39 protein-coding genes and 8 pseudogenes are annotated in these 55,235 nt (G+C 58.5%); 24 read left to right on the forward strand and 23 right to left on the reverse strand.

The window, feature by feature from the left end:
• Positions 1 to 57: 57 nt before the first annotated feature.
• Both EN885_RS30390 and EN885_RS34440 read right to left on the reverse strand, forming a co-directional pair.
• Positions 58 to 1,413: an NAD(P)-dependent oxidoreductase gene (locus EN885_RS30390; protein ID WP_128335246.1), complete on the reverse strand. Its 1,356-nt coding sequence runs from the start codon at positions 1,411 to 1,413 to the stop codon at positions 58 to 60.
• A 339-nt stretch (positions 1,414 to 1,752) separates the two neighbouring features.
• On the reverse strand, positions 1,753 to 2,103 hold the full coding sequence (locus EN885_RS34440; RefSeq protein WP_245465695.1) for a UvrD-helicase domain-containing protein: 351 nt from the start codon (positions 2,101 to 2,103) through the stop codon (positions 1,753 to 1,755).
• Positions 2,104 to 2,156: 53 nt separating this feature from the next.
• On the opposite strand from EN885_RS34440, the gene EN885_RS34445 reads away from it, so the two are divergent.
• Positions 2,157 to 2,321 (forward strand): hypothetical protein, encoded by a 165-nt coding sequence (locus tag EN885_RS34445; protein ID WP_245462025.1) that lies wholly within the window; start codon positions 2,157 to 2,159, stop codon positions 2,319 to 2,321.
• A 1,217-nt stretch (positions 2,322 to 3,538) separates the two neighbouring features.
• Here the strand turns inward: EN885_RS34445 and EN885_RS34450 are convergent.
• Positions 3,539 to 4,059: pseudogene (locus EN885_RS34450) on the reverse strand (OB-fold nucleic acid binding domain-containing protein); the annotation flags it as partial.
• Positions 4,060 to 4,362: 303 nt separating this feature from the next.
• A complete protein-coding gene (locus tag EN885_RS30405; protein WP_128243853.1) occupies positions 4,363 to 6,288 on the reverse strand; it encodes a potassium transporter Kup in 1,926 nt (641 codons plus the stop codon).
• A gap of 976 nt (positions 6,289 to 7,264) precedes the next feature.
• Between EN885_RS30405 and EN885_RS30410 the strand changes: the two genes are divergently transcribed.
• Positions 7,265 to 9,427 (forward strand): prolyl oligopeptidase family serine peptidase, encoded by a 2,163-nt coding sequence (locus EN885_RS30410; RefSeq protein ID WP_128335247.1) that lies wholly within the window; start codon positions 7,265 to 7,267, stop codon positions 9,425 to 9,427.
• Positions 9,428 to 9,465: 38 nt separating this feature from the next.
• The gene (locus EN885_RS30415) at positions 9,466 to 10,164 is read left to right on the forward strand and encodes an OmpW family protein (RefSeq protein ID WP_024505687.1); all 699 of its coding nucleotides are present in this window, start codon (positions 9,466 to 9,468) and stop codon (positions 10,162 to 10,164) included.
• 737 nt (positions 10,165 to 10,901) lie between these two features.
• On the opposite strand, the gene EN885_RS30420 is transcribed toward EN885_RS30415, so the two are convergent.
• Entirely contained in the window at positions 10,902 to 11,120 is a 219-nt protein-coding gene (locus tag EN885_RS30420; protein ID WP_029354714.1) for a helix-turn-helix transcriptional regulator, read from the reverse strand.
• Between the two features lie 109 nt (positions 11,121 to 11,229).
• On the opposite strand from EN885_RS30420, the gene EN885_RS30425 reads away from it, so the two are divergent.
• Complete coding sequence (locus EN885_RS30425) at positions 11,230 to 11,496, forward strand: DUF2285 domain-containing protein (protein ID WP_128243856.1); 267 nt, start codon at positions 11,230 to 11,232, stop codon at positions 11,494 to 11,496.
• A 1,190-nt stretch (positions 11,497 to 12,686) separates the two neighbouring features.
• Here EN885_RS30425 and EN885_RS30430 read toward each other — a convergent pair.
• Positions 12,687 to 12,920: a helix-turn-helix transcriptional regulator gene (locus EN885_RS30430; protein WP_126063902.1), complete on the reverse strand. Its 234-nt coding sequence runs from the start codon at positions 12,918 to 12,920 to the stop codon at positions 12,687 to 12,689.
• Positions 12,921 to 13,036: 116 nt separating this feature from the next.
• Between EN885_RS30430 and EN885_RS30435 the strand changes: the two genes are divergently transcribed.
• Both EN885_RS30435 and proB read left to right on the forward strand, forming a co-directional pair.
• Positions 13,037 to 13,345 carry a DUF2285 domain-containing protein gene (locus tag EN885_RS30435; RefSeq protein WP_126063901.1) on the forward strand — a complete coding sequence of 103 codons (309 nt, stop codon included), beginning with the start codon at positions 13,037 to 13,039 and terminating at the stop codon, positions 13,343 to 13,345.
• Between the two features lie 607 nt (positions 13,346 to 13,952).
• A complete protein-coding gene (gene proB, locus EN885_RS30440; RefSeq protein ID WP_245493173.1) occupies positions 13,953 to 14,900 on the forward strand; it encodes a glutamate 5-kinase in 948 nt (315 codons plus the stop codon).
• Between the two features lie 170 nt (positions 14,901 to 15,070).
• On the opposite strand, the gene EN885_RS30445 is transcribed toward proB, so the two are convergent.
• The 4 genes from EN885_RS30445 to EN885_RS30460 all read right to left on the reverse strand — a co-directional run bounded on the left by EN885_RS30445 (position 15,071) and on the right by EN885_RS30460 (position 20,038).
• Positions 15,071 to 15,805: a LuxR family transcriptional regulator gene (locus tag EN885_RS30445; protein ID WP_128243857.1), complete on the reverse strand. Its 735-nt coding sequence runs from the start codon at positions 15,803 to 15,805 to the stop codon at positions 15,071 to 15,073.
• Positions 15,806 to 16,314: 509 nt separating this feature from the next.
• Positions 16,315 to 17,367, reverse strand: a complete 1,053-nt coding sequence (locus EN885_RS30450; protein WP_126063899.1) for a GlxA family transcriptional regulator — start codon at positions 17,365 to 17,367, stop codon at positions 16,315 to 16,317.
• Positions 17,367 to 18,476 (reverse strand): mandelate racemase/muconate lactonizing enzyme family protein, encoded by a 1,110-nt coding sequence (locus EN885_RS30455; protein WP_128243858.1) that lies wholly within the window; start codon positions 18,474 to 18,476, stop codon positions 17,367 to 17,369. The genes EN885_RS30450 and EN885_RS30455 overlap by 1 nt, the downstream gene beginning before the upstream one ends.
• Before the next feature lie 8 nt (positions 18,477 to 18,484).
• Complete coding sequence (locus EN885_RS30460) at positions 18,485 to 20,038, reverse strand: trimethylamine methyltransferase family protein (protein WP_128243859.1); 1,554 nt, start codon at positions 20,036 to 20,038, stop codon at positions 18,485 to 18,487.
• Between the two features lie 643 nt (positions 20,039 to 20,681).
• On the opposite strand from EN885_RS30460, the gene EN885_RS30465 reads away from it, so the two are divergent.
• From EN885_RS30465 to EN885_RS30475, 3 genes are read left to right on the forward strand one after another with little or no spacing between them, the layout of a single operon-like run.
• Entirely contained in the window at positions 20,682 to 22,268 is a 1,587-nt protein-coding gene (locus EN885_RS30465) for an adenylate/guanylate cyclase domain-containing protein (protein ID WP_245493175.1), read from the forward strand.
• 41 nt (positions 22,269 to 22,309) lie between these two features.
• A complete protein-coding gene (locus EN885_RS30470) occupies positions 22,310 to 23,077 on the forward strand; it encodes an E2 domain-associated cysteine-rich protein (RefSeq protein ID WP_128243860.1) in 768 nt (255 codons plus the stop codon).
• Positions 23,064 to 23,669: a Pycsar system effector family protein gene (locus tag EN885_RS30475; RefSeq protein WP_128243861.1), complete on the forward strand. Its 606-nt coding sequence runs from the start codon at positions 23,064 to 23,066 to the stop codon at positions 23,667 to 23,669. Before EN885_RS30470 ends, EN885_RS30475 begins: the two co-directional genes overlap by 14 nt.
• A gap of 529 nt (positions 23,670 to 24,198) precedes the next feature.
• On the opposite strand, the gene EN885_RS30480 is transcribed toward EN885_RS30475, so the two are convergent.
• The 3 genes and pseudogenes from EN885_RS30480 to EN885_RS30485 form a co-directional block, all read right to left on the reverse strand.
• On the reverse strand, positions 24,199 to 25,125 hold the full coding sequence (locus EN885_RS30480) for a BRCT domain-containing protein (RefSeq protein WP_128243862.1): 927 nt from the start codon (positions 25,123 to 25,125) through the stop codon (positions 24,199 to 24,201).
• Between the two features lie 419 nt (positions 25,126 to 25,544).
• Positions 25,545 to 25,901 (reverse strand): annotated as a pseudogene (locus EN885_RS34760) (SDR family oxidoreductase).
• Positions 25,801 to 26,310 carry an SDR family oxidoreductase gene (locus EN885_RS30485; RefSeq protein ID WP_281035173.1) on the reverse strand — a complete coding sequence of 170 codons (510 nt, stop codon included), beginning with the start codon at positions 26,308 to 26,310 and terminating at the stop codon, positions 25,801 to 25,803. Before EN885_RS30485 ends, EN885_RS34760 begins: the two are co-directional and overlap by 101 nt.
• 368 nt (positions 26,311 to 26,678) lie before the next feature.
• On the opposite strand from EN885_RS30485, the gene EN885_RS34455 reads away from it, so the two are divergent.
• A complete protein-coding gene (locus tag EN885_RS34455) occupies positions 26,679 to 26,918 on the forward strand; it encodes a hypothetical protein (RefSeq protein ID WP_245456321.1) in 240 nt (79 codons plus the stop codon).
• A 495-nt stretch (positions 26,919 to 27,413) separates the two neighbouring features.
• Positions 27,414 to 28,325 (forward strand): LysR substrate-binding domain-containing protein, encoded by a 912-nt coding sequence (locus EN885_RS30495; protein WP_126063892.1) that lies wholly within the window; start codon positions 27,414 to 27,416, stop codon positions 28,323 to 28,325.
• Here EN885_RS30495 and EN885_RS30500 read toward each other — a convergent pair.
• From EN885_RS30500 to EN885_RS30510, 3 genes are read right to left on the reverse strand one after another with little or no spacing between them, the layout of a single operon-like run.
• Complete coding sequence (locus EN885_RS30500; RefSeq protein WP_128243864.1) at positions 28,322 to 29,644, reverse strand: FAD-binding oxidoreductase; 1,323 nt, start codon at positions 29,642 to 29,644, stop codon at positions 28,322 to 28,324. The two genes, EN885_RS30495 and EN885_RS30500, sit on opposite strands and share 4 nt — an antisense overlap.
• 12 nt (positions 29,645 to 29,656) lie before the next feature.
• On the reverse strand, positions 29,657 to 31,183 hold the full coding sequence (locus tag EN885_RS30505) for an aldehyde dehydrogenase (RefSeq protein WP_128243865.1): 1,527 nt from the start codon (positions 31,181 to 31,183) through the stop codon (positions 29,657 to 29,659).
• Positions 31,161 to 32,105, reverse strand: a complete 945-nt coding sequence (locus tag EN885_RS30510; RefSeq protein ID WP_128243866.1) for a dihydrodipicolinate synthase family protein — start codon at positions 32,103 to 32,105, stop codon at positions 31,161 to 31,163. Before EN885_RS30510 ends, EN885_RS30505 begins: the two co-directional genes overlap by 23 nt.
• A gap of 326 nt (positions 32,106 to 32,431) precedes the next feature.
• Here EN885_RS30510 and EN885_RS30515 point away from each other — a divergent pair, with 326 nt between their 5' ends.
• Positions 32,432 to 33,541 (forward strand): hypothetical protein, encoded by a 1,110-nt coding sequence (locus EN885_RS30515; RefSeq protein ID WP_128243867.1) that lies wholly within the window; start codon positions 32,432 to 32,434, stop codon positions 33,539 to 33,541.
• A 75-nt stretch (positions 33,542 to 33,616) separates the two neighbouring features.
• The gene (locus tag EN885_RS30520; RefSeq protein ID WP_126063888.1) at positions 33,617 to 33,811 is read left to right on the forward strand and encodes a hypothetical protein; all 195 of its coding nucleotides are present in this window, start codon (positions 33,617 to 33,619) and stop codon (positions 33,809 to 33,811) included.
• A gap of 517 nt (positions 33,812 to 34,328) precedes the next feature.
• Here EN885_RS30520 and EN885_RS34460 read toward each other — a convergent pair.
• Positions 34,329 to 34,625 (reverse strand): annotated as a pseudogene (locus tag EN885_RS34460) (type II restriction endonuclease).
• Between EN885_RS34460 and EN885_RS34765 the strand changes: the two are divergent.
• From EN885_RS34765 to EN885_RS30540, 3 genes and pseudogenes are all read left to right on the forward strand, one after another.
• Positions 34,607 to 35,245, forward strand: coding sequence for an aminotransferase class III-fold pyridoxal phosphate-dependent enzyme (locus EN885_RS34765; protein ID WP_126063887.1), 639 nt, complete (start codon positions 34,607 to 34,609; stop codon positions 35,243 to 35,245). The pseudogene EN885_RS34460 and the gene EN885_RS34765 overlap by 19 nt on opposite strands.
• A complete protein-coding gene (locus tag EN885_RS34770) occupies positions 35,194 to 35,769 on the forward strand; it encodes an aminotransferase class III-fold pyridoxal phosphate-dependent enzyme (protein WP_128243868.1) in 576 nt (191 codons plus the stop codon). The genes EN885_RS34765 and EN885_RS34770 overlap by 52 nt, the downstream gene beginning before the upstream one ends.
• A 381-nt stretch (positions 35,770 to 36,150) precedes the next feature.
• Positions 36,151 to 37,378: pseudogene (locus EN885_RS30540) on the forward strand (acetyl-CoA carboxylase biotin carboxylase subunit family protein).
• Between the two features lie 190 nt (positions 37,379 to 37,568).
• On the opposite strand, the pseudogene EN885_RS30545 reads toward EN885_RS30540, so the two are convergent.
• From EN885_RS30545 to EN885_RS30565, 3 genes and pseudogenes are all read right to left on the reverse strand, one after another.
• Positions 37,569 to 38,137: pseudogene (locus tag EN885_RS30545) on the reverse strand (IS66 family transposase zinc-finger binding domain-containing protein); the annotation flags it as partial.
• A 1,031-nt stretch (positions 38,138 to 39,168) separates the two neighbouring features.
• On the reverse strand, positions 39,169 to 40,158 hold the full coding sequence (locus tag EN885_RS30560; protein WP_206616866.1) for a 2-oxoglutarate and iron-dependent oxygenase domain-containing protein: 990 nt from the start codon (positions 40,156 to 40,158) through the stop codon (positions 39,169 to 39,171).
• A 246-nt stretch (positions 40,159 to 40,404) separates the two neighbouring features.
• Positions 40,405 to 41,112 (reverse strand): class I SAM-dependent methyltransferase, encoded by a 708-nt coding sequence (locus EN885_RS30565; RefSeq protein ID WP_128243870.1) that lies wholly within the window; start codon positions 41,110 to 41,112, stop codon positions 40,405 to 40,407.
• 433 nt (positions 41,113 to 41,545) lie between these two features.
• On the opposite strand from EN885_RS30565, the pseudogene EN885_RS34470 reads away from it, so the two are divergent.
• From EN885_RS34470 to EN885_RS30590, 4 genes and pseudogenes are all read left to right on the forward strand, one after another.
• Positions 41,546 to 41,816 (forward strand): annotated as a pseudogene (locus EN885_RS34470) (alanine racemase C-terminal domain-containing protein); the annotation flags it as partial.
• Positions 41,817 to 42,309: 493 nt separating this feature from the next.
• Positions 42,310 to 43,377: an iron ABC transporter permease gene (locus EN885_RS30580; RefSeq protein WP_206616867.1), complete on the forward strand. Its 1,068-nt coding sequence runs from the start codon at positions 42,310 to 42,312 to the stop codon at positions 43,375 to 43,377.
• Complete coding sequence (locus EN885_RS30585; RefSeq protein WP_128243872.1) at positions 43,377 to 44,216, forward strand: ABC transporter ATP-binding protein; 840 nt, start codon at positions 43,377 to 43,379, stop codon at positions 44,214 to 44,216. The genes EN885_RS30580 and EN885_RS30585 overlap by 1 nt, the downstream gene beginning before the upstream one ends.
• Entirely contained in the window at positions 44,213 to 45,256 is a 1,044-nt protein-coding gene (locus EN885_RS30590; RefSeq protein WP_126063880.1) for an ABC transporter substrate-binding protein, read from the forward strand. Before EN885_RS30585 ends, EN885_RS30590 begins: the two co-directional genes overlap by 4 nt.
• Positions 45,257 to 45,320: 64 nt before the next feature.
• Here the strand turns inward: EN885_RS30590 and EN885_RS33935 are convergent.
• Together EN885_RS33935 and EN885_RS30600 are read right to left on the reverse strand one after the other, a co-directional pair.
• Positions 45,321 to 45,434, reverse strand: a pseudogene (locus tag EN885_RS33935) (transposase); the annotation flags it as partial.
• A 215-nt stretch (positions 45,435 to 45,649) separates the two neighbouring features.
• Positions 45,650 to 45,867 (reverse strand): annotated as a pseudogene (locus EN885_RS30600) (helix-turn-helix transcriptional regulator).
• A 1,550-nt stretch (positions 45,868 to 47,417) separates the two neighbouring features.
• Between EN885_RS30600 and EN885_RS30605 the strand changes: the two are divergent.
• Positions 47,418 to 48,587: a M20 aminoacylase family protein gene (locus tag EN885_RS30605; protein ID WP_128243873.1), complete on the forward strand. Its 1,170-nt coding sequence runs from the start codon at positions 47,418 to 47,420 to the stop codon at positions 48,585 to 48,587.
• A gap of 364 nt (positions 48,588 to 48,951) precedes the next feature.
• Here the strand turns inward: EN885_RS30605 and EN885_RS30610 are convergent, their stop codons facing one another.
• Positions 48,952 to 50,427 carry an amidase gene (locus EN885_RS30610; RefSeq protein WP_128243874.1) on the reverse strand — a complete coding sequence of 492 codons (1,476 nt, stop codon included), beginning with the start codon at positions 50,425 to 50,427 and terminating at the stop codon, positions 48,952 to 48,954.
• A 2,115-nt stretch (positions 50,428 to 52,542) separates the two neighbouring features.
• On the opposite strand from EN885_RS30610, the gene EN885_RS30615 reads away from it, so the two are divergent.
• The 3 genes from EN885_RS30615 to EN885_RS30625 all read left to right on the forward strand — a co-directional run.
• On the forward strand, positions 52,543 to 53,718 hold the full coding sequence (locus tag EN885_RS30615; protein WP_128335248.1) for a Xaa-Pro peptidase family protein: 1,176 nt from the start codon (positions 52,543 to 52,545) through the stop codon (positions 53,716 to 53,718).
• Positions 53,719 to 53,741: 23 nt separating this feature from the next.
• Positions 53,742 to 54,464, forward strand: coding sequence for a gamma-glutamyl-gamma-aminobutyrate hydrolase family protein (locus EN885_RS30620; RefSeq protein ID WP_126063852.1), 723 nt, complete (start codon positions 53,742 to 53,744; stop codon positions 54,462 to 54,464).
• 187 nt (positions 54,465 to 54,651) lie between these two features.
• On the forward strand, positions 54,652 to 55,235 hold a 584-nt coding region (locus tag EN885_RS30625), incomplete at its 3' end, for an MmgE/PrpD family protein (protein WP_206616868.1).

The following is a 55,235-nucleotide window of genomic DNA, read 5'->3' on the forward strand; positions in this document are numbered from 1 at the left end:
AATCCTTGATGCGTTTGCGTGCGGCTTGCTCCAGTGCGGTCCCCTGATCGAGGGTATTCATGTCAATTCCTCCGTATAGGGGCAAATTAGGTGCGGTACAGTTCTCATCGGCGGCGCAATTGCCGCGGCTGGTTTTATAAGCGGTTCGTTGCTGTATTGCTGAGCATGGGTATCCGACCATGCGGAGGCGCCTACGCTCCAGGTAATAACGTCGCAGATCAGAGCATCGCTCAGGCCCATGCCGCGCCCAAGATCAAACGCCTCGTCAAGGATCAGGCGATTGACGTGGGTGAGTTCGCCGACCAGCGACCTGAGCAAACGAATCTGGATGTCACTGAGTGGGACGTCGCCGAGCGGAAACACGTGCTCACGCTTCGGTTTGATCCGTCCGACGGGATCGATAAGGAATTCCTGGTCCGGCGGATGCGCGGAGTCGGCACCGTATTTGGATGGCGCGCGGTAGCCCGGCACTTTTAGTCGAACGCCGAAGACCACCTCCGCCAGTTCGACGACACGCAGATGGCTGTCGTATCGGTCGAACTTCCGTCCCGCCTCGCAATAGCGCCTTTCGACCGCGCGCCCGATCGGCAATCCCACGCCGAGTTCGTCCGCCAGCTGGACGGTCAAGCCCATGTCCTTCACCGTGATCTCCAAAGTGCAAGAGCGATCGTAGCTGCCATCCAGGAGAAATGGGACGAACTGCTCGACTGCAACCGAGTTTGCGGGCGACGCGACAAACTTACGCCACGCCTGCTGCGCTGGAACGCCCTCGCGCACACTTCGGCAGAGCGCATGGCCGCTTGCAACAGCCGCAGCGTAAAAGAGTAGATTCGTCAGTAATTTGACTGATTGGCCCTGACCGATGTCTCCGACATGGAAGGAGATGGATCCCATGATTTGCAACACCTTCCCGCAACGCTCATAGGCCTCCGGTGGCCCGCCGACGAAGAAGCTGACATTGGCGAAATCGACTCCCATGTGGGACAGGTTGCTCACGGGCGCTTCCAGCGAATGCACGCCAATTGCTGCCGCCCGGCGGGCGATCTCGATCGTATTGTGGTAGTCGGTAGTGGACGTATCGATCCATACGCTCCCCGGTGCCATTCCGGCCAAAGCGCCTTGCTCGCCAGTCATGTTGTCAAAGACGTCGTGTGGCAGCGGCAGGCAGGTAATGACGATCTCGCAATCGTGCGCCGCGTCGCGTGGTGCGTCATGCCACCGTGCTCCCTTTTCGACCACGTCTTTCGCAGCCGCGGGATCGATGTCGTAGACGTCCACCTGATAGCCCGCATGCAGGAGCTTTGCGATCATTGGTCGCCCCATGCTGCCCGTACCAATGAATCCTACGCGTTCAACGTTGCGGAAATGAGCGGCGCTTACAGCCTCTGCGGCACACACTTGGGTTCCTTTCATAAGTACAGTCGCTATTTTATTGGTTTGCGCGCCAAAAGAGGACCTTATCAAGGCAATAAAACACCGGGCTTACGGTAGAAGCAAGGGAATATTTGTGAAAACTGTTTACATTTTTATTTCAACCTTACTTCACTTTGTTGGCGGCAAGTTCGCAATTGGCAATCGTATAAGAGTGCGGGTAGGGCAACGGATCGCTCGCATCTTGCGCACCGAGCCATGACGTGAGTCTGGTGGGCGTCCAAGCGCCGGTTTGGCCCTTAAAGGTCGCCGAGCGTGATGAAATTCACGCTGAGTCGGCGCCCCGATGTGGTTCGACAGCGCTGGGTACATCGCCGCTTCTCAAATGTGTGGAACTTCTGCAAGCTGGGGCGGGCGTCCTTCAACCTCCTTAATGATGCCCCGTCCAAGCGGTGAAACGTCGTGACGCGGGACTCCAGCGCGCTTTCCTCGATGTAGCTGTCCTGCGATCCCGGTCTTGAGTTCATCTGCTGCGCTCTTATTGAAGGCCAGAAGCAGGATCTCATCGGGCCGGTAGAGCTGCCTTTCCAGGACATTGGCCACCTTGCAGACCCTGGTCGCGGATTTGCCCGACCCGGCCGAGGCGACGAGCAGATTGTTGTCCTCCAGGCGGATACATGCATCGCGTTGCTGATCGAAAAAGGAGTCGAAAAATGGCTGGAATTTGCGCACCTCCGCGGCAACGAACGCTTCATTGTAGGCGTGACGAACCCCCGGGTCTCAGCATGGCGAACGAAGCCGGCAGGGACGCCTTGAGCCCGGCCGGCGATGCCGGCGACGGTCCATTTGGCGACCGGATCGTAGGCGGTGAAGTGCTTGACGGCCTTGCCGGGGCGAGATTGACGAAGACGGTGTCGATCGGACGATCTGGCCGGGCCATTTCGACTTGAGGCCCTTGGGCAGGCGTCTGGCGTAGCGCTTGCCGACAAGGCGGAAGCGTCGGCCACCGGGCTTGCGGCGCAAGGTCGGGACCGGCATGACTAGACCGCGCCGCATCAGGCTGGTGAAGATGCGGCCGATGGTGGAGATTGAGACCGCAACGGCCTCCGCGGCGGATCAGCCAGGCCAGCTTTCGCTTGCCCCACATCGGTTTGTCGCCGCGCAACTCCTCGACGGCTTGCACCAGCGCCGGGCTCCATTGCGGCCGGCGAACCCGGCGCGGCGGCGATCTGGGTTCGGGCTGTTTGGCCCAGCGGTAGAGGGAGGCGCGCGAGGCACCAACGGCTTTGGCCGCGTCACCGGCCGACAGGCCGGCGGCGCGTGCGCTTTGCCAGCGCCTGACGGCGTCCATACGGATCGCGGCTTCATTCGATAGGGATTTCGCCGCGATCCGTGACGCCAGAGCACCGGCTCTGATAACATGACGCGGCAGGCCAAAAACCTGCATCGGGGGTTCTCCTGAAGTTTGATCTTCGCAACTTCAGCTTCGGAGACCCCCGAACTTTTCTCAAGCCATCCGTCTCACATCTGTCTGGACCTGCACACCCAGCATACGCCAGTCAGTGAGCTGCTTCGATTGTGTCTCAGAACATCGTCATGCTGCGGTCCTACATGTCATATTGGTTGTGAGTTGATAGACACCGCTTGGAGGTGAGCAAGTGGTTCGAGAGTGTTCACAACCCCTTGCGAGCCTTAGTGTGTTATGCGTGGTAGGCTGGCTGAACGAGATCACCGCCGAGCAGGTGGGCGCCGGGACCACTTCGAGGTTACATCGCCGTTCCGTCGACGCTCGGGTGGAACGGCCTCCCGGCCAACGGCCGCCGGCCCCGAGGCAGGGCTCATCGAGATGATACGACCGCCTTGGAACAAGATGGGGTAGAGCAGATGAAGCGTTGGCAGCGTGTCTCCATCGACGCGAGCGGGGAGGATGGGATCACGATCATTCGCATCACGCGCGGCCGCAAGGGCGACGCCATGGCTACGTTGGAATCGTTGAAGTGGTTTGAGCTGGACAGTCACAAATACACCGGTTACGCCCCGGCTCAGGAAACGGGGCGGCGTCCAGCGGTGGAGGTGCTCGATGACTTAAAAAGGTGCGGGCAGTCGTTGCGCTTGAGAGCGACGACATTTGGGATCCGGCACGGGGTGACCTGCTGCCAATCGGCAGTTAACAGGGTCCGACAAAAGTGTGCACAACATGCTGCTGAAGTGGCCTCCGGAAGCGCTGCCGGAAGTTACGCGTCTTGACCTTGATATGGTCGATATGGTCATACTGCATCGACGATGTCGCGCCCCTTCGGCATGCCGCGCGGATCAATGCCCGATCCGCCGTGATGAGACTCGTCCCTCGGCTGTGCGGCAACGGAAACGGCGTCTTGCGGTTTCCCACGCTGGCCAGCCCAGCCGACAGATCGGTCAGCTCGTGGGCGACGAGGTGCACCACCTCCTCTTCCGTCGGATGCGTCCACGGACGCCGAGCATGGCCGAAGCAAGAAGCACGCGCCGGAATTTCTCGAGAGATCTTGGCCCAGACGACGACGTTTGCCGCACCCGTCTCATCCTCCAGAGGAACATGAAGCCTTTGGCCGAGCCCGGCCGCTGCCGGACCAGCACCAGGCCGGCGGCCTCGAGCCAGCTTCTGCCTCGCGCCTGCATAGCATCCTGACAGGTCACGGTGCGGCGCCGGTTAGGCGGCACGCCGATTTTGGCAACGCTAGCCTGTGAACTGGAGAATGAAGGTCGGACTTGCGGCACATCGATTACGTTCAAATGATAAGTGCTGCCCGGCGAGGTCGTTTCAGCGCATCTCGACTGATGGGTCGGCAAGACAATGCGGAACGGAAATTATCGCAGGCGTAAAGGACGGCTTTCGGGGCCGGAAGCTTCGGGCCTGGAACCGGACCCCAGTTTGGCGCAAGCATCGTGGCCTCCGCCCGGTCAGGCATTCACCGGCTCGCGAAATGCCAATTGATTCTGCTTAACCGGGCATGCCTAAACGGCCACTTGCGTTCCGATCTCGACCACACGTCCGGTCGGGATCTGGAAATACTCCGTCGCGTCGGCGGCCGTGCGCGCCAAGCCGATGAACAGCTTGTCCTGCCACACCGGCATGCCGGAGTTGGGTGACGCCTTGAGCGAGCGACGCGACAGGAAGAAGGACGTCGTCATGATGTCGAACTTCCAACCCTGCTTGCGGCAGATCGCCAGCGCACGCGGGATGTTAGGCTGTTCCATGTAGCCGAAGGTCAGTGTCACCCGCATGAACAGCTCATTGATCGTTTCCATCTTGATCCGCTCGCTGTCGGGCACCACGGGCTGCTGCGCCGTCACCACAGAAAGGATGACGTTCTGTTCGTGCAGCGCCTTGTAGTGCTTCAGGCTGTGCATCAACGCGGTCGGCGCACTGGCGGGATCGCTGGTCAGGAACACGGCCGTACCGGACACCAGCTGCGGTTTCTTCTTCAACAGATTGCCCGCAAGGAAATCGAGCGGAATCTCGTTTCTGCGCGTCTTGTCAAATAGATACCTGCTGCCTCTTATCCAAGTCCACATGGTCATCACGATCACTGCGGCAATGGCAAGCGAGGCCCAGCCGCCTTCGAATACCTTGACGATGTTAGCTGCAAAGAAGCCGGTATCGATGAAGACGAACACCGCCATTAAGGCTATCGCGACGCCGAGCGGCCATTTCCAGATGCGCGTCATCACAACAAAAAGCAGTATGTTCGTCACCAGCATATTGCCGGTCACCGAAATACCGTAGGCCGAGGCCAGCCGGCTGGATTCGCCGAAGCCGACCACCAGCAGCATCACCACCAGCGCCAGCATCAGGTTGATGCGCGGCAGATAGATCTGGCCCGACTGTTTTTCCGACGTGTGCTGGATGACGAAACGCGGCAGCATGTTGAGCTGTACCGCTTGCCTGGTCAGCGAAAAGGCGCCGGAGATCACCGCCTGGCAGGCGATCACGGTCGCCGCCGTGGCAAGCACGACCATCGGAATAAGCGTCCAGCCCTGGTTCATCTCGAAGAACGGATGACCGACAACGCCGCCATTTGCCAGCACGAAGGCGCCTTGCCCGACATAATTGAGCAACAGACAAGGGAACACGATCGCCAGCCAGGCGAGCACGATCGGCTTGCGGCCGAAATGGCCGAGGTCGGCGTAGAGCGCCTCGGCTCCGGTGACGGCGAGGAAGACTGCACCAACCGTAACGAAGGCGACGTCAGGCGAGTTGACCAGGAACGACACGATGTAATGCGGGCTGATTGCCAGCAGGATTTCCGGGTCGTCCATGATGTGGTTGAGCCCGGAAAGGCCGATGGCCAGGAACCACAGCGCGGTAACGGGTCCGAACACCAATCCTACGCCGCCGGTGCCAAACCGCTGTACCGCAAACACGATCGCCAGGATGGCCAGTGTCAGCGGCACCACATAGGGTTGGAACGTCGGCGTGACGACATTCATCCCTTCGACCGCCGACAGTACCGAGATTGCCGGCGTAATGACGGCGTCGCCAAAAAAAAGCGCCGCGCCGACGATGCCGATGCCGATGCCGAGGATCACCGCAGAGCGGGTCGGGAAACTGTTGCGCGCCAGCGCCATAAGCGACAGCACCCCGCCCTCGCCTCGATTGTCGGCGCGGAGCACGAACATGATGTATTTGATCGTCACGGTGATCGTCAGGGACCAGATGATCAGCGAGAGTACGCCGAGGATGTCGCCACGGCTGGCGACGTTGCCACCCGCTGATGCATGCAACGCCTCGCGAAATGCATAGATCGGGCTGGTGCCTATATCGCCATAAACGACACCTAGTGCGCCCAACATCAGCGCCTTGGTGCTGTGCTGCTCGACCTCAGAATGGCTCGATTGTTCGACAGGTTCTGCCTCGTTACCAGCATTGGTAAGGGCCATGGACGACACTCCGATAAGCGCGCGGTGCTCTACGCTTGCTGCACTGCAATATCAAGTTCCGTCACGTAATGTCTGCCGTCTCGCCTGTCGTTGCTCGCCTTGGTAGACTCGCCAGCCCCCAGCCCTACCCAGCAGCAATAGCGCCCCGGCAGAACCCTCAATCGCCCAGATCAATGAATGGTTATCGCCCACAGTGCCCCCCCGCGATGCGGCCGATGGCGACCAGGGTGTCGTGGGCGCACAAGGATGGCGCTTTCCTGATGACGCCGTGCTCCAGGTGTGATCGCACCATTGCTGCGCAAGCCATTTACTTGCTCGTCCCAGCGAGGACCGTGGCCAACTGGAACGCAGGGCCACGCCGCTCACCGGCCGCACTTTGCGGCGCAGATAACGATTCGATCTCCGCGGCGAGATTCTGGTTGAAGAAGCCACCAAGCTTGTCGAAGGACACACGGTCGTAATATCGACATGCCAGTATCCGCAACCCAGAAAAGCTCCTTCGGCTCCGCTGCGCGCGCCACGAACAACCCGATCTTCTCTGCGAAGAGGACGCCGTAATCCTTCAGGTTGAAGCCAAACCGGGGGGCGGCCGTGACGTATGGGCGAAGGGCTAGGAGGCGGGTTCGGTGAGGAACGGCATTGATGTCCACGCCGTCTCCTGGAAAGACAGAGGAATGCGGTGTCACCGACTGGCGCCGGAGGTTGATCCGGTGATTAGGAGGAGCACTCGTTGTCGGATTCTCGACGATGTCGGACATGTGACACAACGCTTCCAGAGCGATCGCGTTGTTCCGAAACGATTTTCCCAGTTGGCACGACGGTTGCGGTCCCTATGCGCAAAAGCACTGCGATGCCGCACCGACTGGAAGAACTCATCAATGATCACGCTTTTCGAACATGTGGGCGCCGCTACCAGCACTGAGCGTTCCCGATCAAACGGAAGCCTCTATCCCTTCTTTCTGAAGGCTGTCCGGACATGAACGCATTTGATGTCCGTCCAACGCTGGATGCTCCCGACGACGATCCCTATGTCTGGCTTGAAGATGTAGAGGGCGAGCGGGCACTTGCCTGGGCCGCCGGCCAATCGGCAAAGACCCTGAAGCACTTCAGTGGAGCGCAATTCGAGCGCGACCGCGCGACTCTGACAGCCATTTTCGACAATCGCGACAATCTTCCCCTGATCGCGCGCCGTAGTCAGTACCTCTACAATTACTGGCGAGATGACGGTAATCCACGCGGACTGTGGCGCCGGACCACCCTTGCCGCCTACATGAAGGCGGATCCCCAATGGGAGCTACTGCTCGATCTGGATGCTCTCGCGGCTAGCGACGGAGAGGACTGGATCTGGGACGGCGCGTCCATCGAGCCGGAGAGACGGGAAAGAGCCGTTCTGCGCCTGTCGCGCGGCGGCAGCGACGCGGTCGTGCATCGCGAATTCGACCTGATCTCTCTGAGCTTTGTCGCCGACGGCTTCAACCTCCCCGAGGCCAAAGGCTACGTTAATTGGCTGGACCCTGACACGCTTCTGCTTTCCAGTGCGCTTGGTAATGGCATGGCCACCCGCTCCGGCTATGCGCGCACCGTTCGACTGTGGAAGCGTGACGCGGATCCCCTCACCACGCCGGCAATCTTCGAGGCCGGGTTCGAAAGCTTCCAAGTGTCTGGTCATTCGGACCGCACCGGCCGCAGCGAGCGCCTTTGGTTCATCGAGCAGCCGGCCTTCTTCGAGAAGATCAGCTGGATCGGCGATAGGAGCGGGCCGAGGAGGCAGATCGATCTTCCTCGCGACGCGTCGTGGCGGGTCTTCGGCGACTGGCTGGCGGTAAGGCCGCGCAAGCCCTGGACGGTGGGAGGCACCACCCATCCCGCCGACGCGCTGATCGTCATCTCGCTTTCCTCTTTCCTCGCTGGCGGACGCCGTTTTGAGACCCTGTTTCAACCAGGGGAAAGGCGCTCCATGCAGTCATTCTTCTGGAATGACGGGAAGCTCATTATCTCTTACCTCGTCAATCTCGCACCGCGTTTCGAGATGTTCACTCCCGGCCACCAGGAATGGACGCGCCGAGTCCTGAACACCCTGCCCGCCGAAGGTACTGTCGACGTCTGGTCATTCGATGCGGCAGTTCACGAGACCAATGGAGAGGTCCTGATCTGTGCTCAGGATCCGATCACGCCGCCGCAGCTCTTGCTGTTCGATCTGAATGCCGCGCCGTCTCTCAGCGCTTCAGCAATCCTGAAGCGCAGCCCGGAGAATTTCGATGCATCCGGACTGGTGGTCACGCGCCACGAGGCAGTCTCTATCGATCATGAGCTGATCCCCTATACGCAGGTTGGTCCGGCGAACGGGAACGGAGATGCTCCGATTCACCTTTCCGCTTATGGCGGGTTCGGCGTATCACTCCTGCCCTACTACAACTCCCCGCTGGGCAAGCTGTGGCTCGAGCGCGGCGGCACGTGTGTCGAGGCGAACATCCGCGGCGGCGGCGAGTTCGGCACCCGCTGGCACGAAGCCGGGCGCAGGGAGGGCAAGCGTCTCGCCCATGACGATTTCGCCGCCGTTGCCGCCGACCTCGTGCGAAGGGGCATCACCCTGCCGAGGCGGATTGCCGCCGAGGGTGGCTCAAATGGCGGCCTGCTGATCGCAAACATGCTGACCCGCTATCCTGAGCATTTCGGGGCTCTGTTCTGCACAGCACCGCTTATCGACATGCGTCGCTACACCAAGCTCTTGGCGGGCGCGAGCTGGATCGACGAATATGGCGATCCGGACAAGGTTCACGATTGGGCTTTCCTGAAGGAAATCTCCGCCTATCACGCCGCAGCGCCGGGACAGCCCTATCCGCCTATCCTGATCGCCACCACGAAACGCGACGACCGCGTCCATCCGGGCCATGCGCGCAAGATGGCCGCAAAACTGCAGGCTCTTGGCTATCCCGCTTACTTCTACGAGGCCAGCGCAGGCGGGCACGGCTGCGGCGAGGACAATCGGGAGCAAGCCGCATTCATCAGTCTAGGCACCAATTTTCTCCGCAGCGCAATCGGCTTCAACGATCACCTTCCGGAGACGGCGGAACGCGTTGCAACGCAAGTGGGGCATTTGAGGTCCATCAACAATTCATTCGAGCAGGAGACGAAATAGTGCAGTGCATCCTTTCTGAACATCAAGGAGTGAATCTCATGGCGAGAACGCGAATGGGCGTAGCGCGGGCAACAGCAGCGGCGGTGGCCCTGATCATGGTGGGACAGCAGGCCGTCGCCGCGGAGCCTGCGCAAGCAGAGACCGTCCTGGCGGAGACGGGAGCCTCGGTCACCGAAGCGCCAATCCCTTGGCAGGTCCGCCTGCGGGCGTTGGGCGTCGTTACGAAAGATCTGGGCTACGTTGATACGCTTCCCGGCTCCGGTCTTTCGTATTCGGACACGGTGACGCCGGAACTCGATATCTCGTATTTCTTCACCGACAACATCGCCGCCGAACTCATACTCGGTACCACCTATGCCAACATCGCGGGCCAAGGGACGATCGGAGGGTTGGGCAACATCGGCAAAGTTTGGCTGCTGCCGCCGACGCTCACGTTGCAGTACCATTTTACCGATCTCGGCGCGTTCAAACCTTATGTCGGCGCCGGCGTGAACTACACGATCTTCTACAACCAGGACACTGGCAGCGCTGATGCTCTCAAGGTGAAGAACACGTTCGGCACGGCGCTGCAGGTCGGATTCGACTATATGGTGGACCAGCACTGGGGCCTCAACTTCGACGTGAAGAAGCTTTTCCTGAAGCCGGACTTCGACGTCACGGTGGCCGGCGCGAAGCTGACGGGGAAGGCGGAGCTCGATCCCTGGCTGATAGGCGCAGGTGTCACCTACCGCTTTTGAATATCAGAGTGAAGTCTGCTTCCCGACTGCCGGTTTAAATGAAGGGCGCCTCGCGCGCCCTTTTTTACGGTCGACACTGCAGGGCGAGACCTCATGAAGCCGATTGTCGAGGGCGGGGCTCTCTTCCGGCGGACCAAGAAGGTGCACTGGCCAGCAGGCCTCGCGCCTGAGATGGAGTGCTTAGAAGCGCTTTGGATCGGGACGGGCTTTGGTATTGTGGGTGGAATGCTTCAGCCAGACTATTTGCCAGCATCGTCTCCCGGACGTTATGTCTGAGCTTCGTGTCAGCGCAAGGCGAACACGCGGCTCCTAGATGCCGACACGATGGCTGGTTCAGCCATGCTGCGACAGTTGCCTGTTTTTTCGGTTCCTTTGCTGTTCGCGCGCTAACCGCAACGCTCCATACTAGTCTCGCGTGCCTGTCCCCGTGGGGCGGGCGACAGAAAGCGATTAGGCCCGCTGAAAGAGGCAGACCGCATCCGAAGGACCGTAACCAAGAGAAGGACCTGAAGCGAGAGCGAAGGTTGCGGCAGGCCGCGGCGGGCCTAAAAGGGAATGCCGACCACCCCACGTCCCAGGAAAAGCTGACAAAAACGCAGCGGCCGACTGTCCAATAGGGTGCGCCCGCGCGAGGGCGAGCTAAATGGCAGGGGCTGCCGGGGGACCTAAGAAAAGCGTGGGCTCACAAGCGCCCGGCGCGCACCATCAGGCCGCCAGCTACTTGGAGGGCGGGTGCATCAGGCCTGTTTGTCGGGCCGAACCAGATCCATGTGGCTGACGCCGAGGGCCAATGCCAGTTCATAGATCGTGATAATTGTCGGATTTCTTCGGCCTTTCTCCAAGCCGCTGATGTACTGCTGACTGAACCCGGAAATCTCCGCAAGCTGCTCCTGCGTCAGGCGCTTCCTTTGCCTGATCCTCTGCACATTCCGTCCGACCAACTTGCGCATATCCATGCACGCAAGCCAGCGGATCAGGCGCCTTGAGTTTATCAACTATAATATGTAATCCACATTTAGCAGGCACAGGGCTTCGCGGGTCCATTGTCCGGAGATCGAATTAGCGATGTTACAGCCCAAATCGAACACGCCGTTCGCCGACGAGGTCCCCTGGTCGGACCGCATTACAGCCTACGACAAGGACCACTTTACAACCTATATGAGGCTTCTGGACGCCTCGGCCGACAACGCCACTGAAGAGGAAATGGCCCATCTGATCCTCGGCATTGATCCGGCACGCGAACCTGAGCGCGCACGGAACGTTCTTCGCAGTCATCTCGACCGCGCAAACTGGGTGGTGACGAGCGGCTACAAGGATTTGTTCGCCAGTTGACGAAATGGGCGGTGCGGTCGCTTGGCTTCAAGCAACGAAGTCGCGTAACCACCCTGCATCGACGCATCACCACAGCGCGAATGCGCTCGAAGATGATCGCGAGGACTTCCAGTCGGCGCGGATAGCCCAGTGCTTCGGCACCCGCAAGCCAAGCGTCGAAGCGCCTGCAGGACGAAGCGGAGGCGACGGCAGCGCGCTTTGAGCGAAACAGGATTTTTTGCAGTCGCCCTTACGCCGCAACTGTTGACACTTTCAAGAGAGTCCGGAGGCGGCTTTCAACCGCCGATCGGGCCAGATCGCGTCCATAATGAGTCGGACGGGCAGCAAAACGCTAGCGGCACGAGCTGGAATGCGGGCTCGCACCGCAGGGGTATATGCTCGCGGCGCCCCCCCAGAAATGCCGTTGCGCAGCATGCCAGCCTCGCCACGTCGAACAGCGATCTCGCCGGACGGGTGTGACGATAACCGCCGCAATCCTTGTGGTCCCGGGCAACTTGCCTTCCCCGCGCGTGGATTCGCAGGCAGACAAGCGTGATGACGCAGGCGGTCGGCATAATTATGCGCAGCATGCCGAAGCGTGGCTCAACGGGCAGCTTGCGGCATCAAGGGTGACCTTGCGGGACACTAGTTAAGTGTAGCCCGGCCGCGGGGTCCCCGGACTGGTCGTGACCACGACCGATAGCATTGCGCCACCTATGGGCGCGCCCGCTTGGGCAGCGGTTTGGGACCATTCCCGCGCAACTGGCCTCAACAAGACGGAGACAGGAACGATTCCGGCGTTTCGCTGGCCGCAGAGCGGGATTTGAGGACATGGCGCCCGCCCTCGCCTGCTCTTCGCTGGCGGTACGCTTCTGTCTCATCGTTTTGTCCTCCGCTCGCCAATCGCTGCTCCCAGGAAGCGGTGCGGCGGCGAGTCATGACAGGAACGGACCCGCCGTCTGAGCCGCACCGCATCCGAAGGACCGGAACGAGGAGAATGACCCGAAGCTCACAGCTAGCTAGGGTTGCGGGACGCCGCGGCGGGCCTAGAAGGATGCGGCGCCACCTGCTGGAAGGCGCAACAGAGAGAATTGCGAGAGTCTTACGACGCGCGCTAGGAGGCGCAGCGGAAATGGTCGAGACGCCCTGAGCCAAGAAAAGCGGGGAGCGACCCACTGGCACCCGGCACGCGTGATGGGCGCGGGCGCCCCCTACGTCCGCAGGCTCAACAGAATCTCACACGGATCAGCGTCGAGGGCCGCAGTTACGTCGAGAAACTCAATGATATCGAGACGCCGCTCTCCACCCTCATATTTCGCCACGAAGGATTGCGGACGACCAAGCTTCTCAGCCACCTGCGCCTGCGTCAGTCCTTTGACCTTGCGCAGTGAGATCAACTGGGTCAGAAACCGCTGGTGGCGGGAAGATCGAAGAGATTTGGGCATTAAGGTGAACCGGTCAGGTGAAGACCGGCTCAGCGACTAATCCCCGTTTCGGATTATCCCATTTTGGGATATTCTGCCTTGGATCCAGCGATCAAGATGCGAGGTTCGCGGCAGACATGAATCGAACAACGGGAACAGATTGGACTGAAAGCTCAACACTGCTCGACGAGGTCCCTTGGTCAGACAGCCTCACGAGCTATGACAGGCAGCATTTCAAAATCTATCTGAGGATCCTCGACGCCTGCGCCGACAATGCTACCGTAGAGGAGATGGCCGATCTCATTCTCGGTATTGACCCGGCACTTGAACCGGGGCGCGCCCGCAAAGCTATTCACAGCCATATCGACCGGGCGAACTGGATGATTACGACCGGCTACAAGGAACTGTTCCGGGCTGACGAAAAGGGCAAGGCGTTCGCTTCTTGAGCAACGAACTGGCTACCGCCATTCATCGGCACATGGCCACGGCGCAGCGAACGCGGTCGCACAGATGATCGGGAGGACCTTTCCAGTAGGCGCCGACCCGCGGTTGGCCGACGCAATTTTCCGGTGGGAATCACCCGCAGGCGAACCGTTGAGCGCCCGCAGGACGAAGCCGAGGCGGCGAGAGCGCTCTTCCAGCGAAACAGGGTTTGGCAGTTGCCTGTGCGTCCTTAGCGATCTCGCTGGATGATGCGACGACAACCCCGCAGTTCCTCGTAGCCTCGCTCCCCGCAGTAGTATGGTTGGGTATGGACAGAGTGCCGAACAGATTCGGGCCGCTGAATATCCGAATTGCAATCAACGGCGAGGCGCTATTCGACTTGGGCTGGGCACGCAACGTGCAGACCCCGAGTTTCGCTGCTCGATCGCCGCAGCAGTCTGATTTGACCAAATGAACTGGCAAGGCAACTGGCAGCTAACGCGGCAGCAAGGGCACCATGCGCGCCTTTAATCATCGTGAACCCCCGGTTACAACGAATTTAAAGACTCTTCACGACCGAAATCACTGACAAGTGGTACGTTCCTCAGCAAGTCTTCGGCGGCCCCGAAAGTGTTAGGTCATACAAAGAAGTTGAAAGCTGATCATCCTGCAAGGCCGCACAGCCGCCTGTTTGGATACCAAGAGATTGAAAAAATGTTTTCCCTGCCATGGCAGCAACACCCAATCCAAAAAACTACAAGCGCGGGCCAATTGCTTTCAGCTCGCCGGATCATCGTGAAGATTGGCTCTGCACTGCTTGTCGATCCACAAACGAGAAAGCTGCGCGGCGCTTGGCTTGAGTCGCTAATAGCCGATGTCGCCCGATTTTTCTCACGCGGGCAGCAGGTGATTCTCGTCACATCCGGTGCTGTCGCGCTTGGATCTTGTCAATTCGATGGGTTAGACAGACCACTCAGAATTGAGGAGAAGCAAACGGCGGCGGCAATTGGTCAGGTTCGACTTATGCTTGCTTACGAACAGAGATTAAAGCGCCATGGTTTTGCGTCGGGGCAAATGTTATTGACCAGCCAAGACATAGAGAACCAGAATCGCCGGCACAATGCATGGTCGACCCTTCAACAACTTCTCAAAATCGGGGCCGTACCCATCATCAACGAGAACGACACGACCGCAACGGCCGAGATCTGCTTTGGCGACAATGACCGGCTGGCGGCACGGGTCGCGCAGATGGTAAATGCCGACCTTTTAATTTTGCTTTCTAACGTAGATGGCCTATTCACGGAAGACCCGCACGACAATCCGTTGGCTCGTCTCGTGACAGAAGTGCGGTGCATTACCCCCGAGATAGAGGCCATGGCGGGTCATTCTCTCACCCGCTATAGTTCGGGTGGCATGGTAACAAAGTTAATGGCAGCAAAGATAGCCATGGGCGCGGGATGCGGCATGGTCATTGCGAGAGGAACCGAACCTTACCCGCTCGCCGCCATCGAGAACGGTTCGCCATCGACGTCGTTTGTTCCGATCGCCAAAGATAAAGCTATTCGCGGGGACCTTTGATGAACTCTGGCCGCCTGAATAACTCCAGCGACCGTCAATTCGCGGACGGGCTTGCAATGCTATCTGGCGCAATGTTGCGCAAGGAATGAGCCTGCCATCGGAGGCTAGTGCACCTACTGAAGCGGCCTGTGCAAAGCATAGAGGAACCAAGGTCGAAGCAGTTTACTAATCTAGAGAATTGAAGATCGTGAGGAGGCTAACAGCGCTACGGCCTGGTTTTTGGTGCGCACGCCGAGCTTATTCCTGGCATTATCCAGATGAAAAGCGACCGTTCGCGCCGTGATGCCCAAGATGCAGGCCGTATCCAAGGCGGACGTGCCGCGCGCCGCCCACCGCAGGCAATCATATTCACGTGGTGTCAACAAAATGCCGTCCACCGTTCGATTGACAGAGAGTTTGCGGCGAATATGAATGTGAAAGCACATTGCCATGAGTTGGAGCGCCTGCTCATACCGCTCGGCGACGCGCAGTAAAGCGGACGGCTCACGCGCTGCAAAGGTCATCGCAGCAACACGGCCTCTGCGATCGACAATCGGGATCGTCAATCCAGAGCAGATGCCGAACTCTGCCGCTTCAGCGAACAGCCTTTGCTGAACCTTCGATTTCTCAAAGCCACGAAGGTCGCATTCCCATTGGAATGGACGTTCGGCAAGTCGCGCACGCATGATGACGGGATCGACTCTCTGATACTGGTTTCGCAGATAGTGCGCTGTCCAGGGACGCGGATAATTTGAGATCAACTTGGGCTCGCCGGAAGGTTGTGAGGGCAGGGATAGATAGGCAAACGTGAGTAGATCAAATTTTGAGGCCGCGCTGGCCAAGGCATCCCGAAAATCTGTTTCGTCGACGCTCTCCGAGAGCCTTTCCAGAAATGTCTCGAATACAAGCGGCATATCCTTTGTCATTGTCCTGACTCAATTTCTCCACCTGTCTGTTGCGCGCCACGCCGACTGGAGGCCCGGTAAAGCGACCCGCTTAACCGCTGCCCGCATCTCTGCATGGGCCGCCTGACAGTCTTGCAGAATGGCGCAACGTCTGGATCTTCGCTCCGATGATCCCAATGGCAACTACGCTGGACCTTGGGACGGCTATCTCCGCGACGCTTGAGCATCTCTCCAAACGCAATTGTGCAATGAGAGAGCCCTCTCGGAGTGAAACGACACAGCGCCCCTGCATCAGTGGTGAGAAGTCATCCTGCGCCATCATGGTCAGCGGCATCTAAAGGAATCATCAGTCCAGAGGTTGCTGCGTCAACGTCGCTCCGCACGAAGAAGAGAATGACAGGCGCTCATCTTCGCCGCTCTGGGCACTGTGATCTGGAACGTAGTTGCGCCGCTTCTGTGTGTTGCTGGGCAGATCGACTTCAAAGATCATACGGATGCCGCCGTTCCGTAAAGTTCAAATTGCCAGTCTATCATCTTAAGCCGGGACCAACCCAGGCCGGTACTCTCGCTCGACACTGCTGCGGCGACATTCCATTGAAGATTCTGAAGCACTTTGCGAAGTGCGAAGCAGACATGAACCCGCAGGCCATGGCAACGTCAATGATGGGCATCCGTGTGCCTTCGATCAGGCGCTTTGCATGCTCTGTTCGAATCCGGAGATAGTGACGCACCGGCGGAAGTCCAATATGGGAAGCGAACAAGCGTTCCAGCTGGCGCCGTGACACTCCGGCTTTTTGCGCGACCTCGTCCATTGCGAGCGGGAACTCCACGTTTTCTTCCATGATCCGCATTGCCATCAGGAGCTTGTCGCTCACGCCGACAAAGGCCAGGCCCGCTGGGCCGGTCTGGCGGTTTGAACCTGAGCGCTGACCTTCAACTGTCGCGTGGCGGCAGACCTCCTGGGCAATATACCCGCCGGCATGGCTGCCGATCAGATCCACGGCCAGGTCGAAGGCTGCCAGTTCTCCTGCGCAGGTTGAATACTGGCCGTCCTTGACAAACAAGGAATCGCTTACACGAGCCTGGTTGAACACTTCGGCGAACGCAGCGAGGCGCGACCAGTGAATCGTACAGCGTGTGCCTGCCAGAAGGCCCATTCGAGCAAGCAGCCATGTCGCTGTCCCAACGGCAGATATCGGCACCCCGCGACGCGCCATCGTTCGCAGGAATCCATTGAGCTCAGGTGTCAGTTGCCGTTCGACCGGCTCGCCCGTCATAATAGCGAGCTGGTTCGGTCTGCGATCTTCGGCGCCTAATACCAGCTCGTCTATTGCGAAATCGACAGCAACCGAAAGGCCGTTGGCGCCCTCAATAGGCCGGGCGTCAAGGCCGGCGATTCGCCACCGGAACAGGGGCAGCCGCGACACCGTATTGGCGATTCGGAACGGTTCGAGGTAAGCGTGAAGCGCCAAGTGCGAGAACCCGGGCAGCACCAGAACCACTAGATCAAACGGTCGGCCGGCCGCCGAAATCGCCGGCGCGGCCCACGACTTTATGACACTGATATTGGCAGGCGCGTTCATCAGGATCCGTATGTGACCAATGCTTTGCCGAACATGCCGGCTTCCGGTTTGACGCCGAGGCCTGGCAGTTGCGGCACGGCGATGTGACCCTTTTCGATAACAACCGGGTTCTTCGCGTCGAAATGTCCGTCGATATATTCCTGCGCGATCCAGGCACCCTCCATGCGGCACGGCTCTACGGTCGCGGCGAGATGGACGCAGGCCGCCGCAATGATGTCGCCACCCCAGGCGTCGTCGCAGCTATGCGGCAAGGAGCGGATGGCACAAAGGTCGCGAACGGCCGTCATCTTTGTGAGGCCTCCAAGGCGAGTGATCTTGAAGCCAAAGCCGTCAGCGATGCCCTGGGAGATCGCCTTGAGTACGGCATTCTGATCCTCTGTGTTCTCGTCCAGATATATAGGGTGCGTTACCCTGCCCTTCAGTGTGGCGACCTCATCCATAGTGTTGCAAGGTTGTTCGAAAACAAACGGGATTGCCTCACATAGCCGATCAAGATGGATTGCAGAAGCGACAGTGAGGCCTCTGTTGCCATCCACAGCGATGCGCGCTTTGTAACCGACTGCCTCCCAAACTTTGCGAATTGTGGCCACGTCCTCTTCGAGAGAGCGCCCCGAGATCTTGACCTGAAGGCGCAAGTAGCCCGCCTTCAGCTTATCGGCGGCAATTCGAGCGGTTTCATCCGGTGCGCCGACGATCAGCGAATAGTAGGCTGGAACGCGGTCGGTCAGCGCGCCGCCCAAGAGAGTCGAGACCGGAACGCCTAGCTGCTGGCCGAGGAGGTCCAGGAGCGCCATGTCGAACGCTGCCTTGGCATAGCCATGCCCGTTGAGGCGTTCGTCCATGCGTTTTGTTAGAAGCCTGATCGAGGCTATCTCAGAACCGACGAGCCCCGGGGCGATTTCGGCTATCGCTGCGCGGGCGCCCAATGCATGATGCGGTTGATATAGCGGCCCAACTGGACAGGTTTCGCCCCAGCCCGTGAGTCCGTGATCGGTCACTATCTCGAGAAGCGTGCTGTCCAGCGACTCCACCTCGTCGCTCGCCATACGGTAGACGCCGCCCTTAACCGGTAGCCGAGTGGTATAAAGGTTGATGTGATCGATGCGCATGACGTGGGTCAGAAGTCTTCATTCAGGGCATCGACGGCGGGGATTTCCCGTGAGCGACGATCGATATACGCGCGCAATTCCTCGTCCTTCGCGACATCGAGCTTAGGTTCTTCATATTCGTCCAGAAGACGGCGTGCATGATCGAGCGCGCGTTGCTTGATGTCCTTGGAGCCATCGGCGTACCACTGCTCGATCGAGTTATTGTCAAACAGTTTCGGGATAAAGAAGGCCTTCTCGAAGTTCGCCTGTGTATGCGGATGTCCAAAGTAATGGCCGCCGGGCCCGACATCGCGGACCGCAGCCAAGGCTTCGTCAAAGTCGTCCCACTGGATGCCTTGGGTCATGCGATAGCCCATAGAGCAGACTTCGGCGTCGACGACGAACTTCGCGATCGAGCAGTGCATACCGGCTTCATTCCAGCCAGCCGAATGCCAAATGTAGTTTGCGCCTGACATCAGCACGGCCATCATCGTCATCGCACTCTCATAGCCGGCTTGCGCATCGAAGACCTTGGCGCCGCCGAGCAGGTTTGAGGTACGCCAAGGGACATTGTAGCGGCGAGCCATCTGACCGATCATGAAGTTCATGAGCGATATCTCCGGCGTCCCCGCCATCGGCGCTCCCGATTGCATCGACACGGTCGACAGATAGTGCCCATAAATCGCGGGGCAGCCCTTCCGGACCACCTGCGTATACGCGAGTGCAGAAAGCGCCTCCGCATTGAGCTGAGCCACCGCCGCCGCGGTGGAGGCCGGCGTATTAGCGCCGCCGAGAACGAATGGCGAGCACAGAACGGGCTGATTGCGCCGGCAGAAAGCACGCATGCCGCCCAGCATAACCTGGTCCCACACGAGCGGCGAATTGCCATTGCAGTTTCCGGTGGTCACTGCATGCTTGTCGAGGAAGCCTTCGCCGAACAGGATCTCGCACATATCAAGCACATCCTCCGCATTTTTGGGCGAAGTAGTCATGCCCATAAATATCTTGTCGGAATGCCTCATTGACGAATAGGTGATGTGCAGGTGCCGATGCGCGACAACAATGTCCATTGGCTCCACGATGTGGTGCGCCGATGAATGCAACGCCGGCATCATGTGCGCTAGCTTGTGAAAGGTCCCAAGGTCCGCGATCGTCGGGCCACGCCGGACGTCATCTAGATCGCGCATGTAAGGCGCGCCGGTCATAGGCACAAAGATAGATTTGTTGCCGCCGAGCGCGACATTCTTCGCCGGATCCCTAGCGAAATATTCGACTTTGGGGGGGATGGTCTTGATAAGTTCCATGACCAAGCCGCGGTCGAGGTGAACGCGGTCATCCGCCCGCACGTCCGCTCCGGCTCTCTTCCAGTCCTCGATTGCGATCGGATCGCGAAACACTACGCCTACTTCTTCAAGGATCGCGAGAGAAGCCTCGTGAACGCGCTCAACCTGCTCGGCATTCATCGGCTCTACGACCGGCAGGCCGCGCTTCAGCGTCGGCAACATGTCGACCTTCGGCGCCATGCGGATCGTCCGCCGCGCTTCCCGCCCTCCTCTACGAGAAAGTTGTAGCTGAGCAGTCATGCCGGCCTCCAGATTAACGGTACGGCCCGTGTGAGCCGGCCTCAACTATTGCTGGAGCCCGAAGCTTTGACCTACTGCAAAAGTCTCACGCGTCTGTTGACTAACGCGCGGCCGTGGTCGGGCCGTCCGATCAGATAGCTCGCATCGACAAGAAAGACCGGTTCCCGCCGAAGGCAGGTCACGGGTGCACACTCGACGAGTGCGTCGAGGAAAAAAATTCAATCGTGAGACTACTTTTTTGCGCCAACGACCTTGTGCGGTTCCGTGCTAGCAAGTGTTGGTTGGTGTTGGTGGGACTCAAAATTGTGACTCTAGACGACAACGTTGCGTACGTTTGGGGCTGGATTCGCAGCATGGTGAAATTTGCGGGATCTGGGACAGCCCTGTTGCTCCTGAGCCGGCCCAAGTATCGGTTTGACGCAACGTCTTGCAGTAAAACTGGCCTCGAATGAGACGAGTGTACGCCTCGACATGTTTCCCCGTCCAAGAGGTGACTGAGGCTTTTTTGTAAAGAACCGCTTTTCCCAGATGCAAAGGCGTTTGGAAAATCTCTGTCAGAACAAACAGCGAATTGAACGCAAGGAGGGCATCTCTCCCGGCGCACAATCTCGACGCTTCTATGCGAAATAGACGGACAGGAAATTTGATCGAAGCTTGTGAGGCGCCCCGGGCGCCTAAAGATGAATGGAGTCGAAAATTGTCGAATAGTTGGAAATATGACCGCGCTAAAAATGCCATTGATGCCCGCATCAAGGACGTTGAAACGGTGACGGTCGCCGACTACAAGCGGGATACGTCACTGACGTCCATACCGACGAACAAAGCCTACCGAATAGATGCTGTTCACCTCTACGCCGACATTTTGAACCTTCGAGACATGCTTAAAAGCACCGCGACGGAAGGAGAGACCTGCCATAAGAGGACACTCCGCTTTCTCAATCTTCACTACAGGGCCGTACACAGAATCTTATCAGCGTCGGATGCCCTGCGTGTCGATTTTCATAACCAGCGCCCCCACGCGGTCGTCGCCAAGCCCTACGGCGAGGATTCGGAAGGCGACCGCGTGAACCGAGCGGTGGCGATTGCACGGTTGATCAGCGACGTCCTGCAGGAAACGGGCGACGATGATGAGAACATCCCCGCAGCGCAGGTTCGTATTGGCATAGACAGCGGCCGTGCGTTGGTCGTCAACAACGGCCGCAACGGCAACCGAGAACCGCTATTCCTTGGCCGCCCTGCCAACATGGCCGCAAAGATCGCGTCGAACGGAAATGACGTTGGAATCTATCTCAGCAACGAGGCACGATCTGCAATAGGCCTCGAAGAGCTCGATGCTGGGGACATACCGCTTACGCCGTTGACCGACGCAGAGATCTCCGAGTGCCAGGATGCAGCGCAGCTCGGCTTGAGCAAGGACACCCTGGTGTCGGATTGGCACGCCGACAACAAGAACAATCCAATCGGCTCCTTTGTCTTCACGCGAGTCACGCCACCCCTGCGAGCTCTCGACATCCCTTTGCTGACCGCGGGCAACTCAAGACGGATGGAGACGATTTCGGTCTACGCTGACGTCGACAATTTCACAGCCTATGTGGACGCCCATATCGACGATGATCCGGAAGACGTTGTTCGCTGTCTCCATGTCATCCGCTCAGAACTTGATCGGGTTCTTTCTTCCGACTTCTCGGGACGTCGTATCAGGTTCATCGGTGACTGCATCCATGGCCATTTGATGGAGGGTACCGCCTTTCAGACCTACACCGAGGACACGGTATCGACTGGAACACTTTGCGCCGGTGCCTTCAGGAGCAGCTTCGACCTAGCGCTTGAGCGGCTGCGCGCGAATAACGTAGATACGGACGGTCTGGGATTGGCGATTGGTTTTGAGTATGGACCAACTGCCATCACTCGACTTGGCATGCAGGGCAATCGTGTTCGCTGCTCCACAGGACGAGCAGTCTTAGGATCAGAGGACGAACAGAAGCGCTGCACTGGCGAGCAGACGGCAATCGGCCAAACCGCATATGACGGAGGCCCGGCATCGGTGCGCACGCTCTTCGGAACGTCGAGGCGAAAGTCAGGTCTCACGTATGATGTGGTGCTAGAAGCGCTCGTTGCCGATGAAAACAAGGTGGCCAAAGCCATACACGCTGCCGCTTACGTGGTGGTGAGTCCTTCAATAGCCAGAGCTGCCGAAGAGCCGTTCCGACCTTACTGGGAGAAGTGCTAACACCGATGTCGGCCGTTTGGCTATTGGCTGAGACTGCAAACTTGAACCATGCCGTCTTCATCCGCGAGAATGGCGAGAGCGCAATCTTTGCTGTCCAGCCCCCGCTTGCTTCCGGTGCCCCAGGGACTAAATTTCTTATCGATGTCAAGAGGGTCGGCGAGACGGTTAAAGCTCGCGAATCGAAACCGGACCATCTTCCATCGTTCTGCCCGGAACGCCACATAAACTTCGACGGAAGCTTCTGTCTTTTTTGGGCGGAGCTCGAGCCTCATACCATCGACAGTCATGAGGCGGCGGCTGGATGGTGGCGGAAGTTGCTACTTTTTCTCCTTAGGCAAGGCGCCGCCGCGGTAATACGCTCATGGCCTGGAAAGGCCGATGCTAGGGCCCACGGGTCAGAGGCTGCGAAACTTCAAGCGGTCGCGGAATTCAATGCGTCCAACCTCGGCCAAGCGTACATAGCTTTTCTTCGGGAAGACCGTTTTTCGACCGTGGAGAAGCGGGTAAACAATGAGCGCCGAGTGCGACTGCACTTGGACGGTAAGAGGCTGCTTTCAGTCGTGCGAAAGGAGCGTCGCGTCATGACGCTTCGGCAAAGATGCAAATGCGGCCATGAGAACCGCCCAATTTCCGCCTGCTCAGATCACGGTAAAGTCCTCGCAGATTTCGTCCTAGCGTTAGATGGCTGGCGTGAGGCTGAGCGGGCGTTCTTCAACAGTTTCAAAAACTCGACGCTGAAATGCTGCGGGACAATGGACAACTGTCCTCTCGCCAACATTCTAGGCGTGCAACTCAATGAAGCTGCGTAGGATTGCGATGGCCAGAAATGATCAGCAAGACAGTTATGAGAAACTGCTCTCCGCCAGCCATGGGCTGATGCTGGACCTCGTGAAATTTGCAGAAACGAAGAACGCAGCCCTGCTCACCTTTTGCTCGGTTTGGATGGGATCGATTATCACTATACTCCGATCCTTGGACGAACCGCCCATGGGCTACCGAGCAGCATTCCTTGTTGTTCTTCCTCTATTGGCCGTAGCGGCTGTCATATCATTGACTTCATTCTTACCAAAATTCCTACATCACTTTCATCGGACCGTGGATGGATCGGCGAACCTCCTATATTTCGGCGACATCGCAAAACTGCGATCAGAGGAATTCGGTGAAGCCGCCAGGAGGCGGTATTTTCCGGAGGATGGTCAATCCGCCACCGACGACTATTTGGACGACCTAGCGCTCCAGGTCGCCGTGCAGGCTCTCATCGCAAATCGTAAATTCAAGACTTTCAACGCCGCCGGCCGACTCGTCCTAGCTTCATTCATTTGCATGGCGGCCCCCCCGGTGGTCTGGGCTCTTCAAACTATTTGGACGACCGCTAAAAGATTGCTTCAGGTAGCCAGTTAACTCTTCAGGCGGTCAAAAGATGCCGAGTTATTTTAGATTGTGAAGGAAAGGTTTTCACGTGATCGCGGGGCAGCGCTTCTATCAAGAAGAGCCTGAGGCCAACGTCACTTCGGTGGGATTCCTGAGTCGCCTGTAGCCAGTAGGGTCTCGGACAAATTGTGGAATTTTCCAAGGAGGCAAAGTTGATTGAGCAGGATTGGCGGACAATGAAGTCTATTTCATTATCTCGGAATCTTCGGCGTCTTTGTGAACTCCAAAAGAGTGGCAACGCGCCAACCGGGAGAGGCCATCGGGCTGCTACTTCCACTGGACTTGCGTGCAAGCGAGTTGGCTGCGGCTGATCGATACCGATGGTCATGTCATCCAGAGGTCACGACCTCCAGTAAAGGGGACAGGCATTAGAACCGTGCCCCCACGCGATTGTATTCTCGAACTGCTGCAAGCGAGATGAGGGAGGCCGCTACAGACACGTGGAGCGCGGTCCGGTCCGCCGAGCGGGACGACGCCTCCTGTGTTGAAGGACCCGCCGTCAAAGGCCCAGCGCCTTCTGGAGAGTAAGCTCTTCCACGAAATGTATGTTGCCGCCCTTCTCGCGAAGCTTCAGGGCTTCGATGATCTTGGTCCCCTGATGGCTATGGAGCCAATCGCGCGAAGCGATCGCGGCTATGATCAGGTAGTCGGTGCTGCGGGAGACGCTCCTAGTAACCACCCCTCCCCGTTCTACGATCCATCCCTCGATAGCCTTTCTAGGCCCCATACTAAAGTTACCGGTCACTACAAATCCCGCGTTCTCGAACACCAACATGCTCGAGTCTCTCAGGACGCCGTCTATGGAGGGCGTGTTCCCGTAAGTTGGTAACCCGGTGTCTGCGCAGCTATCGCCGACCAATCGAACGATCCACTCGCCGATGTCTTCTTCTTCATCCGTCGATAGATGCCCATCCGATATCGCCTTGGCAGCCACCCTCTTCAAAGCCGCAATCCTGGCGTCATCGAGGAGTTGCGCGTTCTGGTCGATGCGGTCGATCAGCTTTTCGACCTCCATGATCTTCAGGCGATTGTCGCAGGCAATCCCGGCACAGAAGCCGAAGAACCTGTTGCAGCAGTCATTTGGGCTGCTTTCGGAGAACGGTCTCAAGCGATAGTCGACGATTCCGGAGATGATCCCGAAAATTTCCCCACGGTAATCGCTGTATGCGGTGTCCAAATCCTGGATGAGGTCTGCTGCGTCGTCGTCTCCAAACAGCTGGAGGAACTGCTCGGCTTCGGCCCGAATTGACGCGATTTCCAGGCTCTCAATGGATTCGCTGGCCAGAACACCTTCAAGAAAACCCAGCCAGTATGCCTCGGCCTTCCGACGGTTGCTCTTCGCGTGTATTCGCCATAGCGCAGACCCGCCGTACTTCAATTCACCTGCCCCCATCATCCCCTCCCTGTACAGCAGTTTACGAACCATATTTGCGGCCGGTCCTCAGCGCAATGACATCAGTTCACGAGAACTGATTTTGCCGCGGATGGAGCCAAATCGTTGTGCAAGAGCATGACCAGAGTCTTCGATTCCATTACCAAATGCTCGCCATCAACGACCCTTTGCTGTCGATCATTGCTGCATCTGAAAACGGGCCGGTTTTCATCCCGGGGCCATCCGCCGTGAACGATGAAGTTTTTGTGCCTGACGCGCTGCGTGCATATGCCTCAAACCGTAATGGTGTCCTTGTCTGGCACCGGTAAGTTGGGCGATCTCTCGCCTGCAGGTTTGGAGACGTCGTGGTTCTGGTAACACTTATAGATCGCATTACCAGGCGAATTCGTGAGAAAGTCGATCCGACAGTCTGACAAGGGGCAGAGAGCCGGCCCATTGGCCGGCTTCGTGGCCTAGGGAATCGGTAGCGGCAACTTTTTGGTACGGCCGCCGTCGATGACGTAAACCTGACCGGTCACGAAGGCGCTCTCTGCCGAGGCAAGCCAAACGGCTAGATTTCCGATATCGGTTGGCTCGCCAAGACGGCCAACCGGATGCATGGCGAGCAGTTCTCTGTAGAGGCGGGAGCTGTCGGCCATGCTATGTATGTGGATTTCACTGAGATCAGAATTGATTCAGCCCGGTGCAATGGCATTGCACCGGATGCCCTCATGCCCATGATCGACCGCTACTGCTGCGGTAAACCCGTGAATGCCGGCTTTTGAGGCGGAATATGCAGGATGGCCAGGATTTGGACGCCAGGCCTTCAATCGACCCGATATTGACCACGCTTGCACCAGTCCGGTTGCGGAGGTGTGGCAACGCCGCCTTCGTGAGCAGGAATGGGGCCTTAAGATTGATATCCATCATGTGATCCCAGTCCGCCTCAGCCATCTCATCGACCGTCTTCTCGAACATGACACCAGCGTTATTGACCAGGATATCCAGACCGCCAAGGCTTTTGACCACAGTTTCGACAGCGGATCGAATGTCGTTGGAATTCGCGAGATCCGCCTTCACATAGATGGTTCGATTGTTAAGCATCCCGTCAGGCGGCGAATTTCTCTGCACAATGGCAACTCTCGCCCCCTCCTCTACGAACCGCTGTGTAATACCGGCGCCGATACCACGTCCGCCGCCTGTGACGATTGCGATCTTGCCTGATAGCCTATCAGCCATGGGTGCCTCAATAGAGAGCTTTTGCATCGTTCAATTCGACCGCCGTGCCCGTGACGGAGCGTAGGACATAGGAAGATTACCACGTCGGCTATTTGGTCTGGCTCCGCGAGCCGGCCTTAAGGCACCGGGTTGTTGGCCTCCGCTGCGGCTGTGTACGGATCGAAGCCAGGCCGGAGGGCCGGTACGCAGCATCGGCGCGTTGACTTCATTTGGGCACACCGCGTTGACCGCGTCCCGTCACTTGCCTGGTCGCGGCCGAGACATTTTGGCAACGCCGCCACGGCTGCTTCGCTGATCCAGTACGCGGCGTGCCCAGGCCCGGGATAGGGTCCCCAGTAACATGCGACGTTCACAATGGCGCCGCCGCCATGTCTCTTCATGTGGCCTATGGCTTTCCGGGAGGTATGGAAAATGGAACTCACGCTAATCTCGAATGTCCGCTCGCAAAATTCGCCGGTCGTCGTGAGAATATTTCCTCGCGTGATGATTCCGGCTTTGTTGACGAGCATGTCGAGCCCTGTCGCCTGGACGGAGTACTCGATCAAATCCTCGCAATAGTCCTTGCTCCTGAGGTCACCAGCTTTGGTCCAGACATTCTGTCCGGATAGATTTAGTTCTGCCTCAAGCCTGTCGAGTCCGGCCTGGTCGAGGTCGCTCGCAACCACACGAAAGCCCTTTCAACGAACTGCCTGGAGATAGCTCGCTCTATGCATCCCGCAGCGCCTGTTATCACCGCAGTTTTCTTATCAATGCCAGTCACGGCTCAAGTCAACCTTTGAGAAAAGTTCCCATCATAATCTCTGAAAGGCCGCCGAAGACTAGTGGGGCAGTCCTGCAAAAGTTTCACCTCCTTGTTGAGTTGTCAGCCAGCGGCATCGCCACGGATTGTGCTACGCTACAGCGGTGTCGGACTTTGATCGGGCAGCGTCGCAGATCGCGAAGCATGGTTCGAGCAGTTTTACTAAGCTGCGGCGCAGCTGGGTTGGAATTGCGGCCATAATCGGCCGTAACGCAGATTATCAGCTGCAACCCGATTTCCAAAAGTACCGAGTGGTGGATATATTTGTCGCCCGGCGCGATTGTCGAAGTATTTGGAGCTTGAGATGGTTCGCCGCTATTACGACCTGCCGTCCCTGACTGCTTTGGCTGTTTTTGAAGCGTCTGCCCGGCACCTGTCATTCAAATTGGCTGCTGCCGAACTGAACGTCACTCCTGGGGCTGTCAGCCGGCAGATCAAAGCGATCGAGGATGAGCTCGGTGTTCCGCTCTTCGCTCGGCTGGCAACCGGCGTGGCGCTGACAGGCGCCGGCGAAGACCTTTATGGCGCGTTGGCCAGCGGTTTTTCGCGGGCCGCAGATATCGTCCGAAATGTGAAGCACGGCGACCGGGCGAAGAACGTCACTCTCGCCTGCTCTGATGCGTTCGCGTCGATGTGGTTGATCCCACGGATGCCGGACTTCTGGACGCGAAATCAGGACATTGCCGTTGACCACCTGATTTCGGACAATCCTCGAGAATACCGGCGCGCCGAAGTCGAACTGCGTATCCGCTACGGGTTTGGATCGTGGTCGAATGAAGATGCTGAACTCCTTTTCGATGAAACAATCTACCCGGTATGCGGCCCTGGATTTGCAAGCAAGCATCGCGACGCAACAGCGGAGTCGTTGGCCGACCTTCCTTTGCTGCACGTTGACTGGGTGGATCCCGACTGGGCTGGCTGGGACGAGGTCTTGCGGCGCGCGGGAGTCTCGCATGGGCCGACCCGTGGTCGGCGCTTCGGCAAGTTCTTCGTGGCTCTCCAGGCCGCTCAAGCCGATCAAGGGGTGGCTGTTGGCTGGCACCGCCTTGTCAAGGCGCAGATCGAAGAAGGGAGTCTCGTCAGACTGACGGATCTCGAGTTGCCCGCCCCTGGTAGCTATTATCTCACCTGGTATGAAAATCGCACACTGTCCCCTGCCGCGCAGAGCCTCCGTAGCTGGATCCGGGAAACGGCGGCGCAAGAACGAGAAAGCTAGAGCTCTCTGCCGGCCCGCTTCTGCATCGCCCACAGCTTCAACGGCACTCCGATCGACATCAGCGGTTCTGGATACAGCCGAACTGGGGTTGGCTCGCTCAGGGCGTCTGCAACCATCGGCTCATTGCTACCGGCGGCAAGATCGGCAGCCAGCATCCCATAGAGGGTAGCTTGCACCGTTCCAAGGCCATTGCAGCATCCGGCTACGAAGACCCTATCCTCAATTTCGCCGAATGCGGGCGCTGAATTGAGGGAGAGACACAAGTGGCCTCCCCAGCGAAATTCCATCGGTATTTCACCCAGCATAGGGAAGCGCGCCTGGAACGATCGGTCGTGCGCAGCGCCGATCCGACGGATCTGCTTCTCACTGGTGGACATATCCGGATTATAGGTGAAGGTGTTGCGGACGAGGATCCGGTTGCCGATCCTCCGGATAGTTGATCCCATCGGATCAGCCGGGATCAGGCCCCAGTTCGGTTCACCGCCCAGAAGCGCCTGTTCGGTCCTGGAGAGCGGCCTTGTCATGCTGGCGTAGGTGAACACATGGAGCAGGCGTTTCCTGAAGAAGCCAAAGCTTTCAAGATGACCGTTGACCGTCAGTATCAGCCGCGGCGCGGTGATCTCGCCCCCGGTCGTCCTCACGGTATGCATTTTGCCGGTCTGCAGAGATATGACCGGCGAATTCTCGAATATATGGAGACCGCGGGTTAACCCTTGGGCGAGGCCGCGGATGAAGCCGGCCGGCTGTGCCATTACTGTTCCCGGCGTAAAGGTACCTCCGGCGAAGAAGTCGGTTCCGGTGATTTCCTTCAGCTGCAGCGCGTCGAGCCGCTCGAATGGCTCGCCTAATCCCGTCAGGTGCTCCTCGAACCCGCGTAGGGCAGAGAGACCGTGGCCGGTTGCCGCCCCATGAAATTTGCCGGCCCGAACAAAGAACTTCTGCAGACCGTACTCGTCTGCGGATGAAGCAGAGAATTCGATCGCGGCCCGGTTCAGGCGGATGCGCCGGCGGTCGCGGTCCTGGCTTCCGCCGTAGTGCTCACTGCCGAGTTCGTGCGGAAGATCGATCATGAAGCCGGAGTTGCGCCCGGCAGCACCCCAACCGATGCGTTGGGCGTCGACGACCGCAATGCGCTCGTCCGGCACCAGTTGGGACAGACGCCGCGCGGCCGCCAGACCAGCAAAGCCGGCTCCGACAATGAGCCAGTCTGCCTTGTGACGGTCGCGCAGCACCTCCGGTGCCTTGGGAGGCGGCAGAATACCGTACCAGCCGGACGGGGACGTGTCCGCAGGCGTGCGGACAGCCGCGTGGTCGGTCATCTTTGCGATCGGCTAGTCTACCGAACGCGAGACCTCAGGATCGGAAATATCCGCCCAGATGGTCTTGAGTTCGGTATACTGGTCGTGGGCATGCAACGACTTGTCCCGTCCCCCGAAGCCTGAAAGCTGGAAGCCGCCGAAGGGCGTCGAGATGTCTCCTTCCCCATAGCAGTTGATGGTCACCGTTCCGGCGCGGATGTCTCGCGCGATACGATGTGCCTTGCCAAGATTGGCTGTGAAGATCGAGGCTGCAAGTCCATATTGCGTGTCATTTGCTACCCGGACTGCTTCATCAGCGTTGGTAACCTTAATGACGGAAAGCACCGGTCCAAAAATTTCTTCCCGTGCAATTGTCATTTCGGGGGTAACATCGTCGAACACGGTGGGCTCGATGAAAAAGCCTTTCCCGCACCTGTGGGCGTTCCCGCCCGTGACCATCCTGGCGCCTTCCGCCCGCCCCTTCTTGATGTAGGCCATAATTCGGTCGAACTGCTCCTTCGAGACAATGGCACCGAGCCGGTTGGCTGGGTTCAGCGGTTCCCCCAGAGGCCATTCCCTGAGCTTGTGCAGGACCGTTTCCACCAGGCGGTCCTTGATCTTCTCGTGAACGATGAGGCGCGAATTGGACGAGCAGTTCTCGCCCATGTTCCAGAAGACCGCCTGGGTGACATGCTGTGCTACGACATCGAGGTTCTCGGCATCATCCAGAACGATGCAGGGGTTCTTCCCGCCGCATTCGAGCACGATGCGCTTGAGATTGGACCTGGCGGAATATTCCAGGAATTTCCGGCCGACATCGGTCGAACCGGTGAAGGCGACCATGTCGACGTCGGGATGCAGGCCGAGTGCCTTGCCGGTGATCTCGCCGGGACCGGTTACGATCTGGAGGACGCCCGCGGGGATCCCCGCCTCATGCGCCAGTTCGGCAATGCGCAAAGTTGACATGTTGGTCTGCTCGGCCGGCTTGACGATTACGGAGTTGCCGCTCGCAAGAGCTGGCCCGATCTTCCATGCCAGTATCAGGATAGGGAAATTCCAGGGCAGAACGCAAGCGACCACGCCGAGCGGCTGGCGTACGATCATCGATACGACATCATCACCGGAAGGCGACGTCTGGCCGTAGAGCTTGTCGGTGGCTTCGGCGTGCCATTCCAGGCAGTGCAGGGCCTCTGGAATGTCTATGGTTTCGACGTCATAGATCGGCTTGCCGCTTTCAAGCGTCTCAAGCACTGCAAGCTCATGGGCGTCTCGCTTCATCAGTTTTACTAGCCGCCGCAGAACGCGCTTGCGCTCGCTCGGATGCGCACGCGACCAGACGCCCGATTCAAACGCCAGTCGTGCTTTTTCGACAGCGAGATCGACGTCGGGCTGGCCGCAGGAAGCGATCCTGGCGATGACCTGCCCCGTGGCGGGATTGATGGTTTCGAATGTATCCCCAGATTGTGCTGCCCGCGCCGTGCCGTCGATCACTGCGTTGGTAGGCAGTGGCAAGCTGTCCGCCAAGTTCTGGTACTCATCACGCGTTAATAGCGATGACATTCTCGGAAGCCCTCTTTTGGGATTTTGTAGTGATCGACGCGATGACTGCTTTAAGGGTGCGGATCGTCGACTCGAGTTCCCGCTTTTGTTGGTCGTCGAGTGCCCGCATAGGTCGGCGCACCGGCCCAGCCGGCAATCCAGCCAATTCGCACGCGAACTTGATGCTTTGGACGAACTTGCCGCCCTGTTCGAGAAGGCTCATCAGAGGTAGAAGGGCCGACATGATCTGCCGGCCCTTGGTGAAATCCTTCTCAATAACGCACGCTTCGTACAACGCGAGGTGCTCAGCCGGCAGGCAGTTGCCCGCTCCGCAGACCCAACCCTTGGCGCCCCAGGCGAAGAATTCGAGCGCCTGATCGTCCATCCCGCAGAACAGGTCGATATGCGGATAGTCACGAGCCAGGGCGTGCAGCTGATTCATGCTGCCGCTCGACTCCTTGATTGCACAGAAATTGGAGCTGCGACCGACGCGGTCCAGGAACTCGAAATCCATCATCGTGCCGGTGCGTCCGGGATAGTTGTAGAGCATCACCGGCAGATCGGCGGCCTTGTCAATTGCAAGGGCATGATTGGCAAGTTCGAGCTGCGTGGGGACAGCGTAGTAGGGCGAACCTATCAGGATGCCGTCGTACTTCAGGTCCTTTGCAACCAGCGCATATTCGATGCAGTCTTCCGTGCGGATCGCGCCGACGCCAGCAATCAGGGGCAACTTCCCCTTCACCATGCTCCTTGCAAGCTTTAGCAGGACGACACGCTCATCGCGTGACTGGGCGTAGTACTCGCCTGTCGTGCCACCGACAATGATACCGTGGACGCCAGCGGCGACGAGGTGCTCGACCATGACGCAGAAGCCGTCACGGTCAATCGATCCGTCCGCATGAAAGGGCGTTGTGACGGGCGGAATAACGCCTTTGAACGACATCTGCCTCGCTCCGATGTGGGCTACAAAGTCAGTGTTATATGCAAGCCTGAAGGGCTCGGCAGCCGAAATAAAGTCACCTGGTAGGCAACTTTTTTGCGGTTCGAGCTATGATTCGCAAGGCTTGCCCGTCCATTTGATGGCGGGTAATTACCTGACGCGCCCTGCCTCTGCGAATGCGTGAAATTTTATAGTGACGACGGCGAGATGGTCGACCGGAGTACGTGGCCGTGTGTTTTGAGCCCTAGCGGGTATACGCCGAGTGCACTCGAACGACCCGCTTTGATGACCGGTAGCTATTTGGCTTTCACTACGGAGACGGTTAACCAATGAAAATGTTTGATCAGATCGTCACCAACGAAAAACTCCATCCGCAATATGTGAGCTTGCGGGACATGTTTTCGTATGCGCCGGCACGAGGAATGATTGACGAGATCGCAGAGAAGCTCGTCGACATCGACGGCAACTTCGTTGAGCAGTTCCAATCAACGGGCTTTGACGCTCGGACTTTTGAGCTATTCCTGAATACCATGTTTGCCGAGCAGGGACATGAGGTCTTGCGCGACTATGATCGCCCAGACTTCTTGTTGCGGAGAGATGGCATTGAAGTCTTCGTAGAAGCGGTGACCGCCAATCATCCTGGTCAAGCAAGTGGTCAGCCATACCAAGCTTTTCCTGAACCGAAGTCGCTGGCGGACGCTTCGGAGTATCACCTGAACGAAGGGCCCATCCGTCTAGGTAGCCCCCTCTACTCAAAGCTGAAGAAGAGGTACTGGGAGTTGCCGCATGTGAAGGGAAAACCGCTCATCCTCGCTATCCAGGATTTCCATGCACCCGGATCCCTGGCGAACAGTTCATCGGCGCTCTCTATGTATCTCAACGGTGCAATGGCTACCTCGTGGAAGGACGAGGCTGGGTCGCTTTCTGTGAGCACGGCGCAGATCCAGAAACATGTCGGCTCGAAAGAAATCCCTTCAGGATTCTTTGCGCAGCCAGGGGCCGAACACATCTCGGGCGTACTCTTCGCCAACAGTGGCACGATCGCCAAGTTCAACAGAATGGGTCAATTGGGAAAACACCATTCGAATGCAGTGCACGTATTCCGCTACGGCACGCATTACAATTGGGACCCAAATGCCACCAGGCCATTCCCGTTTCTATACGAAATTGGCGACCCTGAAGCGCCGCCTGAAAGTTGTAGACAGGGTACCGAATTGATCCGCAACCCTCATGCGCTCAATCCAGTACCAACTGAGTGGTTGGGCGCCGCAGTCGAAACCACGTTCGCGAACGGACAGATTGTGCCGTTGATTGCTAAAGGAGAGGATTTTCTCCCTTACATGTCGATGACCACGCACTTCCCTTCGACTGCGTCTAATGACGCCATCAACCAGGCATTGATGCTGCAGTTCGAGCCGCTTCGCATGATGTTCGGATAGTTAGCGTGCCCATGACCCAAATCATCGACTGGCTCAGGCAAAGGCGCATGGGTTGAATCATCTCTCAACGAGGAGGTGAGCGCCATCTCGCTGCTCTGGACCCCGTTCGAGTCCGGCCTGCTCAACACCGAAGGGAGTGCCCGATCCATCTGCAACATGGTGGATAGCTGGCAAAAGGACGGGACACTCGACGCGCCATCCTTCGACGCGGAGCTCAGCTATTTTCGGATGAAGGTGCTGGATCGGTACGGCGCGCTCCTCGAAGGATAGCGCGCCCGACGCGGCGGCGCAGGGTGTTCGGGGTGAGAGGTGCATGCCGGACCGGCGAAGCTCGGCGGCTTCGTCGTCGATTGGCCGGTTGGCAGTGGAAGGCGCGAATGGTGCGTGACGCGATCAGCTCCCCACTCTGTGAGCAAGGCCACCTCGAGCGGGCCAAGATGGAAGGTGCGCGCGTCTCAGACATCAATGGCAACGAAGCTTCCTCCAGGCGGCAGATCGGCCACGTGTCGGCTACCGATATTAATGACCTGCGATCCCTGAGCCAAAAACCGAGCCTAAAAAGCAAGCCGAGCCACCCCCAAGCTCCCCACGCCTCGAGTCAGCGGGAATTGAAGGCCGTCTCACTGCGGTTGCTGGCGGGCTTGCACGAGCTGCACGAAATCCATGAGAGACATCAGCCACGACCGCTGGCTCTCGCGTAGGTATCATGGAGCTTCGCAGGCAGCACCAGCTGGAGACGCTGCCTTCATCTGGTCGGTCTGGTTCTCGGATATGGCCGGCTCAAGTGTCAGCAGATGCTTCGACGGTATCCGTGCCGCCTCCGGCAGCACCTGGCGCCAGCGGTCTTTCAGCGTCGATTTGGATTCCAGCATGGTCAGCAGGTCGGGAGAGAAGCCGGATCAGTGTACTCGGCGTGGCCAGGAAACAGAAAATCCGGCCTGTTGCGGTTCTCGGTCCCCGCGCCCCGCGAAAACCGGATCGAGCGCGCCTGAAACAGCGCCTCCAGATGATGCTCCAGCGACTGCCCCGCCCGGGATTTCCGGCGGTTCTGCACGCTCAGGGAAAATGCCAGAAAACCGTCCACGTCAGCTGGTCGGACATTCGCATCCGCAGGTGGTTGACGCAGTTCGAGCGCAGTTGCAGCGCTTCACCCATACCTTCTTCGGCAGCATTCCCTATGACGGTTACGTGCGGCTCGCGGAACGCCTCAACGCAATAGCCCCGTTTCGCTCGCCGGCGAAAACCCTGCTTGTCACTACTGGCGCAGAAGCGGTGGAGAATGCCATAAAGATCGCTCGTTTCCACTCGGGTCGAAGGGGTGTCATTGTCTTTAGCGGCGGTTTTCACGGGCGCACGTTACTCACCCTTGCGATGACCTCACAGATCTATCCATACAAACGCGGTTTCGGCCCCTTCCCCACTGATGTCCACGCGCCCTTTCCTTCGGCTTATCGAGGCCCTGGTGTAGACGAGGCCCTCGAAGCGCTTCGAGACCTGTTCGAAACGCAGATCGAACCTGACGAGGTTGCAGCCATGGTGATCGAGCCAGTCCAGGGTGAAGCTGGTTTCCTGCCGGCGCCGCCCGAGTTCATACGCGGTCTGCGCGCCTTGTGCGACGCCCACGGCATCGTCCTGATCGCGGATGAAGTCCAGTGCGGCTTCGCTCGCACCGGCCAGGTTTCGCCATCGAGCATTCAGGGGTAGAGCCGGATCTTGTCGCGCTCGGAAAGAGTTTCGGTGGCGGGCTCCCAATCGCAGCTGTCATTGGCAAGGCTGTGATCATGGACGCCGTGCCGCCGGGCGGACTCGGAGGCACGTTCGCGGGAAATCCTCTTGCCTGCGCGGCGGCACTTGCCGCTCTGAACGTGCTCGAGGATGAGAACCTGACCGCCCGTAGCATGGAAATCGGCGAACGCCTCACCATCGGTTTCCGCTCTCTAAGCCGCCGAGGGAACAATCGCCAAATTATTGGGGAGGTGCGTGGCTTGGGCGCGATGATCGGCATTGAACTCGTTGGCGATACAGTGTCCCGGTGCCCGGCGACAGCGCTGACGGCAAACCTTATGAAAGAGGCCGCGATACGCGGTCTACTACTCGCCTCGGCCGGACGCGCGCATAATATCATACGCGTCCTTGCGCCGCTTACTGTATCGAACGAGATCATCGACGAAGCCTTGGCGATTTTCCAGGATTCGCTTGGGCGGGTGGTCACGCGTTGCCACACTTGATTAGCCATGCTGCCCTCAGAAATAGAGTCCCAGAATAGGGCTGGAGATCTGAATGGTGAGCCTCCGCACCGGGGGTTGGTGGGCAGGGAATGGGAGACGGCTTGCGTGAGCGTAGCCGAGTACGGTTGACTACTCACACTTCGCGCCGAGTGCTCGCATTTGAGCATTCTGCCGACGCATCTAGTGCCCTGAACACTGCACCCGTCGGAAATCAGTCAAGATGCTTAATGTCACAGCAGCGGTTTAAGACGGGTGCAACAGATCCCTCAAGTAAACTTGCAGAACTTTTAGCCTCCAACCCGCCGTTACATACCTCAAGTAGTACGCTTAAGAACCGATTTGTGCTTAGTGTCACTGCGCCACGCAATCTAGGTGTCTACGATGGCAAGAAGAGCGCTAATATTGCTTGAAGGCACAATCGCGAATGGCGAGCTATACGTCCAAGCCGCCCAGCGTCTTGGCCTTCATCCAATTGTCCTGTCCGCTAACCCGGCGCAGTACGAATATCTTGCAGCGGGAAGCATTGAAGCAGTCGCCGTTGACACAACCAATCTCGACGCGCTTATCCACGAATGTTCCCGGTTGAGTGCGACCTATGAAATTGAAGGGATTACAACCGCCCTTGAGCCGGTCTATGCGACTGTTGGCGAGCTCTGTCGCCATTTCCAGCTTCCAGGACCGAACCCCATAGCAATTGCACGATGCTGCGACAAATTCACCCAACGTCAACTCCTCGCGGAGGGCGGTGTTCCAATCCCAGCTTACCGCTTGGCAGCCAATGCGCCCGAGGTAAACAGTGCTGCTCAGGAGATTTGGGCTCCCGGTAGTCCTTAAGCCAGCCGTGGGCGCGGGCAGCAGCGGGGTCCAGTTATGCCGTGACTTCGACGAGCTGGCCGAACACACGAGCTATCTGTTGGGCGAGAAGCACCTCTGGCAGACTTCGCCGAGGATACTGGTGGAAGAATTCGCGGAAGGCCCCCACTATTGGGCGCACCTGATGGGAAATGAGGTAATTGGTATTGAGGCCGCTGAGTTCGACTCGCCACCCTACTTCGTCTTTCGTGAAGGCTCGTTTCCGGCCCTGCTGGCGATGAAGAGTATGAACGAATAACCGAACTTTCGCTGAGCTGCTTGCGAGCCCTCGACCTCGGCTGGGGGCCAGCGAATATCGAATTCCGTTTGACAGAGCGTGGCCCAATAAATTGAAGTCAATCCGCGTCTCGCTGGCGGTCCTCAATCGGTTCAATTGGCCTACGGCGTCGATCTTGTCACCGAACACATTAAACTTGTTATCGGCAATGAATGGAACCTGGGCCGAAGGCATTCCCGTGTCGCGGCTTGGCACTGTCTACTTCCTGATCGCGATGGCATCCTCGATTGGATAGATGGCCAAGCCAGGGCGGCTGCCTTGTCAGGCGTCGCGGAGGTTAAATTGGATGTTAAACCCAAGACGCCCATCGTCAGGCAGCGCGACTACCGAGACTCTATGGGCTGTGTCATAGCTGTTTCGCCCAACTTTGATGAAACGAAAGCGATCCTTCAGCGTGCAGTTGACTTGATCAAGTGGTCGATTATACCATTTCCGACGATTGGAACAGAAAAAGTCTGAACTAGCCCTTCTTGCTTCAGCGCAGGGGCACACAAGTCAGAAATAATGGCCCGTTGATCGCCTACGACGAATCTGCCCGGACGCCCAGACGATTTTGGGGCAGCGACAATGTGATCAGGCGCGATATCTCGTCTTGAGCTTGCGATTGGCTAGACGTTCAAGACCGGAAACGGGCATGCTGGGGCTTGCCGGCGCCAGCCATGCTGCCTGGTATCGGACGGCTGGGCGCGGGCAACTGCACCATCTTTCGCAGCAGCGGCAGGATTTCTTCAACCGGGCGATCTCGATGACCTTCATCTGGGCGGCGATCAGGTCGAGGATTTCGCTTGTGTCTTCGCCCACAAGACGTAGTCCACCGCCACAGGCGGGGCAGCAGGCGCCGGGATCGAGCTCCCTGCGCTCGCGAACTGACTTGTGTGATACGCGCGGACGACGGCGCGTGATCTTTCGGGCGCGTTTGGCATAGGCGCAACAGACGCTGCCTCGTCGGCCTCATTGATTGGCCCGGCATTGCTCCCCGCCGCGGGGATCAAAAGATCCTCCAGGGCCAGTTCCAGCTGCTGGATTTCCCCCTCGATCTTTTCCGAAGACTTGCCGAAGACCTGTTTCTAGCCGGGCAAGGCGCAGCCGCAAGGCCTGGATCAACTGGTCATGCGCCTGCAACGTCGCCGACATCTTCGCATTTCCCGCCTGCAAGGCGGTGATCATCGCCTTCAGAAAGGCAGGATCGTCTGGATGATTTTCGGCGACATTCGACATGCACCTGACCACCATAAGTCAGGGCGAGTAGCCATAAAACCATTACATCAGAGAGATAAATCATCCGACACGCGCCTGCGGCGCACCCCATTTGGGGCGTCGCCAGTCAATTCCTTCCCATAACATCGCCATTTGCGCTGACGTCAGCCTGGCCGTCCCGTCGGCCGCCGACGGCCATGGAAAGCGACCCTTCTGCAAAACCTTGTAATAAAGACTGGACCCCTGGCCATAAAATAAAGAAGCTTCAAACGGTCGCCACGCCTTCCCCCAAAGGCGAAGACCGCGCCTCCCGTCGGCTTCTGGCCGCAACACATCCTGCGTCAGCGCAACCAAACCCTCGATCCCTTTGGGCATGGTGAACCCACAGGCAAGGTACACCCGAACCCCAGTTCCCGGTCCGATCATGCTGCCTCAACCGCTTGGATGAGCCGGGTCAGAGTGGCGGTATCGATCTCGCTGTCAAAGCGCAGGTTCCGCCCACAGCATAGTTGTAACTCAACCAGCGCTGACAATTTGTCAGTGCCTTTGCCCATACGGGGTTCGCAATGCGCCACGGGCATGTCCACGGGAAGGAACATGGGACCCGCCGACGGCAACAGGAGCCCCCTTCCTCCTCAGCCCTCGCCGCCAGGTGTAAATCTGCTGCCGCGTCACGGTCGCCCCCTCAATTCCAACCGACATGACGATGTCGAGCTTCTTCTTATCACCCCAGCGACGACGCCGTTCAGCACCAAGAATCTCTACACGCACCGCCCCAGGGTTGTTGATGTCCTCGCAAGCCTCATCAGTCTGGTCCAACCTCGGGAGTAGCAATGCCGCGCATCCGCATAGCAGAATCTCGGAACTCAGCTTTCTTGATCGCCGCTTGCGCTCGAAGCTCTGATGCTAGCAACGAACTCGCCGTCAGACTGACAGTATTATCTCGCCAGTCTGAACTGCACCCGGCCGCGACTTTGAAGGCCCCCTTGCCGACTAATTGTCCAAGTGCTTGTAGCCGCCCAGAATGAACACGGCAGGTCACGTATTTGCCCTCACGCCTTTGCCAAGTGACCGTAAGTTGCAGCAAAACGCCCGAATTTGTGTTCGCCGCACCTCACCGGTTTGTAGCGAAGCGGGTTGCCGTCCGTAATACATGATGGCAAAGATTCGACGATCGCATCGAAATCTGCGTCGATAAAGAAGGGGATCGAGTATCGCTCGCGGCCCGAGGTATTTATCACGCGGTGCATGTTCGCCAGATAGAGATCGTTCGTGAGCCGCTGAATCAGATCGCCAATGTTAATTACGAACGTGCCGCGGATCGGAATGCCCTCGACCCAATCTCCATCGCGATTCATGACCTGAAGGCCACCTACGTCGTCCTGCGCCAGGATGGTCAGATTGCCGTAATCCGTGTGGGCGCCGATACCGATGATCTCTTCGCTGATGTAGCCACTTTGCGGGGGGTAATGAAGCAGGCGCTGAATGCTGATCGGGTTTCGCATAAGGCTTTCGAAATAGCTTTCCGACAGGTCCAGACTGAGCGCAATGCCCTGCAAGATTTTTTTCGCCAGGCCGACCATCTTTTGATGGTATCCGTATGTAAGTTCTCGAAACTCGGGCAGACTTGAGGGCCACTGGTTGGGGCCAAAAAACGGACCCTCCAACATCAAACGTTCAGGACCGATGTCAATGCACTCCTTCAGGTCTTTCGTCTTGCCCGGATCGGTATTCTCCCCGAACGGCTCTATGTATCCGCGAAGGGCCACATCGGATTTGCTAATATGCAATGCCATCTTCTGCGACATGGGCAGATCAAAAAACCGACGGCTCACATCGAACACTGAATCCACATAATCCTGCGGAATGCCGTGATTCTTCACATACATGAACCCAGTATTTGACAACGCCCAATGTATCTCCTTCGCCACCCTCTGCTTGTTGCTGCCATCAAGAAGCGGCGCGATATCTACCACTGGAAGCTTGTCAAAGCTTTCGCGTTTCGCGCGCAGGTTGTCGTCCAGTCTGGTCAACAGGTCCATAGACATGAGTACACCTTTGTTTGACAAATGGGAGTCGGCACACGATTTCGGGCCATTTTCTTATTTGGCTGGCAGCGTCGAGGACCGTCGGGAAGCCTGAATAGGCTGTGCCGAGAATTCTTTCGAGGTGCCGTGCTCAACAAAGTAGAAGGCCCGAATTTCTGGCAGGCATGCGTAGGCACACACGCTCTTCGTTGTCGCCTTGCATCGTTTGCCAGCTTCGCCAGCGAGATTGCAGTAGCGTGGTCATGGCCCCTGTTCCTCTGGGGCGCTGGCCTTCTTGAGCACCTGGAAAACCCAGTAGTGCGCGTCCTCCTCCGCGACGTACCTGCCGTCATTTAGACGCTGTGCCAGCACAAGGACGCCCGCATCTTGCAGACGCCGCACCTCGCCTTCAAAGGAGGTGGCCTCCGCATAACTCTTGCGGGTGCTTGCGATGATGAAGCCGTTTGGGCGCGTGACGCGAGCCAGTTCGCGCAGCCCATCAGGTCGGACATGCCCGAGCGTGAAGACGCCGCAGCAGACCGTAATGTCATAGCTCGCGCTGGCGTAGTCGGAGAGCGGCCCGTTAAGGTCGACATCGCCTCGGACATGCCGGTATGCGCGGGTTTGCCGGGCCTGTTCGACCATCTCCTCGGAGAGGTCGATCCCGTCGATCAACCGGAAGCCGAGGCGTTCCAATTCTACGCCGACGAGGCCTGTTCCGCAGCCGGCGTCCAGGATTGCGATGGCAGTTCGCTGCCTGGCCAAATAGGCCGTCTGCACGGCACCCGCCAGTTCCGCCACGATCATAGGCCCGCAGTACCCGTCGCGGTCGACATCCATCTCGTAGGATCTAGCCCATCCGCGATAGAAGTTGGCCAAGCGACTGGGATCGCTGTCGAGCGCATGGGAATCCTTGATGCGTTTTCGTGCGGCTTGCTCCTGTGCCGTCTGCTGATCGGGAGTGTTCATGACAGTTCCTTATGTAGGGCAAGATGGTCAACGGCGGCGTGCCGGTCGGCACCTGCTGCCGCCTCGCACCGAGAGCATCAAAGCTCGTGCCATTTGGCCGAACGAGGCGAAAAAACATGTTTTGCGGCTGTTTTCAGCGATTTGGTCTGCTGCCAAAATAGGAGATTGGCTAGCCAAGCCTCTGTCGCCGATCAGACAAAAGCTAAAATCATGTCGGACATCTCCCCGCGCGCGCTACACGTAGATGTAGCGGGAGAGCCATAACGGCAGGCTACCCCTTCTCGCGTCCATGGCAGGGCTGTCCGGGGAAACTGTCTGAAAAGCAAATCTAGAGAGCCTGAGCTTTCCGACGGCGGCTCTGCTTTTCGAGAAAGAGAGGGGACGAGGCGTGCAGTGCCTGGTGGCGATGTTAGCGTGAGCCAGAGCGATTAGTGCTGCCGGCTACGCCAATGGGCTGCCCCGCAGCCTTGGCGCACGCGGTGCAGTATACTATTGGGGTCCGCCTGCCAATCGTCAGTCGCGTTTCGATGGACAGCATGACCGTCGTTGCAACGGCTCTGCCTGAAGCCGCACTGCGGCTAAGAAGCCTCGCCGAAGTGCTTTGGTCGACACCAAACGCTCGAGTACATCGCGCGACGCCGGAACCAATATCCTATAAAATCCTGACCGGCATCAGTGACCTATACCACCGGCGGTTTCGCTAAGCACATACGAGAGGGTACGATATGCCCACCCGAATCCGCTGAGATCGTCCTCATGGCGCAAACGAACGTGCGCAAAATTCTAGAGCTTGATTGCGCGTAATCGCGTTAAGTTTGAGCCTTGGATCTTGGTGTAGCCTGGACAGCTTGCGCTGAAGCCGTCACTTCGGGCCTCTTTTTTGAAGCACCCATTGCGTGTTCAGCATCGGATTGAGCGTCTTCGCGCGCGAAGCTGTGCGATCAAGAGGGCGCCAACTGATGCTGCGTCAGGATGGACCACGACGTGGGGCGCCGACGCAGGCGGAGCAGACTCCACCAAGCAAGGAAACAAGAATATCTCTGACGATGCTTCAGCGTGCCGCGGCCCGACCTCAACCCTCAACGCACTTCACGTTGATTCAACGCGCTACCCGCATGGCGTTGCGTTTATGGATGGGCAGTACCTGCCGATGTCAGAGATTTCTTTGAGCTGCTCGCTACTCTGGCCATCGGAAGAATGGGCACCTCGACGATGACCACTTCACACGAGAGGAGTCAAAGCCAGAACTTGTCGCGGCAACAGCCACTGTGGCCGCTCTACCTTGTACTTTTCGCACTGCTGCTTGCGGTGGTGGCGTCGGCCTTCGCCACGGGGCGCTATCCCGTGCCGCCGCTGATGGCCCTGCGGATCTTACTGTACCCCATAACCGGCGGCGAGGCTGACTGGGCCGCGACAGTGGAGACGGTCGTTTGGGAAATCAGGCTGCCGCGCATTGCCGGCGCGCTGCTGGTCGGCGCCAGCCTGGCGGCGGCCGGGGCGACGTATCAGTGTATTTTCCGCAATCCGCTGGTTTCCCCCGCGATTCTAGGCGCTTCACAGGGCGCGGCCTTTGGCGCCTCGCTGGCCCTGCTATTGCGCCTGTCTTGGTCGGGCATCATGGGTATGGCTGTGGCATCCGGTATCCTCGCCACGTCGGCCACTGCGCTGATCGGCCGTCATCTCGGCAGTGGCTCGATGATCACCTTGGTACTGGCGGGCCTGGTGGTCGCCGCCGTTTTCAACGCGCTGGTTGCGGTGGTGCAATACATAGCCGACCCGCTCGACGTGCTGCCGTCGATCACCTTTTGGTTGATGGGCAGTCTAAACCGCATCGGTAATGATGATCTCGGCATCATCGGCGTTCCTATCGCACTTATGCTCGCCCAGCTTTACGCCATCCGCTGGCACATAAACGTACTCGGCGCCGACAACGACTCGGCACGGGCGCTCGGGGTCAACGCGCCGCTGGTCAGCGGCGTGGCCATCGCCGGAGCTACCGTACTGACCGCGCTCGCTGTCAGCGTAAGCGGCATCGTTGGCTGGGTCGGGCTGGTCGTCCCCCACATCGCCCGCTTTCTGGTCGGTCCCAATTTCGACCGCCTCTTGCCGATCAGCGCCCTGACGGGCGGCCTGTTCCTGCTTGCCATGGACACACTGGCGCGCAGCGTGGCGACGCAGGAACTGCCGCTCGGCGTCGTAACTTCGCTTGTTGGGGCGCCATGCTTCGCCATCGTGCTCGGCCGTGCCCGGAGGCATTGGTTCTGATGGCCGCGTTAGTCGCCAGCGATGTCTCCTTTACTCACGCCGGCAACGTCGCACCGACCCTGCGTGGGATTTCGATCCGGGCCGAAGCGGGCGGGGTGCTGTGCCTTCTCGGGCCGAACGGGTCGGGTAAGACGACGCTGCTGCGTTGTCTCGTCGGGCTCCAGGGCGGCGGCGCCGGCATCGAGGTCGACGGCCGGCCGCTGTCAAGCTTCAGCGACGGCGAGCGCGCGCGCCGCATCGCTTACGTGCCGCAGCACGGCGCGGCCGTGTTTCCCTATACGCTGGCCGACATCGCAGTGCTCGGCCGCACGCCGCATCTCGGCTCCTTCACCGTGCCATCGCCCCATGACCGGCGCATTGCCCTCGACAGCCTCGACCGTCTTGGCATCGGCCACCTGGCGAACCATCCGTTCAATCTGTCGAGCGGCGGCGAGCGTCAGCTTGCGCTGATCGCCCGCGCAATCGCGCAGGACGCGGCGACGATCGTGCTCGACGAACCGACGGCCAGCCTCGATTTGGCCAACCAGACCCGCATCCTCGACATCATCGCGGGCTTGGCCACGCAGGGGCGCACGGTGGTATTTTCCACGCACGATCCCGACCACGCCCTGGCGGCGGCGACGCAAGCGGTTCTGCTGAAGCACGGGCTCGTGCTTGCGCAGGGAGACGTAGCCCACGTGGTCAACGATGTAACGCTGAGCGCTCTGTACGATGTGCCGGTGCGGGTGGCGTCCATAGGTTCAAGCGACGATGGCTTCGGTCCCATGACCGTATGTTTTCCTGTCCGCCGACGCTCCCGATTGGGCAAGTCCCAAAAATCTGAGGGAATATTGATATGACGTGTCGATCCATCCTGAAAATTTCCGCCTTCTTGCTGCTCCTGTTAGGCGTCGCCTCGCCGGGGGCGAATGCAACCGAGGTCCGCACCATCACCGACATGGCAGGCCGAAGAGTCGTCGTGCCGGCCGAAGTCGAGCGGGTCGCCACCATGGGCTCCGTGCCGCCACTAAACAGCCTGCTGTTCGCCGTCGGCGCGTCGGATCGACTCGTCAGCGGTTTGCCGCCGCGATTCGGCGAGAACCCGCGCTGGACCTTTCAAAAAGTCTTCGCGCCGCAACTGGTTGACGCGCCCTTGATCGAGACGCAGAGCCGCGAACCGGACCTGGAGGCGATAATCGCGCTGCAGCCGGATGTCATCCTGACGACCTATCCGGCCATCGCGGATGCGATGGCGCGCGTCGGCGTGCCTGCGGTCGTCATTGAATGGCAGGAGCCCGATGACGTTAAGACGGCGATGGACCTCATCGGCGGCCTTCTCGGCAAGGAGAAGGAAGCAGCCGCCTATGTCGACTACTTCGACCGCACTCTGGCGCGGGTCTCGGCGATTTCGCAATCCCTTGCGGTCACCGAGAAGCCGCGCGTGCTCTATTTCGAGCCGGAGACGATCAGCCAGCCGCATCTCATTGCGGAGTGGTGGATCCGGCAGGCCGGCGGCGTCAGCGTCTCCGACGACGGGCGCAGCCAAGAAGTGCTGTCCTTCAACATCGAGCAGGTGCTTGCCTGGAACCCCGACATCATCTTGGTCCCCCAACTGAAGGATGTCGAAAAAGTCATTGCAAATCCACTGTTGAAGGATGTTCGCGCGGTGGCGACACGACGCGTCTTTCCGCTTCCAGTGGTCGCGCATACATGGGGCAATCGCACTGCTGAGCAGCCGCTTACCGTGTTGTGGGCGGCGAGGACGCTCAACCCCGAGGTTTTTGGTGAGATCGACCTAGAGGCCGAAGTGAAGCGATTTTACGCCACGATCTTCGCCCATTCGCTCGATGACAAGACTGTCGCAGCCATTCTGGACCCGACGACCGAGCCACCCTACTGAGCAATCCGACCGTGGACCGGTTCGGTTTCGGTTCCGCAGAAGTCTAACGGCAAACTTGCAGATCTCCGCCGCGATCCGAACCGCAGAACAGCCAGGCCTTGCGACCGAGCGGAACGCAGCGCAGGACCCTTCCGCAAGCAATGTTCGTGATGGAGACCCTGCCGTCGCCGAAGAATCGGGTGAGCGCGGGCTAGCGCTTTGGCACGTAGTTGATGGCCTTTGTCGAGATCATGATTGCGCGAGCGCTTGGCAATGGCCGGCGGTAGCACCAGCGGAAAGCTGCCCCCCTGCCAGGGGCGAAGCCGGATGACCGAGACCGCCTGAGCTTGCGAAAAATGGCCGGCTCGGTTCACAAGCACTCTGCACTCAGCAGTTACTTAGAAGTTGAAAGTCTCAGGCCTCTCTGTCGGGCCGAACTATATCCATGTGGCGGACGCACGGGCCGATGCCAGTTAATCGATAAATCGCAAGTATCGGATTTCTGCCGCCTTTTTCCAAACCGCTGATGTACTGCTGGCTGTATCCGGAAACCTCGACAAGCTGCTCCTGCGTCAGACGGTTTTGTTCCTGATCCTCTGCACATTCCGTCCGACCAACCTGCGCATGTCCATGCACGAAGGTCAGCGGTCGCACAGCGTAATCCACTTGAAGCGTCCCCGCCCGCGCGGACTCGATATTCTGGAGACCGACTCCAGCAATATTGCATCCGAAATTGAGCACGCCGATTGCCGACGAAGTCCCTTGATCGAGCGGCCTCACACCCTACGACAAGGAGCACTTTACAACCTATATGAGACTCTTGGACTCTTGAACGCGTACGCCGACAAACCAGCGGAGAAGAAATTGCCCATTTGATCCTCGGCATCGAGCGTCAGAATCTGCCATGATAGCCGGTTGCCGTCGCGTAGCTGCCGAATTTCGATGTGCCATCGGGCTATGCGGATCACCTCCTTCGCAAAATACTCGATCGCGGAGGCACTGCAATCACCTCTATCAGGCAATTTGAGAATATCGCCCTGCCGGTAGGGAGGAACACCGGCAGGGCGCGCCGCGCGAAGGTCGCGGCCGCGTAACGACCGGACGGCGGTGGCAGACTGTCGCTTTGCGTAGCGAACCTCTTTTCCATCGGGTTCAGATCAGAGGCCGAGACGATTACGGGAACGCATTCAGGTCGCCTCGTTGCGAATTTTGACAGGATGACCTGTGGCGGGAAGCGATTTGCGCCAAAATGCGTCGGCTGCTGAAACGCGAACCGCATAAAACATTGCGGTTTGAGATATTCTAGCCGGGTTCGGCAAGAAGAGACACGCGAAGAGCAAATCACGCTGGCGGGTTTTGTCGCGCCGGCAGATCTTGGCGCGCTTAGCGCGACGGCGGGCGATCAGGGCTATTGGAAGGCGGCGGCGAGGTTCGATCCGTCTTCGCACGACCTGCACAAAACCGAATTTGCTGCCTCAGTCGATGGCGACATAGAGATACAGCTTACCTTCAGCAGTCTACACCTCGGTGATGTCTATGCGAATTTCACCGGTACTTGGGCAAAATCCTAGCATTGAGTTTGATAAGTACGAAGGGCGACTGGTCAAAGGCACCCCTTGGCTTCGGCGACACGCGTCGAACTCGTGGGAGTTCACGGGATCAAGCATCTCGCACGAGCTGCAGAAGTTCCAGTTCTTTGGGTTATCTTCGCGCAGCCAAATCCAAGCTTAGCAGCGAGTCTAGCGCACGCAAAAATCCAGCCGGCGTTCCAGGCCGAGTGACGCTTCGATCTCATCATTACACAGCTCTGCGCGGTCACATGGTGGCGAGGCTCACAATCTCCGAGACAGCCAAGCGGTGAGAATTATCTGTTATCCATATTTGTCCCGAGTGCGTCGCAGAACGTGACGGCTATATTTCACACCGTATCATGTTGCGTGATCTGCATTTCACGGTCCGGTGCATTTTGGCACAAATCCCTCTCTCACATGTCCCATCCTCCCTAGAGGGTGGACAAAGATTCTGATCGTTGACTTGAATAAACAAGTAGACGTTGGATCGCTTATGCCGCGCTCCAAAAAAGGATGCAATCCACCGTTGCCTCTTCCGCGGGAACGCGACGCTGATGGAAAGGGACATCGAAAGGGCTCGGCGACTGTGTCGAAGAAGGGGCTAATGTGACATGAGAAGCGTAGAAACTTTCCGGGATATACAGCGCGAGGCAACCGAGTGGCGCCGCTATCTCCATGAAAATCCCGAGCTTGATTATCGGTTGTACAATACAGCGGAGTTCGTGTCCGAGAAACTAGCCTCTTTCGGAATCAATCATATCGAAACGGGGATAGCTGAGACCGGTATCGTCGCCGTGGTTCAGGGCGAAGGTGGAGACGGGCCGACTATTGGATTGAGGGCAGATATGGATGCCCTGCCAATCGTTGAGACGTCAAACAAACCCTGGTCGTCCAAGATAGCAGGCAAGATGCACGCATGCGGCCACGACGGCCACACGGCCATGCTGCTCGGCGCCGCGAAATACCTTGCGAATACACGCAACTTCAAGGGCTCGGTCGCCTTGATATTCCAGCCAGCAGAAGAGGTAGAATTGCCGTCGGGAGGCCTAAGAATGGTCCAGGCAGGGATTATGGACCGTTTTGGCGTATCCCAGGTTTTTGGTATGCATAACATGCCGGGCATGGAACTCGGCAAGTTTTCCATTTGCGACGGCCAAATCATGGGCTCCCAGGACGACTTCGACATAATCGTGAAGGGCAGAGGCGGCCATGCGGCCCACCCATACCGAACCATTGATCCCGTGGTTATCGCAGCACAGATAGTCCTTGGCCTGCAAACCTTGGTCTCGCGTAAGACCGACCCAAAGGAGTCGCTGGTGATCTCCGTCACCAAATTGAGCGCTGCACAGGCCTACAATGTCATTCCCGATAATGTTGAGATCGCCGGAACGGTCAGGACACTCGCACCGGACCTGCGAGACTTCGCCGAACGAGAGATTTTGGCAGCCGCTCAGGGCATTGCGCGCGGGTTCGGCGCAGATATCGAGTTCAAGTACCGTCGATCAGTCCCTGGTGCTGTCAACAACAAGGAGGCAACGAAATTTGCGGTAAAGGCGGCACGCGACCTAGTGGGACCTGCGTCGGTGAATCAAAACATGAGACCAAGCATGGGTGCAGAGGACTTCGCCTACATGCTTGAGGCGCGGCCAGGCGCTCTTATATTCCTTGGGAATGGACCGACCGCTTCGGTACACCACCCGGCATATGATTTCAACGACGAAGCCTTGCCTTATGGCATCGGCTACTGGGTGAACCTGGTCGAGACCGTTCTCGCACCCTAAAACGCGATCTGCGGCGTCTCTATGATGTACTTGGTACTGCTACTCAGATGCACTGACTATTCGGCGGATGGCGAATTGATCTGCCGAGTCTCTTCACTATTCCTTTAGCATAGGGGCGCCATCCTGTGGTGAACTTGGTGCGGTCAACGGTCAATAACCTCCCCTACGCCACAAGTATACGTCGATGATGGTTATGCAGCGTTCTTGATTTATCGACGCGGAATCCGTTGTTCGTCAGCCGGCCCAGATCGTCGAATGCCTCAGGCCGCGGGCGTAATTGGAGCGGCGGCAAGGCGCCCATTGACGCTAGTTTCCAGCCGCTGAAATGACGTCGCGCTCCCTTCGTCTGCTTTGACATAGGCGATCATGCTTCTTGGTAGCGAAGCTCCGGCGACGGATGACTTTTCCCTGCTCGAACGCTTGGTCGTCGCTGGCGCCATGGGCATGCCTCTTCCAGGTCGCGCGAGATCCGCACCAACGTTGCCTCGTCACCAAAACGGCCGACAATTTGCAGGCCGATTGGCAAGCCGTTAGCGCTATGGGCCAACGGTAGCGACACCGATGGATGCCCAGTGATGTTGAATACACCCATGTACTGATAAATCGCGGCAGCGGCATCGGCGTCCATGAATTCCAGTGCAGAAACCGCCGGATTGGTCGTGCAATAGATGCCTCGGTGCGGCGGGGCAACGATTGGCATCGTAGGCGTCAACAAAATATCGAAGGCATCGATCGCCTCGCCGACGCGGAACCGGAATCTACGGACATCCTCAAGTAAGTTTCCTATGGAATCACTTGGAGAGCTGCGGCCATATTCATAAAGCTTAAGATTGACCGGTTCCAGAGTGTCTGCGTCGATCGTTCGGCCCATGGCCCGGGCCGCGTCTTCAAGTGACATTGCACTCAGGGCGGAGCTGCGAAGCGTTATCCTCGTTCTCTCCTCAGGGTCGTATGGCGGGTCGATCTCCGCGACTAGATGGCCCATTTCCTCCAGAAGCGCGGCAATTGTGTCGACCGCTTGACGGACCTCGGGCTCGATATCAACCGCTGCCCATTTGGATCGCGCGACTCCGACCCGGAGAGTGCCGGTCGGTTGGGATAGCTCGTCCACATAAGGGCGGCTCGGCTGGACGATGATAAATGGATCTCCAGCATAAGGACCCGAAAAGACGTCCAATGCAGCAGCCATATCGCGCACCGTCCGACAGACGACAAAGGTTCGGCTACGGCCCAGCGACGCGTCTTGGTTGTTCGGCCCACCAGATACACGCCCGCGGGATGGGTTCAGCCCGACAAGGCCGCACCATGAGGCAGGAATGCGAATTGAGCCACCGCCGTCGCTGGCATGTGCGATGGGAGTGATGCCTGCGGCAACCGCCGCGGCGGCTCCCGAGGACGAGCCTCCTGCTGATCGGTCCAAACTCCATGGATTGCCGGTAATGCCATTTAAAATGGATTCACTCATTCCGGACGTTCCAAGCTCCGGGAGTGTTGTTCTACCGATCGTACGGAGGCCTGCTTCTCGCGAGCGACGAAAATAATAGCTGTCGGTGTCGGGACGACAGCCTTTGAACAGGCGACTACCTCGCTCCTGAAGTCGGCCAGCTTCGGCAGCACCAATATCCTTGCGAAGGAAAGGTACGCCGTGAAAAATTCCTCCGTCGGCGCCTGCCACGCTATCAGCATCTTCATAGAACTCGATGACGGCGTTGACTAAAGGGTTGACCTCGTCATGTGCCTCGCGGGCCAGCCGCGTCAACTCCAAAGGCGTTATTTCGCCAGCATTCACACGAGACGCCAGAGCGGTGGCATCATGATCGACATATTCACTCAATCTCATCTCAAAAATACCCTTACCCAACCCAGATTGTATTCGCGCCTTCTTGCCCGACTCCAAAGGAATGGGGAGGTGACGTTAGGCCTCGCAATGACCGGCTCGAAGATGGCAAGGTCGTCAATATTATCCACAGGTCGATGGGCTCTCTGCGCTGGCGTCGCTGCACGTAACGATAAGGCCATTCCGGCAGGAGCGCGCATGTTAACGGGACCGCGCCGAGAAATCCTCATGTTCCAGTTCTTCCCTCTGAGCTCGGGCGCGGTTGTCCGCACTATTGGGGCTTGTCGACGGCACGGGCGTAGGATTCGGCTGTCGTTTGCCTCAAACGCCCCCTCAGGAGGCGACAATTCTGGAGTGATTAGCATCAGGGGAAGGCGAGTTTGCGCCAAAATGCTGCATCTATTGAAACGCGAGCTGCAAAAGGCGGCGGGGTTGAAGTGTCGCGGCCTCTGCGGGCGCACGCCGCAGCTCATGTTCGATCCGATATCCACAAACTCGCGCTTGTGCGGGCCTACCTGGCCCAAGCGCAGGGTGGTCACGAGCAGGCGGTGAAGGTTACCCCAGCTCGCAATGGCGGCATGCAGCGTAGTGCGGCGCATTGATCGCCGGCACGGAGCCGCCGGCCGGTGATCGCTGAGATCTCCTAGTCGATTGTTGGTCGAAACGCCGATGTGGGCCTCCTCCTCAACCAAATAGCCGATCTCGATCAGTGATATTTGTACTTGGCGAGGTCGTCCGCCGCGCCATCACAGCGGGCGCACTGATTGATCTCCCTCACGAACTCCTCTCGGGTGGTGAGCGGTTCGCCATTTACGGAGCGCGTCGTCTGCGATGGGAGGTGAACTTCTGGACAATGAGGTGACCATATAGCCGATAGCGCCTGTTCAGACGGGCGCCAATTCGGGCCTTTCTCCAGCAACGTTGAATGACGGCTAGAACAGACTGCCGTACAGACTGACCGCGTCACAGAGGCGAACGACCATTGCCGTCGCCTCCGCACCGAAAAATCTCTCGCGCGGCCTACCAGGCTTCGCGCTGGCGCTGTTCTTCTGCTCCGCTCGACTCAAGCCTGATCATTGTTCCGAAATACCTTAGAACCGGTTCATGAAGGCTCCATATCGAGGTCGACGCCCGCAGCGGAAAACGGAAGAGCGTTCTAGCCCGTTTTATGGCAGTGGTCCCCAGATCGCGTTCCAGAGTCTGGACCAGCACGCACTCGGTCCAGATCCCTAGCGATATCGGTCAGAACCATCGTCTGCACAAAGCTACCGAACGAGAAGGTGAGGTGCGGACCGGAACCGATCGGCTCACTGCCGAACTCATTCCGGCCCGACGCATTGCCCGTAGCGAGCCACAACACGCACTTTGCGACATGCCGCTCAGGCGCCGGCAGCAAGACGGGGGATCAGCGGTACAGGCGTTTCGAGTAGAAGCGGGCAACGCCTCCCACAACACCACCATGTCTCGAACCTGAGCGCCATAACGGGCGGCGCGCTACCGTCGGAAGGCGGCCTCGTCTCACCTCGGCCGAGCACACGGATCGCGCGCTTGCGGTGATAGGCGGAGACAGTGACAAACTCATCCAGGGATCCGCTGCCTGTCGGTCCGGCAGCTCGCTCGATTACCGGCACATCTACTCGGGTTTGAGCTGTCAAGGAGCTCGCCAATGCCGCGCAGAGATCATGGAGCCTCGCGCGGCGGCCGGTTTTAGGCGGGCCCTGACCTTGCCCTAGACGAGTTCGAGGGGGTTCAGTCCTCGGGAGCATTTGGGCAGTAAGAGAGACGCTTGGTGCTGACTATCCGAATGGCTTGTCGCGCCGCTTGGCTTTGGTGACGTCAAATTTGTCGAGCACAACGACATCCCCCGGTGAGCGACGGTGATGTCCATCTTCCTGACATGGGCCAAGAAGCGCTTGCCATTGAATTGGGCCGCCGGCGGATGCGTACATTTCAAACCATGTCCAGCTTGTGCGTTCCACGTTTCAGCGGAGGCCCATTTTGGTGGAAACTCTCCTCCCCGCCGATGTTAGAAAATTGCCAAGTATCGTTCCGCGATCAAGGGACTTGTTCGCGGCGACAAACGAATACAGAGGTACGCATGTCCAGAGGTGACTTAACATGACGGAGCGCACGCCGGTGAATGAGCCTGCGGACAACGGGATGATTTTTTCAGTTGAGGAATATCGGGCACGGCTGCAGCGCACGCAGAAGGAGATGTCTAAGCATGATCTTCCCGTGTTATTGCTGCATCAGCCAGAAAACATCCTGTATCTTAGTGGATTCCATACTACAGGCTATTTTTCCTATCACGCCTTGGCGGTTCCGAGCCGCGGCGACCCGGTGCTGATCTTGCGCGATGTGGAAGTCCCGGCAGCGCACGCCACGTCTTGGGTGAAAGACCACGTGACCTATGCAGATGCCGCCGATCCGCTCCCCGTTTGGCTCGACACGGCGAGAAGAGCCCTCGATGGCCTCGGTTTGGCAGGCGGCCACGTCGGCGTTGATGAGCACTCATGGTTCTTGACGGTGGAACGCTGGAAGATGCTGCAAGCATTGCTGCCCAATGCGACTTTGGTCAGAGAGCCGCGCATTGTCGATCACCTGCGCCTGATCAAATCACCGCGGGAAATAGACTACCTGCGCGGCGCTGCCCGCCAGGTTGAAGTGGGCATGCGGGCTGGCATCGGGGCGATCGCGCCCGGCGTCAAAGAGCGAGAGCTCGCTGCCGCCGTGTTCGGCGCGTTGGTGAATGCCGGGTCAGAAATGCCGCTCAGCGGTACCATCACCTCGGGCAATCGAACCAATCTCATCCACGGGCAATGGTCCGACCGGCGCCTCGAACGCGGTGATCCTGTCTATTTTGAGCTTAGCGGGATCCATCACCATTATTGGGCACGCTTAATGCGCAGCGCCGTTGCTGGTCCCCCGAGCGCTGAGCAGCAGCGTGTAGCTGAGACAATCATCCGCGTCCAAGACGAGGCCATCGCACTGATGAAGCCGGGCACACCGGCCAGCGTGATCGACCGAGCTTGCCGCGAGCCAATCCTGGCGTCTGGTCTGCGTGAGACATACACGAACCGCACCGGCTATTCGCTCGCCCTCAATCACCGCCCCTCCGCCGGTGAATTCATCCGCGAATTCGTGCCGGGCGTGGAATGGGTGCTGGAGGCCGGAATGGTGTTCCATATGCTGATAATGGCAGCCGGGATGGGCTTCAGCGAGACGGTATTGGTGACGGAACAAGGTCCGGAACGCCTAACCGGTATTGAGCGCAAGCTTTTCTTTCAAGCTTGAGAAAACAACCTGAGGCTGAATGCATGAAACCGGTGATTGGGATCGTCAGCAATTTCGACGTGGAGGGGGAACGCTACTTCTGTCCCGTCCATTATGTGCGTGTAATCGAAGCAGCCGGCGCGCTTCCGATCATTTTGCCTTATGTCAAACCATATGAAGTAAGCGCGCTGTTAGATCACATTTCCGGTCTCGTTCTTACCGGGGGTGGAGATTTTCCGACCGAACTGTACGGGGCGGCTCCACACTCTGCTGTTCAACGAATTATCCCGGAGCGCGATAACTTCGAATTCGCGCTCATCCGATCAGCGCTCCATCGGCCCATGCCTATTCTCGGCATCTGTCGGGGGATGCAGATTTTGAACGTTGTCGGCGGGGGGACGATTTATCCGCATACCATAGATGAGCTACCTGATGTGATCGACCATCGCGATGGAACACCGTTAGATCAGACTGTTCACGAGGTCCATTTGGATCGCGACTCGCGCCTGTGGCGGATCTGTGGCGAGCAGTCATCATTCCGGGTAAACAGCTATCATCACCAGGCCATCAAACGGCTGGCTCCTGAATTTGTCGTTTCCGCGCGGGCCGACGACGGCGTCGTCGAGGCGATCGAAGCACCCGGACGGCCCTTTGTGATCGGTGTCCAGTGGCACCCAGAATGCATGTATGAAAGTGAGCGCGCCTGTCGCAATTTGATTGAAAGTTTCACAAGAGCTTGCAACTCGATTGGAAGAGAGGCCCCATGACGTGCGCAACCAGCACGCGTGTGCAGCCTCACACGCAAATCCCTGGCAGCGTCAATAACCGGTAACACACCACCGCTGATTCCCACACAGGGAGTGAAGGCGAATAGAGACAAAGCGTCCTACGACGCGAAGCCTCCATTTGAGGCAATTTATTCCCAAAAGAACTGGTCTTAACGGAGCTCTTCCAGTGCGAGCCGTACTTGAACTCGGTGAATTTGTTAGCAGCTACCCAGCAAGTAGATTGCCAGCCGCTACACGGCAGACTATCTCGTTGCTTATATTAGACCTTATCGGTGCCACAGCCGCGGGTCTGCGATCGCCGTTAGCTGACGCAGCCAGAAACGCAGCAGTGGAAGCCTATGGCGAAGGCACGATCAGCATCTGGTTGACGGACAATCACTCTAGTGTGGTAGGCGCTGCGATGGCGAACAGCGCTGCCGCGAGCGCTCTGGATATCGACGACGGTCACCGCGGCGCAGCAGGCCATGCTGGCTCCGGCGTCATTCCCGCCGCCTTGGCAGTGGCTCAGGCTGTCGACGCGTCAGTCTCCGAGACGATGGTTGCGATCGCGCTCGGTTACGAAGTCGCTCTGCGAATCGCGAGCTCTCGCCGTGTTGAATCAATCCATACATATGCGAGTGGATGCTGGGTCGGCTACGGAGCTGCGGCCGCAGCTTGCCGTCTCCTAGGCTTGGGTGCAACAGAGACCGCTCATGCGTTGGCGATTGCCGGATCCGAAGGACCGGTCGTATTCTCTACTGCGTCAGCCAA

Origin of the sequence: Mesorhizobium sp. M6A.T.Cr.TU.014.01.1.1 (assembly GCF_004022765.1) — a bacterium.
GTDB classification, from domain to species: domain Bacteria; phylum Pseudomonadota; class Alphaproteobacteria; order Rhizobiales; family Rhizobiaceae; genus Mesorhizobium; species Mesorhizobium mediterraneum.

Excerpts from the sequence above, each read along its gene's own strand:
- EN885_RS30390 (WP_128335246.1), bottom strand. The coding sequence starts at position 1,413 with ATGAAAGGAACCCAAGTGTGTGCCGCAGAGGCTGTAAGCGCCGCTCAT.
- EN885_RS34445 (WP_245462025.1), top strand. The coding sequence starts at position 2,157 with ATGGCGAACGAAGCCGGCAGGGACGCCTTGAGCCCGGCCGGCGATGCC.
- EN885_RS30405 (WP_128243853.1), bottom strand. The coding sequence starts at position 6,288 with ATGGCCCTTACCAATGCTGGTAACGAGGCAGAACCTGTCGAACAATCG.
- EN885_RS30410 (WP_128335247.1), top strand. The coding sequence starts at position 7,265 with ATGAACGCATTTGATGTCCGTCCAACGCTGGATGCTCCCGACGACGAT.
- EN885_RS30415 (WP_024505687.1), top strand. The coding sequence starts at position 9,466 with ATGGCGAGAACGCGAATGGGCGTAGCGCGGGCAACAGCAGCGGCGGTG.
- EN885_RS30420 (WP_029354714.1), bottom strand. The coding sequence starts at position 11,120 with ATGGATATGCGCAAGTTGGTCGGACGGAATGTGCAGAGGATCAGGCAA.
- EN885_RS30425 (WP_128243856.1), top strand. The coding sequence starts at position 11,230 with ATGTTACAGCCCAAATCGAACACGCCGTTCGCCGACGAGGTCCCCTGG.
- EN885_RS30430 (WP_126063902.1), bottom strand. The coding sequence starts at position 12,920 with ATGCCCAAATCTCTTCGATCTTCCCGCCACCAGCGGTTTCTGACCCAG.
- EN885_RS30435 (WP_126063901.1), top strand. The coding sequence starts at position 13,037 with ATGAATCGAACAACGGGAACAGATTGGACTGAAAGCTCAACACTGCTC.
- EN885_RS30445 (WP_128243857.1), bottom strand. The coding sequence starts at position 15,805 with ATGACAAAGGATATGCCGCTTGTATTCGAGACATTTCTGGAAAGGCTC.
- EN885_RS30450 (WP_126063899.1), bottom strand. The coding sequence starts at position 17,367 with ATGAACGCGCCTGCCAATATCAGTGTCATAAAGTCGTGGGCCGCGCCG.
- EN885_RS30455 (WP_128243858.1), bottom strand. The coding sequence starts at position 18,476 with ATGCGCATCGATCACATCAACCTTTATACCACTCGGCTACCGGTTAAG.
- EN885_RS30460 (WP_128243859.1), bottom strand. The coding sequence starts at position 20,038 with ATGACTGCTCAGCTACAACTTTCTCGTAGAGGAGGGCGGGAAGCGCGG.
- EN885_RS30475 (WP_128243861.1), top strand. The coding sequence starts at position 23,064 with ATGAAGCTGCGTAGGATTGCGATGGCCAGAAATGATCAGCAAGACAGT.
- EN885_RS30480 (WP_128243862.1), bottom strand. The coding sequence starts at position 25,125 with ATGGTTCGTAAACTGCTGTACAGGGAGGGGATGATGGGGGCAGGTGAA.
- EN885_RS30485 (WP_281035173.1), bottom strand. The coding sequence starts at position 26,310 with ATGGCTGATAGGCTATCAGGCAAGATCGCAATCGTCACAGGCGGCGGA.
- EN885_RS34455 (WP_245456321.1), top strand. The coding sequence starts at position 26,679 with ATGTCTCTTCATGTGGCCTATGGCTTTCCGGGAGGTATGGAAAATGGA.
- EN885_RS30495 (WP_126063892.1), top strand. The coding sequence starts at position 27,414 with ATGGTTCGCCGCTATTACGACCTGCCGTCCCTGACTGCTTTGGCTGTT.
- EN885_RS30500 (WP_128243864.1), bottom strand. The coding sequence starts at position 29,644 with ATGACCGACCACGCGGCTGTCCGCACGCCTGCGGACACGTCCCCGTCC.
- EN885_RS30505 (WP_128243865.1), bottom strand. The coding sequence starts at position 31,183 with ATGTCATCGCTATTAACGCGTGATGAGTACCAGAACTTGGCGGACAGC.
- EN885_RS30510 (WP_128243866.1), bottom strand. The coding sequence starts at position 32,105 with ATGTCGTTCAAAGGCGTTATTCCGCCCGTCACAACGCCCTTTCATGCG.
- EN885_RS30515 (WP_128243867.1), top strand. The coding sequence starts at position 32,432 with ATGAAAATGTTTGATCAGATCGTCACCAACGAAAAACTCCATCCGCAA.
- EN885_RS34765 (WP_126063887.1), top strand. The coding sequence starts at position 34,607 with ATGCCAGAAAACCGTCCACGTCAGCTGGTCGGACATTCGCATCCGCAG.
- EN885_RS30560 (WP_206616866.1), bottom strand. The coding sequence starts at position 40,158 with ATGGACCTGTTGACCAGACTGGACGACAACCTGCGCGCGAAACGCGAA.
- EN885_RS30565 (WP_128243870.1), bottom strand. The coding sequence starts at position 41,112 with ATGAACACTCCCGATCAGCAGACGGCACAGGAGCAAGCCGCACGAAAA.
- EN885_RS30580 (WP_206616867.1), top strand. The coding sequence starts at position 42,310 with ATGGGCACCTCGACGATGACCACTTCACACGAGAGGAGTCAAAGCCAG.
- EN885_RS30585 (WP_128243872.1), top strand. The coding sequence starts at position 43,377 with ATGGCCGCGTTAGTCGCCAGCGATGTCTCCTTTACTCACGCCGGCAAC.
- EN885_RS30590 (WP_126063880.1), top strand. The coding sequence starts at position 44,213 with ATGACGTGTCGATCCATCCTGAAAATTTCCGCCTTCTTGCTGCTCCTG.
- EN885_RS30605 (WP_128243873.1), top strand. The coding sequence starts at position 47,418 with ATGAGAAGCGTAGAAACTTTCCGGGATATACAGCGCGAGGCAACCGAG.
- EN885_RS30610 (WP_128243874.1), bottom strand. The coding sequence starts at position 50,427 with ATGAGATTGAGTGAATATGTCGATCATGATGCCACCGCTCTGGCGTCT.
- EN885_RS30615 (WP_128335248.1), top strand. The coding sequence starts at position 52,543 with ATGACGGAGCGCACGCCGGTGAATGAGCCTGCGGACAACGGGATGATT.
- EN885_RS30620 (WP_126063852.1), top strand. The coding sequence starts at position 53,742 with ATGAAACCGGTGATTGGGATCGTCAGCAATTTCGACGTGGAGGGGGAA.